The sequence below is a fragment of the Curtobacterium sp. MCLR17_044 genome, from assembly GCF_003234435.1.
Classification (GTDB): domain Bacteria; phylum Actinomycetota; class Actinomycetes; order Actinomycetales; family Microbacteriaceae; genus Curtobacterium; species Curtobacterium flaccumfaciens.
The window spans coordinates 1-41269 of record NZ_QKTC01000028.1 but is presented as its reverse complement, the minus strand read 5'-3'; the positions used below and the strand labels follow the sequence as shown (position 1 = coordinate 41269).

Below are 41269 nucleotides of genomic sequence, written 5' to 3'. Positions count from 1 at the left end.
CCGCCCGCCGGGTGCGCGTCGCTGGCCGCTACGCCCAGCCGAGCTCGTGCAGCCGCTCGTCGTCGATGCCGTAGAAGTGGCCGATCTCGTGCACGAGGGTGGTGTGCACCTCGTCCTTGAGCTCCTCGACGGTGTCGCACTCGGCCAGGTGCTGCTTGCGGAACACCACGATGCGGTCGGGCAGCTCGCCGAAGCCGTACTGTCCGCGCTCGGTGGCTGCGATGCCGTCGTACACGCCGAAGAGGTCTTCGCCGTTCTCCGGTTCGTCCTCGACGACGAAGACCACGTTGTCGAGCCCGTCGACCATCTCGTCGGGGAGCAGGTCGAGTTCGTCGGTCACGAGTTGCTCGAACGCGTCGGCGGACATCTCCATCACGGGTGGATCGTCCCACACCGCGCTGACCACTCGCGGCGAAGCCGCACGGCGCCGGATGTGCCCTGACAAACACTGAGGGAGAGCCCCGGTTGCGTCACACGCAACAGGACTCTCCCTCGATTGGGGTGAATAACGGGTCTCGAACCCGCGACCTCCTAGACCACAACCAGGCGCTCTACCAACTGAGCTATATCCACCATGTTCGAACCGGCGGACCGGCGCGACCACTCAATAGTAGTACATGCGGGACGGGGTGCGGACCACCCGTGTCGCTACTCGGCCGCGGGCTGCGCCAGCCGCGACTCCCACTTCGCCACGACGTCGGCCTGCACGGCACGCACGTCGTCCGTGCTCGGGCCGGGCTCGGCGACGAAGCCGGCGCGGCGGTAGTACTCGAGCTCGCGGATCGACTCGAGGATGTCCGCGAGGGCCCGGTGCCCACCGTGCTTCTCCGGTGCGTTGAAGTACACGCGGGGGAACCAGCGGCGGCAGAGCTCCTTGATGCTCGACACGTCGACGCTGCGGTAGTGCAGGTGCCCGTCGACCCGCGGCATGTACTTCGACAGGAACGCACGGTCGGTGCCGATGGTGTTGCCGGCGAGGGGCGCGGAGCCCTCGGCGGGGACATGCTGGAGGATGTACTCGAGCACCTGGTACTCGGCGTCCGCCAGGCTCACGCCGTTCGGGATCTCGTCGATGAGCCCCGAGGTGACGTGCATGTTCGTCACGAACTCGTTCATGTTGTCGAGCGCCGACTGGTCCGGTTTGATGACGATGTCGAACCCGGGGTGCACGGGCTCGAGGTCGAAGTCGGTGATGACCACGGCCACCTCGACGAGTTCGTCGACCTCGAGGTCGAGGCCGGTCATCTCGCAGTCGATCCAGACGAGGCGGTCATTCGCGGTTGCCATGTCCTCGATCCTATTCCCGCCCCGTGTGCCTCCCGTACGTGCCGCTGCGCCCGCCCGCGCGTGCCCGCCCGTTCCGTGCGTCGGATGCGCGAGCGGGCGAAATGCCGCGGTCGCCCTGCAGACGCACCCGGACATTCCGCCCGCTCGTCCGGGACGCGAGCCGCATGCGGTGCAGGCGGCCGCCTGGAGGCCCGGGGCGACCCCGGCAGGCCGACCCGCGCCTCCCGGCGGTCGCCCTCCACCCCGCCTGCCGCGCCGATCCCGCCTCATCGCCACGAACGGGCGAAATGCCGCGGTTGCCCTACGTAGGGACCGCGGTATTCCGCCCGCTCGCCGACTTCGGTTGCGCTGCGGTCGCGGCTCCGCCCGCCCGCGTCCAGCCGAGCGGGCGAAATGCCGCGGTTGCCCTGCGGGTGCACCCGGATGTTTCGCCCGCTCGTCCGCGACGAAGCCGCGGGCACTGCAGGCGACCGCCTGGAGGCCCGGGGCGACCCCGGCAGGCCGCCCCGCGCCTCCAGGCGGTCGCCCTCCACCCCGCCTACCGCACGGTTCTGGCCAGCTCCGCACGAGCGGGCGAAATGCCGGAGTCGCTCTGCGGTCGAGGCCGGGCATTTCGCCCGCTCGCGGGTAGGGCGTGGAACGAGGGGGCGAGCGAGCGCACGCGCGGACGCACGAACGGGCGAAATGCCGGGGTGCCCACGGGGGACACTCCGGCATTTCGCCCGTTCGTGGAGAAGTGGGGAAGGGGGAAGGCCCCCACCGCGCGCCTCGGCGACTAGGCCATTTCGCCGGCGGTGATGGCCTCGGCCTCGACGCGCTCCGGCTCGGGACCGTCGTCGACGCGGCGCAGGACCCTGGTGGTGCAGAGGATCACGACGAAGGCGACCGCGACGGATGCACCCGCGAACACGTACGCGGCCGAGGGGGAGTACGCGTCGGCGAGCAGGGTCGCGACGGGCGGGGCGATGGCGCCGCCGATGAAGCGGACGGCGGAGTAGGCGCTCGAGGCGACGGAGCGGGGGAGGTCGGTGGCCTCCATGACGCACTCGGTGAGCACGGTGTTCAGGACACCGAGCACGAGGCCGCCGATGACGACGCAGATGATCAGGCCGACCTGGGACCGCACGACGAGGGCCGCGGCGAACAGGTCGAGCGCGAGCAGGGGCAGTGCGATCTTCAACACCGTCGTCCGCCGGAGACGGGCGGTGAGCATCGGGGCGACCCACACCGACGTGATCGCGAGACCGACACCCCAGCCGAAGAACGTGAACCCGATGCCGAGCGCGCCGAAGCCGAGCGGGAACGGCGTGTACGCCAGCAGGACGAAGAAGCCGATGTTGTAGAACAGCGCGGTCGCGGCGAGGGCGGCGAGTGCCGGACGGGTCAGGGCGCGGAAGGGTGCGGAGAGCTTCGTCGGCGTGGGCTTCTCGAGGCTGCCGGTCTTCAGCAGGGCGACGATGGCGATGAACGCGACGGCCATCAGGGTCGTGACGCCGAAGAACGGGCCGCGCCAGCTCACCGAGCCGAGCAGACCTCCGACCAGGGGACCGACGGCGATGCCGAGGCCGAGTGCTGCCTCGTACAGGATGATCGCCGAGGCGGTGCCGCCGGACGCTGCCCCGACGATGGTCGCGAGCGCGGTGGAGATGAAGAGCGCGTTGCCGAGACCCCAGCCGGCGCGGAAGTCGATGATGCTCCACACGCTGTTCGACGTCGCCGCGAGCACCGAGAAGAGCACGATCAGGGCGAGTCCGATGAGCAGGGTGCGCTTCGCGCCGATGCGGCTGGAGACCCAGCTGGTGAAGAACATCGCGACCCCGGTGACGGCGAGGTAGCTCGTGAAGAGCAGTTCGGTCTGCGCGGGGGTCGCCTTGAGGGACGCCGCGATCGCCGGGAGGATCGGGTCGACGAGGCCGATGCCCATGAACGCGACGACGCAGGCGAAGGCGATCGCCCAGACCGCGGACGACTGCTTGAGGATGGAGCCGGACTGGCCGGCGGGTGCGTGGGCGTTCACGCGGGGATCTCCGTTCCGTTGGGGGTTGTCCGGGTGCGCTGGGCGATCAGGTTCGCCGCGTGGTGCAGGACGTCCCAGTCGTCGTCGGTCAGGTCGGCGAACAACGGACCGACCGTGCTGGTGAGGGTGGAGCGCCAGGAAGCGAGCCGTTCGCGTCCGGCCTCGGTGAGTTCGATGAGCTGCCCGCGGGAGTCGTCCGGGTCGACGCTGCGGCTGACCAGGCCGTCGGCGAGCATGCCGGCGACGAGTCGGGTCATGGTGGGCTGCGCCACGCGGGAGGCGGTGGCCAGTTCACCGAGTCGCAGGGGTTCGTCGGTCTCGAGGATGCCGAGCGTGCGCCAGACCGCGGTGGACGTGGTGTTGCCCGTCGACTGGACGGCGCTGCGGATCAGGCGGTTGACGGAGACGAGGAGGGTCTCGATCGTCTGCTCACGCGGTGTTTCCATAGCTGAACTATATAGCCGTGCTATGCATGGCGCAATGACGGGCTCGACAGACTGCACCAGCCACCGCCTGGTAGAAGGGAGGCATGAGCGACATCACCATCCACGAAGGCGACGAGTACACCGCGATCTTCCACGGCGGCCCCTTCGACGGCACGACCGACACCCGCACCGCCACGAGCGACGCGCTGGACGACGAGGTCACGGTGTTCGCCGACGTCGAGGGCCTGCAGACGGCCTTCACCTACCGCGCCACCAAGTCCCGCCAGGTCCTCGACCAGATCTCGGTCGAGTTCACCTACGAGCCCGGCGAGTCCGACCCGGTCGACGACCTGCAGGACCGCGGCGACCGCAGCGGCGAGTTCGACCGGGAGTAGAACCCCCACCCGCCGCGTTGCAGGACCACATGCAGCTCGACCTCTGGACGTCCGCCTTCTGTGCGCCGTGCGCCGCCGCCCGCCGGGTGTCGGCCGAGGCCTCGGCGCTCGTCCCCGGGCTCACCGTGACCGAACGCGACGTGGCGGCACACCCCGACGACGCGGAAGACCTCGGTATCCGGTCCACGCCCACGATCATCGTGCGGCAGGACGACGGCACCGAGGTCTTCCGTTCACCCGGCGTCCCGACCCGCGACCAACTCCTGCTCGCGGTGGCCAAGGCGCTCTGAACGAGCCGCCGCCGCGGCCGGGGCAGCTGCCGCCGCAGCCGTCCCAGCGGCGGTCCCCGGCGCGGGCACAGCGGCCCGCGCCCCCGCACGCTGCGACGTCGGCGCCGCCACCACCACGGGCTCCGGCGGATCGACCAGCGCCCGCACGCGTCGTGCCAGACGCTTCGCGCCCCGGATCGGCGCCCCGATGCCCAGTGCCACCAGCCCGAGCGGGCTGCGATCGGCCCCACCGAGGGCGTTCTTCCGCTCCCACGCGCGTCGCAGCACCCCACCACGACTCCGCCGTGCCGGTGCTCGGTCCACCAACGTGCCGGCGTCCCGTCGGGCCATGAGCTCCACGAGCCGGTGCTGCCAGTCGTCCTCCGCGGCCGGGTGGAAGTAGTTGTCCCGCATCCACTCCGGCCGGACGACACCGAACCGTCCGTCGACCAGGTCGACGGCGTCACCCTCGAGGCCGCTCCCCACGAACACCTCGTTGATCAGGTGCCGCCCGATCCCGAAGTCGGTCAGCGTGAGCGCGGGCACGCCTCGCGCCGCCGCCTCGAGCACCGCGGTCGAGCTGATCGTCACGAGCGCCACCGCACGGTCGAGGTGCTCGGCCATCGGGCCGCTCTCCACAACGAGGTTGGTCGGCGCGTCCGGGGGTACCAGGTCCGGGTAGGGGTGTTCCTCGCGGTGTGTCTGGTGCTCGCCGGCCGCAGCGCGCGTCTTGATGACGACGCGCCACTCCGGGTGCGCCCGCGCCGTGTCCACGAGCCACCGCACGACGAGGGCCCGGTCGGCCCGCTCGAAGGGCACACTCGGCTGCGCCGCGAAGACGACGGAGTCGCGTGCGGTCGCGCCGCTGGCTCCGACACCGCCGGTCGCGCCGGCACCCCGCGCGAACGGCAGCGTGGCGAGCGCGAAGTGCGGCTCGACCCCACCCTCGCGCGCCATCTCCTCGTACGCGCGGACCTCGCGGTGGCTGTGCAGCACGAACAGGTCGGCCCGGGCTCGGAAGAAGATGCCCTTCCACTTCGACGGGAACGAGATCCCCGGCAGCCCTGACACCAGCACCGGCCGGTCCGGGATCCGCCGGTGCACCTCGTCGATCACGAGCTCGGCCACCGGTCCGATCAACGACACGAGGACGGCGTCCGGCGGGTCCTGTCGGAGCTCCTCGACGACGGCGTCGACGTCCTTCGGAGCGGGCGGTTCGCGGTGCAGGTGGGCGAGTCTGTGGTCGAGCCCGCGGAACGCCGACCGCAGCTGCTTCGGGCTCGCCGACCGCGGGGTCGCCACGGTGCGCAGCTCCAGGTCCCAGTCCGCCGGGGCGCTCGCCAGCAGGTGGGCGCCCCACTTCGCGAACGAGTCGGTGTCGACCAGGCCGACCACGCGTCGGACGCGTGGTGACGCGTCGGACGGGAGGCGCGCCTCCCGTCCGACCGTCGACCCACCGCAGTCAGCCGGCGCGTCCAGGGCGCTGGTCCCGTCGACCGGGCCGGTCACGCGCCGACGCGACGCAGCTTCGCGAGCGGTGCCTGCTCGCCGGCGGTCGGATGGGGACTGCATCCGCTCACGCGCCGACGCGACGCAGCTTCGCGAGCGGTGCCTGCTCGCCGGGGAAGATCCTCTTGACGCCGTCACCGAGGGCGGTCTCGATGATGCGGATGTCGCGGGCGAGTGTCTTCAGGCCGTGCGGTTCGAGGGATGCCGCGTGGTCGGATCCCCACATCGTGCGGTCGAGCGTGATGTGGCGCTCGACGGCCGTGGCACCGAGGGCAACGGCGGCGATGGAGATCTGCAGGCCGGGCTCGTGGCCGGAGTAGCCGACGGGGACGCCCGCGTAGCGGTGGGCGAGGGTGTCGATCATGCGGAGGTTCGCCTCCTCGGCCGGCAGCGGGTAGGTCGACGTCGCGTGCATGAGGACGAGGCGGTCGGTGCCGAGGGCCTCGACGGCGGCGTCGATCTGCTCGAGCGTGGACATGCCGGTCGACAGGATGACGGGCTTGCCGGTCGCGGCGACGGCGGCGAGCATGCCGAGGTCGGTGACGGACGCCGAGGCGATCTTGTACGCGACGACGTTGAGGTCCTCGAGGAAGTCGACCGACGGCTCGTCCCACGGCGACGCGAACCAGTCGAGCCCGCGGAGGGTCGCGTGGTCACCGATCTCGATGTACTGGTCGCGGTCGAACTCGACTCGGTAGCGGTACTCCAGGTAGGTCATGTCGCCCCACGGGGTGCTGCGCGGGGTGTTCTTCATGTGCTCCGGCGTGGAGATCGCGGGGGTGCGCTTCTGGAACTTCACGGCCTGCAGGCCCGCGTCGGCGGCGACGTCGATGAGCTGCTTCGCGATGTCGACGTCGCCGTTGTGGTTGAGGCCGATCTCGCCGATGAGGTACGCGGGGTGGCCCGCGCCGATCGTGGACGTACCGATGGTGACGGTCATGGTGCTCCGTTCGGTGCGGGGGTGGCCCGCGTCGGGGATGGGTCTCGGGTCGTGGTGGGTGCGGGCGCTTCGGCGAGGGCTTCGGCGAGGGCTTCGGCGAGGGCCAGGTCGGCCTCGTCGTCGATGTCGATCGCGCCGGCGCCGTCGACGACGGCCAGCTCGACGCGGCCGTGGAACCGGTGCCGGTTCTCGAGGAACCCCGCCGTCCGCATCACGTAGAAGGCGCCGGTCTCGCGGTACTCGGGCTCCCGGTCCTGGCGGCGGGGCCTGGTCGCAGCGTCGTGGTTCACCGCCACCGCGGTGCCGTCCGGGGCGGTCCGCCACAGGAACGCGTGCGACGGCGTGGCGGCGAACACCGCGTCGGCGTGCCCGTCGACCACGCGCGCGACGGCGGCGTCGAGGTCGGCCGGGTCGATGAACGGCGAGGTCGCCTGCAGGAAGACGAGGACCTCGGGCAACGGGGTGCTGATCGCGTCGAGGACGTGCAGCAGGGCGGACTCCGAGGACGCCTCGTCACCGGCGAGCTCGGCCGGACGGCGGACCACGGCGGCACCGGCGGCGACCGCCTCGGCAGCGATGGCGTCACCGTCGGTCGTGACGACGACCTCGTCGATGCGCGTGGCACGTCGTGCCGACTCGACCGCCCGACGGACCAGCGAACGGCCCGCGACCGTGCGGAGGTTCTTGCCGGGGATCCCCTTCGACCCGGCACGTGCGGGCACGACGGCGAGGACGGAACCGGTGGTGCGCATGCTCCGGACGCTACGAAGCGCGGGTGTCGCGGAGGGGAACGGGCGGCAGACGGCGGCCGACCGTTGGGCGACCGCCGGGTCCTGTCACGGAGACGCGGCGGGGCGCGCGTCGAGCGTCCGGTGGCCGCTCGCCGCTACAATCGACGCTGCTCGCCTCCGTAGCTCAGTGGATAGAGCAGGTGGTTTCTACCCACCGTGCCGCGGGTTCGATTCCTGCCGGGGGCGCCGAAGACGAACAGGGCCGCCATCCTCTCCGGATGGCGGCCCTGTTCTCGTCGTGGGGGTGGCTACTCGTCGTCGTCCGCGGCGCGGCGTCGGAGTTCCGCGGCGCTGATCGGCTGCGTGTACGGCGCCTCCGACGTCTCGTTCGCGTCCGCGGGCTCGGCGGGGGCCTGGTTCAGACGCGTCGGGACGGACGTGGTGTTCGTCGCGCCGGGGGAGTCGACCCGGGGTGCCGATGCGGGCGGGACGTCGTTCGCGGGCGCCCGGTTGACGTGGGCGTCGGCCGCGGTGGGCGTCGCGACGGGGCGGTCGGACGAGGACGGACGGTCGTTCCGCGGAGCGCGGTCGGAGTCACCGAAGGCGCGGGTGGCACCGGCGTCGCCGGACGCGCGAGTGGCGCTCGCATCGCCGAAGGCCCGCGTGGCGCGGTCGTCGTCCACGACCTCGGTGTCGTCCGTGCCGCGGCCCTGGACGGAGCGGGCGGGCGAGGTCGGGGTGCCGAGTGCCGGACGGACCGGCGGTGCAGCCTCGTCGTCGCCGTAGACGCGGGTGGTGTTGTCACCGAAGGAGCGCGTGGCGTTCTGGTCGGCGCTGCCGCGGTTCGGGTTCGTGCCCGCGCCACGGTTCACGGAGAACGACGGGGTCGACCCGCCGGCGGCCCCGGCAGACGCAGCGGGCGCGGCAGCACCGGCTGCGGCTGCAGCACCGGCTGCGGCAGCGGCCGGCGTCGGAGGGGTCGAGGGTGCGGACGCGGGGCGCTGGGCCGGACGCAGCGAGGTCGTCGTCGGGGTGGGACGCTCGGCGGGAGCGGCCGCAGCCGCAGCCGGAGCCGTTGCCGGGGCTGGTGTCTGCGCCTGCGTGCGCGGGGGCTCGGCCTGGTCGGCGTTCCAGTCCTGCTGGCGCTTGATCAGGTCGGCGTCGGGGTCCGGGGACTCGAACTTCCAGCGCTCGAGGTCGGCCTTGAAGAGCTTGCGCGCACGGCTCGGTCGCGCCTGCCAGTCGAGCAGGCGGTCACGGAACTCGGCGAGGGACTGGTCCGCCTGGAAGCTGAACGTCGACGAGTTCTTCTTGATGTCGGCGATCTCGTGCTGGGCCCAGTTGGCGGCCAGCGGCGCACCCTGCACGGGGAGCAGGCGCAGCCGGATGTCGGCGTCCTCGGCGAGGTGGTCCGCGTACGCACGCTCGTCGTGTCCGAGCGATCCCCACGCCGCTGCCTTGCGCGCAGCCGTCAGGATCGCGGCGACGGCCGCGTTCTTCGATTCCCGCTCCTGGAGCGCCACGACCCGCTTGGTCGCGCTGCGCCCGATGAGCGCCGCGATCACGCCCGCCACGACGATGGCGACGAAGGGGATCACAGCGCCCGAGAGCACCCGCCAACCCGTGTCGGACGAAGTCCAGTCGGTCAGGTCGTTCCACCAGTCCATGCGCGCACCATACCCACGGAACGGTCAGGCGTCGGGGAGGCCGGACGGCGTTCCGTGCATCCCGGTGCAGATGATTCCAATGTGGAACATCATGACCAGCGCAGGGTGTCCACGGCGTCGTCGGCGGACCACACGCTCGGCAGCTCGACGAACCGGCGCTCGGTCGCGACGTACCGGCGGGCACGGTAGGCGGTGTCACCGGCGACGTCGATGCGGTCGACGTACCCGACGATCTCTCCGTTGGCCCGGGTGACCCGGCTCAGGTCGTCGCGGACGTCGAGGATACGGTAGTCGCCCCGGGCGCGGGCCAGCGGGACGGTGCGGATCCGCAGTGCGGGTTCGGTGATGGTCTGCATCGCTGGCCTCCTGGTCGGTGTGGTGCCGACGCTACGGGGGACCACCGACACGCCGAGGAGTGCCGTCCGATCTGGGGAACAGGGTCCCCGCGCACACTCTTGTGGAGGAACGACGGGGCTGCACGGGCAGCCCGGAGAGAGGTTGTGCCCATGACCACGTTCGTGCTCGCAGGTGGATGTTTCTGGTGTCTCGACGCCGTGTACCGCACGCTCCAGGGTGTGCAGGACGTGGTGTCCGGCTACGTCGGCGGACGGGTCGAGGAGCCCTCGTACGAACTGGTGTGCACCGGGACGACGGGGCACGCCGAGGCGGTCGCGGTGACGTTCGACGAGTCGGTGATCCCGGCCGACGTGATCCTCGACGTCTTCTTCACGCTGCACGACCCACGGCAGCTGAACCGCCAGGGGGCCGACGTCGGCACGCAGTACCGCTCGGCGATGTTCCCGGCCGACGACGCGCAGCGCGAGCTGTTCGAGCGCGCCATCGAGCGGGCGTCGGACATCTGGGACGGCGGCATCGTCACCACCATCGAGCCGCTCTCGACGTTCTACACGGCAGAGGAGTACCACCAGGACTTCTTCGCGAAGAACCCCGGGCAGGGCTACTGCCTCGCAGTCGCGCTGCCCAAGGTGAACAAGGTGCGGAAGGCCTACAGTCAGTACATCCTGGCGTCCTGACCCCGGGGCGGCAGGGCCACAAGGAGGTGGTTCGAACATGACGGACAACACGGGAACCTGGGTTGCGATCGGTCCGGCCGGAGCGGTGGGCAGCATCCACCGCGCGGCGGACGGGTTCCAGGTCGAGCTCTACGGACGACGACGGGCGGGCGGGCCGTACCCGTCCCTCGAGTCCGCGAAGGGCGCGGTCCACGCCGCGCTCGGACCGTTGGCCGCCCGGCCCGAGTTCCGAGCACACTGACCGGGTGCGGACAGGAGGCTCGGGGGACTCGTCCTCCACAGGTCACCTGATCGGGTCCACACGCCACAGATCGAGCCCGGGGTCGCTGACGCGGCCCCGGGCTCCGTGACGATCGACGCATGAACGACATCATCACCGTCTGCGGAATCGTCGCCACCGAGCCCCGGCACCTCGTCACCGAGACCGGCATCGCCATCACGAGTCTCCGACTCGCCTCACCCTCGCGCCGCTGGGACCGGGCCACCGCCGCCTGGGTCAACGGCGCCACCAACTGGTACACCGTCACCGCGTTCCGGTCGCTCGCGTCGAACGTGTACAAGTCCCTGAAGAAGGGCGACCGGATCGTCGTCGCCGGCCGGGTCCGCATCCGCACGTGGGAACGCGACGGTCGCGGCGGGACCTCGGTCGAGATCGACGCCGACGGCATCGGTCACGACCTCGCGTGGGGGATCAGCAACTGGCTGCGAGTGCCGCGGCAGGTCGGCGACGGTGCCTCGGGGCAGGGTGGCCTGCGCGGTGTGGACCCCCGCACCGGCGAGGTCCGCGACCCGGCGGGGCACGGCGCCGGTCACGGGTCCGACCACGGGGCGGAGCCGGACGGTTCGCACGACCACGCACCGGCGACCGAGCACGGTCCGGACGGTGACGGTGACGGTGACGGCGACGTCGACGGGGTCCACGGGGCACCGCCGCCCGGCGACGGCGAGGAGCCCGCGGGGCCGTCCGAGCACGTCCTCGAACAGGACGCCGCCCCCTGGGACCCCGCGCCGCCCCTCGACGACCACGCCCACGACGCCGAAGCGGCCTGACCCGCACGCCGACCGGAGTCGGGGTGCGGGTCAGGCCGCCGGGGACGTGTGCGGTTCACCGCGTCGCGTCGGTCACCACTTCTGGGCGATCATCCCGATGCCGGAGACCTGGGCGGTGTCCCAGTTGCCGCCGCGGGGCAGCCCGGTCACGCGGCCGTCGATCTTGAAGCTGGCGCCCTGCACCCGCGGGCTGTTCGTCTGCTTCGCCTTCAGTCCGTGGAACGAGAAACTCGTGTCCCACTTGCCGTTCAGGCCGGTGTTCGACTTGCGGTCGCCGACCGTGATGCGGGTGTTCTGCACCGTCGAGTGCACGACGTCACCGTTCAGGCGGGCGTTGGCCTCGGCGTTGAAGAACAGGCGACCGTCGAGGTTGAGCTTGAGGGTGCCGATCGTCTTGTGGTTCACGATCATCGTCGCGACGTCGTTCTTGTACCAGCGCATGCCGATGGGGGTGAGCTTGTTGGTGGCCAGGCCCAGGTAGCCGTAGGTGAACTTGCCGTTCTGCACGCGCTCCCAGATGTAACGCGGCTTGCCCTTGCTCTGCGGGGAGCCCTTGTCCGACTGGATCCCGAACGAGTACGCGTTGTTGTGGGCGTCGTGCACGTTGATGTACGACGAGTAGCCGGTGCCCGTGCCGTTGGCGCTGATGCTCGCCGTGTACAGCAGGTACGGGCTGCCCTTCGGCACGGCACCGGCGGCCGATGCCGGCGACACCGGGGCGATGAGCGCGACGGTGAGTGCGATCGCTCCGACGAAGGGGAGTGCGAGGCGGCGGAGCCGCGACGGGGTCGTGGTCGTGTGCGTGGTCATGGTCCTCGTCCTGTCCGTGGTCCTGATCCTGGTCCTCGTCGTGGTGGGCGACGGGCCCGAGGTAGCGGGGTGAGGCCAAGCTACGTCGTCCGTGCCGCGAACAACAGGCCTGTTCGTACAGGTGCGGGAAGCGGCGATCCGGCGTCGGGCGAGCGGTGCTCCGACGGTGTCACTACACTTGGGGCCGATATGGCTGAGTACATCTACCAGATGGTCCGCGCCCGCAAGGCGGTCGGCGACAAGCTGATCCTCGACGACGTCACGATGTCGTTCCTCCCCGGTGCCAAGATCGGCGTCGTCGGACCGAACGGTGCGGGCAAGTCGACGATCCTGAAGATCATGGCGGGTCTCGACCAGCCGTCCAACGGCGAGGCGAAGCTCACGCCGGGCTTCAGCGTCGGCATCCTCATGCAGGAGCCGGAGCTCGACGAGAGCAAGACCGTGCTCGAGAACGTGCAGGAGGGCGTGGGCGAGATCCACGGCAAGCTCGCACGCTTCAACGAGATCTCGGCGCTTATGGCCGAGCCGGACGCCGACTTCGACGCGCTCCTGGCCGAGATGGGCACCCTGCAGGAGGACATCGACGCCGCCGACGCGTGGGACCTCGACTCCCAGCTCGAGCAGGCCATGGCCGCGCTGCAGTGCCCCCCGGGGGACGAACTCGTCACCCACCTGTCCGGTGGTGAGAAGCGCCGCGTCGCGCTCTGCAAGCTGCTGCTCCAGAAGCCCGACCTGCTCCTCCTCGACGAGCCCACCAACCACCTCGACGCCGAGAGCGTGCTCTGGCTCGAGCAGCACCTGCAGCAGTACCACGGTGCCGTCCTTGCCGTCACCCACGACCGGTACTTCCTGGACCACGTCGCCCAGTGGATCGCCGAGGTCGACCGTGGCCGCCTGTACCCGTACGAGGGCAACTACTCGACCTACCTCGAGAAGAAGCGTGCTCGTCTCGAGGTCCAGGGCAAGAAGGACGCCAAGCTCGCGAAGCGCCTGTCGTCCGAGCTCGACTGGGTCCGGAGCAACACCAAGGGCCGTCAGGCGAAGTCGAAGGCCCGTCTCGCCCGGTACGAGGAGATGGTCACCGAGGCCGAGCGCACCCGCAAGCTCGACTTCGAGGAGATCGTGATCCCGGTCGGCCCGCGTCTGGGTTCGCAGGTCATCGACGCTGAGCACCTGCGCAAGCAGTTCGGTGAGCGCGTCATCATCGGCGACCTGTCGTTCACGCTGCCCCGCAACGGCATCGTCGGCGTCATCGGCCCGAACGGTGTCGGCAAGACCACGCTCTTCAAGACGATCGTCGGCCTCGAGCCCCTCGACGGCGGCACGCTGAAGATCGGCGACACGGTCGACATCTCGTACGTCGACCAGAGCCGTGGTGGCATCGACCCGAACAAGAACCTGTGGGAGGTCGTGTCCGACGGACTCGACTACATCCAGGTCGGCAAGACCGAGATCCCGTCCCGCGCGTACGTGTCGCAGTTCGGCTTCAAGGGCCCGGACCAGCAGAAGCGTGCCGGCATCCTGTCCGGTGGTGAGCGCAACCGTCTGAACCTGGCGCTGACGCTCAAGCAGGGCGGCAACCTGCTGCTCCTCGACGAGCCGACCAACGACCTGGACGTCGAGACGCTCGGCAGCCTCGAGAACGCCCTGCTCGAGTACCCCGGTTGCGCCGTGGTCATCACCCACGACCGGTGGTTCCTCGACCGCATCGCCACGCACATCCTGGCGTGGGAGGGCCTCAACGAGGACGGCACGCCGAACTGGTACTGGTTCGAGGGCAACTTCGAGGCCTACGAGGAGAACAAGATCGAGCGCCTCGGTGCCGATGCCGCGAAGCCCGGTCGCGCGACGTACCGCAAGCTCACCCGCGACTGATCCTCGTGGCGAGACTGCACGCTCCCATCCGCATGCGGTGGAGCGACATCGACGCCTACGGTCACGTCAACAACTCCGCGATGCTGCGCCTCCTCGAAGAGGCGCGCATCGTGGGGTTCTGGGGTGCCGACCCCGGTGAGGACCCCGACGGCGACCTGCCCGAGCCGATCATCGACGGTCGGCCGGGTTCCGGCACCATGACCGTGATCGCCGGCCAGCGCCTCGAGTACCTGGCGTCGATCCCGTACCTCCGTCAACCGCTCGACATCCAGATGTGGATCGGGCGGCTCGGGGGCGCGAGCATCGACGTCTCGTACGAGGTCTGGTCACCGGTGGGGCAGCACCCCGCCGTCCTGTACACCCGGGCGACGACGGCACTCGTGATGGTCGACGCGGCGACGAACCGTCCGCGTCGGCTGACCGACACCGAGCGTGCCGCGTGCGAGCGCTACCTCGAGGAACCCGTGCAGTTCAGCCGGCCGTAGGCACCCGCATCATGCCCTCCTGGGCGACGGTCGCCAGCAGCGTGCCGTCACGGGAGAACATCCGACCGAACGCGAGTCCCCGTCCGCCCTGTGCGCTCGGGGACTCCTGCGTGTACAGGATCCACTCGTCGGCGCGACCGTCGCGGTGCCACCACATGGCGTGGTCGAGGCTCGCGCTCTTGACCCCCGGGGTGCCCCAGGCGACGCCGTGCCGCCGCATGATCGGCTCGAGGATCGACAGGTCGCTCGCGTACCCGAGCACCGCACGGTGGAGCGCCGGGTCGTCCGGCAGGTCGCCCTGCACGCGGAACCAGACCGCCTGGTGCGGCACGTGCTCGCCCTGCACGTCGACGAACACCGGGCCCTCGACGTGTCGCAGGTCGATGGACCGCGCGGCCCAGGCACGTGCGACCGGGTGGTCGATCGCGGACAGGATCGACGCGGCCGACGGCAGGGACTCCGGGTCCGGGGTGTCCACCGGGTACGGGTCCTGGTGCTCGATGCCGGTGTCGGGCACCTGGAACGACGCGATCATCGAGAAGATCGGGACACCGCGCTGGTAGGCCTGCACGCGACGGGCCGCGAACGAACGGCCGTCGTGGATGCGCTCGACGCCGAAGGTGATCGGCACGTCGATGTCGCCGGGCCGCAGGAAGTAGCCGTGCATCGAGTGGACGTCGCGTCCCTCGATCGTGCGCTGCGCGGCGACGATGCACTGCGCCAGCACCTGCCCGCCGAACACCCGTCCGCCGGGGGACCAGTGGCTGGCACCGGTCAGGATCGTCTCGCCCGTGCTCGCGCCGGTGTCCTCGAGTCGCAGGGTCCGCAGGAAGTCGGGTTCGCCGTTCACGCTGTGCAGTCTACGAACGCCCGCCCGCCGCCGTCGCAGGTCGTCGCGCCCAGGCTGCGCGGCGCCGATGGCCGGTAGGATCGGGGACGACATGGGCAACTCGTTCACGCTTCCCGACGCCGCCTCACTCGGTGACCTCCGCACGTACCTCGGACGTGCCGCTCGGATCGAGGACGGCTCGGTCCGGCTCATCGCCGACTCCGGCGTCCTGGCCGTCTACACGGCGATCCTCTACCCGCTCGGGCTGCTCGACGAACTGCCGACGGTGCTCGGCCTCCGCACGTTCTCGCTCACCGAGCCCGCGTCGATCGACACCGTGGTCCCGCTGCAGTCGCTCCTCGAGCGTCTCCGCCTGCTCGCCGAGGCGCAGGACGCCGAACACGCCGAGGGTGCCGACCCGACGCGGGCCACCCCGATCGAGGTCGAGCTGCCGCACGAGGTGCACACCGTGACGTGGGCGGCCATCTCCCCGCCCCGCGGTGGCTGGGTCCCGCTGCCGGACGTCTCACCGGAACTCCTCCGCCGCGCCACCCGCGACGGCATCGCCGAGGTCGCCGACGCCGTGCCGTCCAACGCGGGCGAGGCCATCGTCCGGCGGATCCGCGCCGAGGTCTGGGGTCGACCGGTCCCCGGCGTCGAGCACCTGCCCGCCGGTGCGGGCTTCGCCGGCGAGAGCCTCGGGTTCCTCGGGCACGACCCGGTCCGCCTGTTCGAGACGGGTCCGTGGAGCCGACTCACGACCTCGCGCGGCCACGTGCTCGTCAAGCGCCGCGCCTGGACCCTGAGCTCCTAGCAAAGACGACGGCGACGACGACCATACCGCCCGGCCGCCGTGGTTGGCTGGCCGCATGCACGTCTTCCTCACCGGTGCGTCCGGCTACATCGGCTCCTCCGTCCTCCGCTCCCTCGTGGCCCACGGCGACGAGGTGACCGCGCTCGTCCGCTCCGACGAGAAGGCCCAGCACGTCCGTGACGCCGGTGGCCGGGCCCTGGTCGGCGACGTCACCGACACCGACGTCGTCGAACGCCTGCTGCACGAGAGCGACGGCGTCGTCCACACAGCATCGGAGGCCGGCGTCGACCCGGACTTCATCCGCACCGCGATCGGTGCCCTGGCCGGCACACCGAAGCCGTTCGTGCACACCGGCGGCATCTTCACCTTCGGTGGCTCGACGGACATCTCCGAGCAGTCGCCGATCGACCCGCCGTCCTTGACCGCCTGGCGCGGACCGAACGAGGCGCTGCTCCGGGCGAGCGACGTGCGGAGCACCATCGTCGCCCCCGGCATCGTGTACGGGCGCGGCGCCGGCATCCCGGCGATGTTCGTCAGCGACGGCGAGCAGCCGGTGCGGCTGGTGGGCGACGGCTCGCAGCGCTGGACGACGGTGCACGTCGACGACCTCGGCGAGCTCTACGTCCTCGCGCTGCACCGCGGCGAGCCCGACGGGTACATCGTCGCCGCGACCGGCGACAACCCGACCGTCCGCCAGATCGGCGAGGCCGGGGCCCACGGTGCACCGGTCGTCGCCGAGAGCGTCGACGCGAGCCGCGAACGGCTCGGGCGGGACTTCGCCGACGCTCTGCTGCTGCACCAGGAGGCGTCCGGCGCGCACGCCCGGTCGGCCTTCGGCTGGCGGCCGTCGCGGCCGTCCCTGGTCGAGGACCTCGCCTCCGGCTCGTCCGTGCGCTGACCGCGCTAGCCGAAGACGTCGGCGTCCCGCGAACACGAGAACGTGCGGACAGTCGGACGGGAGGCCCGTGGCGGCACCGCCACGGGCCTCCCGTCCGCCGCTCGCGACGATCACTGCACGCCGGCGTCAGCGGACGACGCCGCGGGAGCGTCGAGACGCATCCGGATTCGGCGGCGTCTCGATGACACGACGGCGTGCGCCGCGCGAGTCAGTCGAAGGTGTTCGTCATCGCGTGGGCAGCGCGGTCCAGGTAGCCCCAGAGCTCGGCTTCGTCGAGGGGTGCGAGCTCGAGCGACTCGACCGCCTCGTGCATGTGGTGGAGCCAGCGTTCCCGCGCCTCGGACGTGATGCGGAACGGGTTGTGCCGCATTCGCAGGCGGGGGTGGCCGCGCTGCTCGCTGTAGGTGCCCGGGCCGCCCCAGTACTGCTGCAGGAACGCGGAGAGGCGCCAGATCGCACCCTCGAGGTCGTCGGCCGGGTACATCGGCCAGATGACCTCGTCCTGCTGCACGCCCTCGTAGAAGCGCCGGACGAGCTGGTCGAAGGTCGGAGCGCCGCCGATCCGCTCGTACAGCGACCCGGTGGCAGAAGCGCCGCGCTCCCCGACGCGCAGGGTGATCGGCTGCGCCGGGACGCCGACCGAGCCGGGCATCCCGGGGGCGCCGGGCATGCCGAGCGAGCCGCGTGCTCCGGGGCCGCCCGTGCCGCTCGGGGGTGTGGGGTCGGTCATCGGGGGTCCTTCCCACTGTCGGGGTCGTCGGTGCGGATCGGCTGCCCGAGGATGTTGCGCTTGGGACGCCGGGGCTTCGTGGGGGCTGGCGTCGGCTGGGTGCGGACGGTGCGCAGGCCGTTGATCGAGGTGGCGTTCTCCCAGCCCTCGGGCATGATCATCGCCATCGCCGGCAGGGTGATGCCGAGTTCGTCGACGGCGTGCTTCAGGCGGGTGCGGAGCTCCCGGCCGACGACGTCGAGCTCGGACGCGCGGGTCTTCACGACCAGGCGGAAGACCATGCCGGCGTCGGTGATCGACTGCAGGCCCCAGATCTCGGGCTTCTCGACGATCCGCTGCCGCCAGCGGGACTCCTGCGACATCGTGACGGCCGCCTTGAGCAGGGCGTCCTGCACGGCGTCGATGTCGGTGTCGTAGGGCACGGTGATGTCGACCAGCACGCGCGACCAGCCCTGCGAGAGGTTGCCGACGCGCAGGATCTGGCCGTTCGGCACGAACCACAGGATCCCGTTCACGTCGCGGATCTGCATGACGCGCAGCCCGACGTTCTCGACGACACCCGTGGCCTGACCGGTGTCGACGACGTCACCGACGCCGGCCTGGTCCTCGAGGATCATGAAGATGCCGGACAGCAGGTCCTTCACGATGGACTGGGCGCCGACGGCGAGGCCCGCTGCGACGAGCGATGCCCCGCCGACGATCCCGACTGCGGCGTTCGGGAGGACCTGCGGGATGATCACGGCCAGGGCGATGATGACGACTGCGACGGTCGCCAGGTTCTCGAGCACGCTGCCGAGCGTGCGGGTCCGCTGCACCACCCGCGCGGTCTGCACGGGTGAGGCGATGAGGGCCTGGGTATCGGCGGCGCCCTGACGCTTCTTGACGCCGTTCACGATGCGGTCGACGACCTGCTTGATCGTGCGCCGCAGGATCAGCCGGACGACGATGGCGACGAGCACGGTCACCACGATGACGATCGGCACACGCCAGACGGTGACGAACTCGGTGAAGGAGCTCGACATCCACTTGGACGCGTCGTCGGTCGAAGCAGCGAGGAAGATCATCCGGACGATCGTAAAGGGCGGGGCCTCGGCATCCCTGGAGGAACACCAAGACCCCGCCGGATCAGAGCAGGGGTCAGGCGTCGGCGGCCTGGACCCGGAGCGCGCGCTCGGTGCCCGCGAGGCTCTCGGACACGATGCGGCGCAGCGCCGGCGTCTCCGGGTGCTCCTCGAGCCACGCGGCGGCGGCGTCACGGAGCTCGGCCGACGCGAGCGGCGCCGGGTAGAGGCCCGAGACGATGGTGTCGGCCATGTGGTAGCTGCGCTCGGCCCAGATGCGCGTGAGCACCTCGAAGTACTTCGGCACGAGGCCCTCGAGCAGCACCGGGCTGTTCACGTGCTGGAACCCGACCGTGGTCTGGCGCACGATGGCGTTCGGCAGCTCGGACGAGTCGACCAGTGACGAGAACGCCGCCAGCTTGCCCTCGGCCGTGGGGATCGTCGCCCGGGCGCGGGCCGCGGCCTGCTCGCCCGACGCGGTCTTGTCCGCGGCGAGCTCGGCGTCGATCTCGGCGTTGTCCGCAGCACCCGCGAGGACGAGGCCCTCGAGCAGCTCCCAGCGCAGGTCGGTGTCGATCTCGAGGCCCTGCAGCGTGACCGAACCGTCGCGGAGGCCCTGCAGGGTCGCGACGTGCTCGGGCGTGGACGGGACCTGTGCGAAGAACTTCACGAACTGGAACTGCGCGTCCGAACCGGCCTCGGCCGAGGACGCGAGCTGCCAGAGGGTGTCGCCGACGGTGCGGACCGTGGCCTCGACCGACCCCGGTGCCACGTAGTTGCGTGCGGTGAGCAGCAGCTGCGAGAGCGTCGTGCGGATGGTCGTCGACTCGGTCTCGGTCGCGATGTTGCCCAGCACCAAGCGGACGTAGTCGCTGGCCGGGGACTCGGCGTCGCGCGTGGCGTCCCACACGGAACCCCAGACGATCGAGCGGGCGAGCGGGTTCGCGATCGACGCGAGGTGCTCGATCGCGGTGCGCCGGGAGTGCTCGTCGAGACGGATCTTGGCGTAGGCCAGGTCGTCGTCGTTCAGCAGCACGAGGTCGCCGCGCTGGACGCCGACGAGCTCGGGCACCTCGGTGCGGGCACCGTCGACGTCGATCTCGACGCGGTGGACCCGCTCGAGCTTGCCGCCGGCGGAGGCCGTGTCGGCGCCGAACGGCGCGGACTCGTCGTTCCGGAAGGCGTACACGCCGATCGCCAGACGGTGCGGGCGCAGCGTCGGGTAGTCGGCGGGGGCTTCCTGCAGGACGGTGAACGACGTGATGACGCCGGAGTCGTCGGTCTCGATCTCGGGGCGCAGGGTGTTCACGCCCGCGGTCTCGAGCCAGAGCTTCGACCACTCGGTCAGCTCACGGCCGCTCGTCGCCTCGAGCTCGACGAGCAGGTCGCGGAGCTCGGTGTTCGAGTGGTGGTGCTTCTTGAAGTAGGCGGAGACACCGGCGAAGAACGCGTCGATGCCGACCCAGGCGACGAGCTGCTTGAGGACCGAGCCGCCCTTCGCGTAGGTGATGCCGTCGAAGTTGACCTGGACGTCCTCGAGGTCGTTGATCGTCGCGACGATCGGGTGCGTCGAGGGGAGCTGGTCCTGGCGGTAGGCCCAGGACTTCTCCATGGCCTGGAACGTGGTCCAGGCCTCGGTCCACTCGGTGGCCTCGGCCGTGGCGATCGTGGAGGCCCACTCGGCGAAGGACTCGTTGAGCCACAGGTCGTTCCACCACTTCATGGTGACCAGGTCGCCGAACCACATGTGGGCGAGCTCGTGCAGGATCGTGACGACCCGGCGCTCCTTGATGGCGTCGGTGACCTTCGACCGGAACACGTAGGTCTCGGTGAAGGTGACCGCGCCGGCGTTCTCCATCGCACCGGCGTTGAACTCCGGCACGAACAGCTGGTCGTACTTGTCGAAGGGGTAGGCGACGTCGAACTTCTCCTCGAAGTACGCGAAGCCCTTCTTCGTGATGTCGAACACGTACTCGGGGTCGAGGTACGAAGCGAGCGACTTGCGCGCGAACACACCGAGGGGGATCGTCCGGCCGTCGCGGCTGGTCAGCTCGTCGCGCACGACCTCGTACGGGCCGGCGACGAGCGCGGTGATGTAGCTCGAGATGCGCGCGGTGGGCGGGAAGGCCCAGGTCGCGACGTCGCCGTCGACGTGCGGCTCCGGCGTGGGGGAGTTCGAGACGACCTGCCACCGTGACGGCGCCGTCACGGTGAAGGAGAACTCGGCCTTCAGGTCGGGCTGCTCGAACACCGCGAACATGCGGCGGGAGTCCGGGACCTCGAACTGGGAGTACAGGTACACCTCGTCGTCCACCGGGTCGACGAAGCGGTGCAGGCCTTCACCGGTGTTCGTGTACAGCGCGTCGCTGACGACCACGAGCTCGTTCTGCTCCTGCAGGTCGTCGAGCTGGATGCGCACGCCGTCGTTCACCGCGGCGACGTCGAGCGCCGAACCGTTCAGCGTGATCGAGTGCACGGTCTTCGTGATGGCGTCGATGAAGGTCGATGCGCCGGCGGTGGCGGTGAAGCGCACCCGCGTGGTGCTGCCGAAGCTGTCGGCGCCGCGGGTCAGGTCGAGCTCGACGTCGTACGTCTGCACGGCGACGACGGCCGCGCGCTCCTGGGCTTCGATTCGGGTGAGGTTCTCTCCGGGCACGCAACGCTCCATCTTCGCTGGGGACGCGGACGATCGGTGTCCGCGTACGGGGCCCCGGACGGCGTCGTGCGCCGGCGGGACGATGGGTTCAAGCCTAGCGACGCCGCGTACGCTCGGATCGTGACCGAGACGACTGTGGACAACCCGACCGACCCCACCACCGCGCGCACCGCCGTGGAGTTCTGGTTCGACCCGAACTGCCCCTGGGCCTGGATGACGAGCCGCTGGGTGGGTGAGGTCGCCGAGCACCGCGACCTCGACGTGACCTGGAACGTGATGAGCCTGTTCGTCCTCAACGAGGACCAGGACGTGCCGGAGAGCTACAAGGAGCGCCTGCACGCCGGCCAGGTCTACCCGCGCATCGTCACGGCGGCGCTGCTCCGGCTCGGGCAGGACGTCGTCAAGCCGCTGTACGACGCCCTCGGCGAGCACATCCACCACCGCCAGGAGTCCGACCCGGAGCAGGTCGTCCCCGCCGTGCTCGCCGAGCTCGGTCTCGACGCCGATCTGCTCGAGTACGCCTGGACGGACGAGGTCGACGCCGCCGTGCGCGCCAGCCACCAGGACGGCATCGACCGCGTCGGACAGGACGTCGGCACGCCGGTCATCGCCGTCGAGGGCACCGCGTTCTTCGGACCGGTCATCTCCCCGGCGCCCAAGGGCCAGGAGGCGCTCGACCTGTGGGACGGCGTCGTCGCCGTCGCGAAGTACCCCGGCTTCTTCGAGCTCAAGCGCTCGCGCACCGTCGGCCCGATCTTCGACACCACCGACTGACGCTCCGGAACCAGGTTCCGGACACAGCACCGCGGGATCGCGTGGTTCCGTGTCCGGAACCAGGTTCCGTTCGTCGACGGGCGGCCGGGAGGCCCGTGGTGCGTCCGTCCCGCCCGTCCCGTCAGGCGAGCGGCAGGCGCATGAGCGTCAGGTCGAGCCAGCGGTCGAACTTGCGTCCGACCTCGGGCACGACCGCGACCGTGGTGAACCCCAGGCGTTCGTGCAGGGCGATCGACCCGGTGTTCGTGCTGCAGATCCCGGCCATCATGACGTGCCGGCCCTCGGCGGTGGCCCGTGCGACCAACTCGGCCATCAGGGTCGTCGCGATGCCCCGGCCGCGGAACGCCTCGACCACGTAGACGCTGTGCTCGACGGTGTGCCGATACCCGTCCGGCTGCCGCCACTGCGAGTACGTGGCGTAGCCGGCCACGACGCCGTCGACCTCGGCCACGACCACCGGGTACCCGCCGCCCTGCCGCTCGGCGAGCCACCCGTCGAAGTACGCACGCGGGTGCGGGGTGTCCTGCCAGATGGCGGTGGAGTGCAGCACCGCATCGACGTGCAGGGCGTGCACGACGTCGAGGTCGGTCGGGGTGCAGTCGCGGATCACGACCCCGTTCGTCGCATATGCTGTCCTCATGTCTCACATCGTAGACGACGCGCACGCCGATCCCGCAACCGGCGCCGACGACACCTCGGTCGCCGAGCAGCGGGCGCTCGGTGAACGCCTCCAGCGCCTCCGCACCGAGCGGAAGTGGAGCCTCACCGAGCTCGCCGAGGAGTCCGGCGTCTCCCGCGCGATGATCAACCGCGTCGAGCGCGGGGTCTCCAGCCCCACCGCGACGATCCTCGGTCGCCTGTCCGGTGCCTTCGGCCTGACGATCTCGCAGCTCCTCGACGATGCCCTGGAGCACGAGGTGCCCAGGGTGACGGACCCCGACGAGGCGCGCGGGGTGCAACGGGGCGCGACCGCCGATTCCTGGACCGATCCCGACACCGGGTACCGCCGCCGTCCGGTCTCGAGCGCGGCGTTCCCCGCTGACGTCACCGAGGTGCGCCTCCCGGCCGGCCGCGAAGTGGCCTACCCGGCGTCCGCCTACGCGTTCCTGCGGCACTGCATCTGGGTCGTCGACGGCGTGCTCGAGGTCGTCGTCGGCGGCGAGCCGACGCGCCTGGCGGCGGGGGACCGGATCGAGCTCGGCGACCCCGCCGACGTCGTCTACCGCAACCCGGGCGAGGACCCCACCCGGTACCTCGTGGTGGTGGTCCGCGCGCCGTAGTCCGTGGTGGTCCGGGCCCCGGAGCCGCAGGAATATGATCGGTTCCATGCGCATCCACCTCGGAACGGACCACGCCGGCCTCGAGTTCAACAAGACCCTCGCAACCCACCTGACCGAAGCCGGGCACGAGGTGGTGGACCACGGTCCGACCGAGTACGACGCGCTCGACGACTACCCCTCGTTCTGCATCAACGCCGCGCACGCCGTGGTGCAGGACCAGCGTGCCGGTGTCCAGGCGCTCGGTGTCGTCTTCGGCGGTTCCGGCAACGGTGAGCAGATCGCCGCCAACAAGGTCGAGGGCATCCGCGCCGCGCTCGTCTGGAACGAGTCGACCGCCCTGCTCGCCCGTCAGCACAACGACGCCAACGTCATCTCCATCGGTGCGCGCCAGCACACCGAGGACGAAGCGATCCGGTTCGTCGACCTGTTCATCACCGAGCCGTTCTCGGGTGAGGAGCGCCACGCCCGCCGCATCGCCCAGCTGGCCGAGTACGAGACCACCGGGCTGATCGCCGGCCGCGAGATCGACGCGTAGTCCGGCTCGTCAGGGGTACCGGGTAGAACGGTAGTCATGCCCGAGGGTCACTCCGTCCACCGCATCGCCAACCAGTTCACCCGGCACTTCGTCGGCAAGCGCTGCGAGGTGTCGAGCCCCCAGGGGCGCTTCGCCGCCGGGGCCGCGCAGCTCGACGGCAAGCGCATGATCGCCGCGCGTGCGGTGGCGAAGCAGATGTTCCTGGAGTTCGAGGGCGACCTGTTCCTCCGCGTCCACCTCGGGCTGTACGGGGCGTGGGACTTCGCGGGCGTGATCTCCACCGCCGAGGCGCTGTCCGACGACGACGACCGCGAAGAGTCGCTCAGCTCGATCGGCGCACCGCGGCTCGCCCGCTACCGGATGGCCGAGCAGGAGAAGGCGGAGGACCCGATCGAGTCCTTCCCGCCGGACCCGGTGGGCCAGGTCCGGGTGCGGATCCTCACCGAGGACACCGTCGCCGACCTCCGTGGCCCGACCGCGTGTGTCGTGGAGACCCCGGCCGAGGTGCAGCGTGCGCTCGACAAGCTCGGCCCCGACCCGATGAACGACGACGGGCCCGAAGCCGAGAAGACCTTCGTCGACAACGTCCGCCGTCGGAACGTCGCGATCGGGCAGCTGCTCATGGACCAGTCCGTCGTGGCCGGCATCGGCAACATCTACCGCGCCGAGCTGCTGTTCCGGCAGCGCATCGACCCGTACAAGCCGGGCAAGAAGATCACCGTCAAGCAGGCCAAGGCACTCTGGGCCGACTGGTCGAAGCTGCTGCACGACGGCGTCCGCGACGGCCTGATGATGACGATGGACGACCTGTCCGAGGCCGACCACAAGAAGGCCCTGCGCTCCCGCAAGGACCGCCACTGGGTGTACCACCGTCAGGGCGAGCCCTGCCGGGTCTGCGGCACCGAGATCCGGATGGCGGACATGGCCGGCCGGAAGCTCTACTGGTGCCCGAAGGACCAGAAGTAGCCCACGGGGCACGGGCACACCCGCCCGCTCACACCTCCCGGTACGTGAACCGCCCGGCGACGGCCGTCCCCAGAACCCGCATGCCACGCAGTGCGGCGGACGAGGACGCGGCCAGCGGGTCGGTCTCGACGAGCACCAGGTCCGCCACGTCACCGACGGACACCCCGACGCGCCCGTCGGTCGACCCCTGCCACGCGACGAGTGCCGAGAGCCGTTCGGCCGGGTGCCACGGGTCCCGCCCGTCGCGGTCCCGCCCGACGGCCGCCGCCATCGACACCCACGGGTCGAGCGGCGCCACCGGAGCGTCCGACCCGAGCAGCAGGCGCGCTCCGGCCCGGGCGAGCGAGGCGAAGGCGAAGGCCCGGTCGGTGAGTCCGGCCCAGTGCCGGTCGGCGATGTCCCGGTCGTCCATGGCGTGCTCGGGCTGCACGGACGCGGCGACCCCGAGCCGGGCGAACCGGTCGACGTCGGTGTCGACGAGCAACTGCGCGTGCTCGATCGTGCCGCGGGCCCCGACGGTCTCGAAGACGTCGAGCGCCAGGGTGTTCGCACGGTCGCCGATCGCGTGGATCGCGGGGACGAGTCCGGCGTCGACGGCACGGCGGGTGATCGCGACGAGGTCCTCGAACGGCCAGGCGAGCACGCCGGAGCCGTCGGTCATGGCGGCGGTCCGGCTGCCGAGCGACCCGTCCGTGACCACCTTGAACGGCCCCATCGTGAGCAGGCCCCGCGTGCCGTCGACCACGTCGCCGGTCCGCAGCCCCCGGGCGATGGCCTCGTCGAGCTCGGCCGGGTACACCCCGGACGCGACCCGGATCGCGTCGGTGCCGGCGTGGATCCGGCGGCGCCAGCGGTCGAGCCCGAAGCGCATCTCGAGGTCGACGACACCCGTCACCCCGCGGGCGGCCGCAGCCTCGGCAGCGTCCGCCACGTAGGCGTCGAGCAGGTCGTCCGGCACCTGCGACAGCGCTCCGGTCACGTCGAACGCGTCCTGCTCGCGCAGGACCCCGTCCTCACCCGCCTCGAGCGGGCGGCCGACAGCGGCCGAGAAGTGTGCGAGCGCGAGCGCGTTGCACCACACCGCGTGCAGGTCCGCGCTGATGACGACGACCGGGAGGCCCGGTGCGGCCTGGTCGAGCAGCTCGCGTCGTGCCGGGCGCGGCCACATCCCGTCGCGGTAGCCGTGTCCGACCAGGACGCGGTCCGCCACGCCCGCCCGGGCGACGGCGGCGAGCAGGTCGGCGGTCGCCTCGGCGGAGTCGCAGCCGGTGACGTCGACACGGCGACGGACGAGTGCCCACTGGTCGAAGTGCGTGTGGTGGTCGCGGAGCCCCGGGCCGAGCCAGGCACCGGCGGCCTCGACCACGTCGGTGTCGACACTCGTGGGGTCGAGGGTGCCGGTCGGTGCGATCTCGGTGACGCGCCCGTCGACGATGCGGACGTCGGCAGGGGCTCCGGAGGTGCCCACACGCCGGACGGTGCGGAGCAGGATGTCCGTCACGACGCCTCCAGGCCGTTCGCCGGGGACGGGACGGGCCGGACCCGCTCGACCTCGTCGGCGAGCGCCGGCGACGCGTAGGGGCCGTCGCCCCGCAGCCCGGCGACGATGCGGTCGATCACCTCGGGGGCCTTGTTCTGCGACAGCTTGGCGCGGGCGTCGAACCGGGTGACGCGGATCCGGATGCCCACGGTGCCCTTGGCCATCCGGCGGGCGGTCTCCTCGTCGATCTGCAACGACACGGGCGAGGGCATGACGTGCTCGAAGTGGTCGACGAGTTCGCCGAGCACCCGGAAGTTCTCGTCGTCGGACAGGATCTCGGGGGTGCCCCAGACGTGGGCGGTGACGTGGTTCCAGGTGGGCACGAACTGCTCCGGCGGGTACCAGGCGGGGGAGACGTAGCCGTGCGGGCCCTGGAACACGACGAGGACCTCGTGCCGTCCGAGTTCGTGGGCGACCTCGTCGGGGCGGCCGACGTGGGACACCAGGACGAGGGCGTCCGGGTCGTCGTCGGGGCCGGGGGTCTCGAGCAGCACCGGGTAGTGCGACGCCACCAGCCCGGCCGCGGTGTGCGACACGATCGTCGCCCACGGGTTCCCGGTGATGAGGCGTCGGACCTCGTCGACGTCGGTCATCAGGAAGTGCGGTGTGTGGCGCATGTTCCGAGCGTGGCACAACGGGCCCGGTCGCGCGACGGGTGTCGTTTCGTCAGTGTTTCTGCGCGGTAAAACTCTCAGAGCGCATTGAAAGAAGTCTTGTGGTCGGGATTCGAACCGTCCTAGCTTTCCCACCACGACGACCGGGCAGGGATCCGGCCGCACCCGATCGAGGAGAGATCATGCGACGCAGGACGATCGCCGCGCTGGCCGCGGCGGCAACCTTGGCACTGGTGGCGACCGGCTGTTCGGCGGGCGGCGCGGCCGACGACGACGCTCCCTCGAGCCTGGTCTACGCGACCGGCGAACCCGACCACCTGACCCCTGGCCGGCAGACCGTGGCCTTCGACCAGGTGATGAGCGTCTTCGCGCCGCTGACCCAGACCGACGCCGACGGTGACCTGCAGGACGTGGCGGCGAAGAGCGTCGAAAGCGACGACGCCATCACGTGGACGATCACGCTGCGGGACGGCTGGACGTTCCAGAACGGCGAGGCCGTGACGCCGGAGAGCTACGTGAAGGCCTGGAACCACGTCGCCTACGGCCCGAACGCGTGGGAGAACAGCGGTCAGCTCGCCGGGATCGTCGGGTACACGGACCTCAACCCGGCGAAGGGCACCCCGAAGACCAAGGAGATGTCGGGACTCAAGGTCACCGGCAAGGACACCTTCACGGTCACGCTCACCCACGCGGACAGCCAGTTCCCCCTGCAGCTCAGCCAGGCCCAGACGGCGTTCTACCCGATGCCCGAGGCCGCCTACGACGACCTGAAGGCGTACGACAAGAAGCCGATCGGCAACGGCCCGTACGAGATGACGAAGGCGTGGAAGGCGGACCAGGAGTTCACCGTCACAGCCTGGAAGGACTACGAGGGCACGAAGCCCGCCACCGACGAGGTGACCTTCCGCAGCTACTCCGACATGAACACCGCGTACACCGACGTCCTGGCCGGCAACGCCGACGTGCTGTTCCTGCCGACCGACAAGATGACGAGCGCGAAGGCCGACTTCGGCGACCGCCTGCACTCCTTCGACGCCCCCGGCATCGACTACCTCGGGTTCCCGCTGTGGGACGACCGGTACTCCGACCCCGACGTGCGCCGCGCGATCTCGATGTCGATCGACCGTGACGAGGTCAACGACGCGATCTACGGCGGGCTGTACGAACCGGCCACCGCGCTGACCCCGCCGTCGATGTCCGGCACCGAGGAGGGCATCTGCGGCGACGCCTGCGAGTTCGACCCGGCAGCGGCGAAGAAGCTCCTCGCCAGCGCCGGCGGGTTCGACGGCACGATGACGCTCGTCTACCCGGGCGGCACCGGCCTCGACTCCCTGTACGAGGCGTACGCCAACCAGATCCGGCAGAACCTGGGCGTCGACGCCGAGGCGAAGGCCACCACCGACTGGGCGTCCTACTACTCGGAACTCACCGACAAGACCGTCGCCGGCCCGCACTTCGGCCACTGGGGCGCGCTGTACATCAGCCAGCAGAACACGCTCCGTGCGCTGTTCACCACGGCCGGCGGCTGCTCCCCGTGCACCGGCTACTACCAGTCCGACGACGTCGACTCGCTGCTCGAGAAGGCCGACTCCGCCGGGTCGCAGGACGAGGCGAACGAGTACTACACGAAGACGCAGCAGGCCGTCCTGCAGGACTTCCCGATCGTCCCGACCTTCTTCGACAAGTACTCGTACGTCACGAGCGACAAGATCGCGAAGCTGCCGGCGGTGGCGGGCAGCCCCGTGATCGCGCAGATCGCCGTGAAGTAGGGCGGGGCATGGAGCAGCACACCGTCCTCGACCTGGTCCGCGACGTCCCCGACCGCGACGGCTTCCCGCTCGTCGACGACCTGCACGCCCGGTTCGCCGCGCTCGCCGCGGCGCACCCCGACCGGGTCACGGTCACCCGGATCGGCACGAGCCGCCTCGGCGAACCCCTGCACAGCTACCGCATCGGCACCGGGTCGCACGCGGCCGTCGTGGTCGGCGGGGTGCACCCGAACGAGCCGATCGGTTCGTGGACGGCGCTGCACCTCGCCGAGACGGCCCTCGGCGACGAGCGGGTGCAGGCCCTCGACGTCACCTGGCACATCGTCCCGACGATCGACCCGGACGGCATGCGGCTCAACGAGGCGTGGTTCCACGACCCGCACGACCGGGTCTTCTACTCGCGGCACTTCTACCGGCCGGCCCCGGACAGCCAGGTCGAGTGGACGTTCCCGAACAGCTACAAGTCGGTGTACTTCGACCAGGTGCTGCCCGAGACGCTCGCGTTCATGCGGCTCATCGACGACACCGAGCCGGACCTGCTCGTGAGCCTGCACAACGGCGAGATGGGCGGCGTCTACTACTACCTGTCCGAGGACCTGCCCGCCGTCGTCGACACCCTGCACGCGGTGCCGGCCGCACTCGGGCTGCCGCTCGACACCGGCGAGCCGGAGTCGCCGTACCTGCGGGAGCTCGCCCCGGCGGTGTTCGCGATGGACGGCATCGAGACGGCGTACGCCTACCTCGAGGAACTCGGCGTCGACCCCGGCGAGCACATCCACGGCGGGTCGAGCGCGGCGTGGGCGATGCGGCACGGGGCCCTCTGCATGGTGGCCGAGCTGCCGTACTGGAGCCACCCCGACGCCGACGACCAGACCCCGACCGACGAGCCGTACGCCGACCTGCTGCGCCGGTGCGCGGACGAGCTGGGTGCCTCGGGTACGGAACTGCAGGCGTTCCTCGACGAGGCATCGCCGATGCTCACGATCCCGTCCCCGTTCGTCGAGGCCTCCCGGGCGTTCGTGCCGATGCTCGTCGGGATGGCGGACACCGACCGCCGCCGTGCCGAACGGGAACCGGCGGACCGGACGGCCACCGTCGCGGAGCGCTTCGGCTGCGAGGACCTCGTCCGCTGCTTCCGCCTGCGCTACGGCGGCATGCTCCTGCGCGCCGTCGAGGCGGAGACGACCGCCGGCACGGCGTCCGCGCCGCTCCGGCGGCTCCGCGACCGCCTGGCCGAGCGGTACGCGCGCTGGCAGGCGGACGCGTCGACGGGTGCGCAGCCGATCCCGGTGGGGAAGCTCGTGGGCGTGCAGTACGGGGCGATCCTCGCCTGCGCGGCGCACGTGGCGGACCCGACCCGCGCCTCCCGACCGTCACTGGTCACCACGGGAGAGCCGGGAGGCGCGTGATGCGTCCGACGCTCGCCGTCGGTCGCCGACTCGGCGGCCTGGTCATCGTGTTCCTCGGGGTGACCTTCCTCATCTACGCGATGACGTTCGCGCTGCCCGGCGACCCGATCAAGGCGCTCGGCGGCGAGCGCCCCCTCACCGACTCGGTCGTGCGGGCGCTGCGGGCGGAATACCACCTGGACCAGCCGCTGTGGCTGCAGTACGTGCAGTACCTGGGCGGCCTGTTCCGGGGTGACTTCGGCACCGACTTCAACGGGCAGTCCGTGGGCGAGCAGATGGCCTCACGGTGGCCGGTGACGATCACGCTGGCGCTGAGCGCGTGGGCGCTCGAGATCGTCCTCGGCATCGGGCTCGGCGTGGTCTCGGCGCTCAGGCGCGGCACCGTGCTCGACAAGACCGTGCTCGTCGGCACCATCGTCGTCGGCGCGGTCCCCGTGTTCGTGCTCGGCGTGGCCCTGCAGCTGGTGTTCTCGGTGCGGCTGCACTGGTTCCCGGTCGCGGGGGTCACCGCCGGGTGGCCGACCGCGTACGTCCTGCCGGCGTTCGTGATCGCCCTGTTCGGCCTGGCCGCGGTGTCCCGGCTCACCCGGACGTCGATGATCGAGACACTCGACGCCGACTACGTGCGGACGGCCCGCGCCAAGGGGCTCGCGCCGGGCCGGATCGTCGGCGTGCACGTCCTGCGGAACTCGCTCATCCCGACCGCCACCTACCTGGCGACCGACCTCGGGTACCTGATGGGCGGCACCGTCATCATCGAGGGCATCTTCAACCTGCCGGGCGTCGGGAACCTGCTGTTCCAGGGCATCCGCTCGCACGAGGGTGCCGTCGTCGTCGGCATCTCGACCGCCCTCATCCTGGTGTTCCTCGTCACGAGCGTGCTCGTCGACCTGCTGCACGCCGCCCTCGACCCGCGCGTCCGGACAGGAGCCTCCCGATGACCACCGAAGCCCTCGGCGCCACCGTCGACCCCGTCGTCGGGGTCCGGCGCCGGCCACTGCTCGCCGCCGCACGGACGCCGGGGTTCTGGGTGCCCGCGTCGGTGCTCGTGGTGGTCCTGCTCATCGCGGCGTTCCCGCAGCTGTTCGCCGGGCTGTTCGGCCACGGCGACCCCCGGGTGTGCGACCTCGGCCGGAGCGGGGCGTCAGCGACCGCCGGGCACCCGTTCGGCTTCGACCTGCAGGGCTGCGACGTGTACGCGAACGTCATCTGGGGCACCCGGTCGTCGATCGCCGTCGCGGTGCTCACGACCCTGCTCGCCGGCATGGTCGCGGTCGTCGTCGGGACCGTCGCGGGCATGGTCGGCGGGTGGGTGGACGCCGTCCTCGCCCGGCTCACCGACGTGTTCCTCGGGTTCCCGTTCCTGCTCGGCGCGGTCGTGGTGCTGAACAGCGTGGGGGAGCGGTCGGTGCTCACCGTGTCGCTCGTGCTCGCCCTGTTCGGGTGGCCGACGATGGCCCGGCTCGTGCGGTCGAGCGTCCGCAGCGTCCGGGGTGCCGAGTTCGTGCTCGCCGCCCGGACGATGGGGTTGTCGACGTGGCGGATCACCACCCGGTACGTGCTGCCGTCGTCGATCTCGCCGCTGCTCGTGCTCGCCACCATCACCGTCGGCGGGGTCATCGTGTCCGAGTCGTCGCTGACCTACCTCGGCATCGGGCTGGAGCGTCCGGCGATCTCGTGGGGGCTGCAGCTGTCCGCGGCGACGTCGCAGTTCCTCCGGGCCCCGCACATGCTCATCGCGCCGGCGGCGTTCCTCGCCGTGACCGTGCTCGCCGTCATCGCGCTCGGCGACACGCTGCGCGCCGCGCTCGACCCACGTCGGCGCTGACCGGCACGGCACACGCCGCGTCGCGGCGGGCACCGTCGCGACCGACGCGCCAGACTCGAACCACCGCCCTTCGAAAGGACCACCGTGACCGACACCCTCTCCGCGTACCGGAAGACCCTGCCCTACATCCGCGAGTGGGTGTCGTACAAGGTGTGGCAGCTGCGGGTGCCCGGCGTGCAGGTCGCCGTCGGCTTCGGCGGCGAGGTCCTGTTCGACGAGGCCTGGGGCTACGCCGACGTCGAGGCCGGGCGCCGCCTGACCACCACCGACCTCTTCCGCATCGCCTCGCACTCGAAGACCTTCACCGCGACGGCCCTGCTGCAGCTGGCCGAGCGCGGGTCGCTCCGGCTCGACGACACCGTCGGCACGTACGTCCCGGCACTGGTCGACGGTGGCTCCCCGCTCGCCGACGCCACCCTGCGCGAGCTCATGGAGATGGGTGCCGGCGTCATCCGCGACGGACACGACGGCGACTACTGGTCCCTGCTCCGCCCGTTCCCCGACGAGCAGGAACTCCTGGCGCTCGTGCTCGACCGGGGCCAGAAGGTGCCGACCGGCTCGTCGTTCAACTACTCGAACCTCGGCTACTCCCTGCTCGGCCTGGTCATCGCCGCGGTGTCCGGGCAGTCGTACAACGACTTCGTGCGCGAGTCGATCACCGAACCCCTGGGCCTGCGGAACACCGGCCCCGACTGGGACCCCGCACGCGCCGACGACTTCGTGGTCGGGTACACCGGCTTCCACACCGCCCGGCACCGGCAGCGCATCGACCACGTCGACACCCGCGCGATGGCCGCCGCCACCGGGTTCCACGGCACCGCGTCCGACCTGGTCCGCTACTTCTCGCAGCACGTGATCGGGCAGGGCACCCTGCTCGACGACCACTCCAAGCGCCTCGCGCAGCGGAAGGCCTGGAGCGCCACCGACGACCCCGCGGCCCGCGGCTACGGTGCCGGGTTCATCGTCGACCGGATCGGCGGGCGGGAGATCCGCGGCCACTCGGGCGGGTTCCCGGGGCACATCACCCAGTCGATGTTCGACCCGGCGTCCGGGCTCGTCGTGTCCGTGCTGACCAGCGCCGCCGCCGGACCCGCCACGCTCATCGCCACCGCGGTCATCGCCATGCTCGACGCCGCGGCCGACGCCGACGCCCCGGGGACCCCGGTACCCGACGACGTCGACACCGCCGCCTTCACCGGACGCTTCGCCAACCCGTGGGGCGTCACCGACGTCGCCCGGATCGGTGACCGGCTCGTCGAGGTCGACCCGTCCGGCCCCGAGCCGATGGACACCCCCACCCGGCTCGAGGTCGTCGACGCCGACACCCTGCGGATGACCCACGGCAACCGCTTCGGCTCGGTCGACGAGGACATCACCTACACCCGCGACGAGGACGGCACCGTGCGGGCGATCCGTGGCGGTGGCGGCATGTCGCAGGAGCCGTGGTCGATCCCGGACGAGCGACCCGAGGTGGCCGCCGGGCTGGCCTCGTGACGGACGACAGGGGCACCGCCGAAGGGGCCCCCGACGACGACCGGCTGCTCGGACCGGAGCGCCAGGCCTTCGTCGAGGAGTTCGCCCTGATGCTCAACGACGGCGCGGGCATGCCCCTCACCGACGCCCGGGTGCTCGGCTACCTGATGATGACCCGCGCACCGCACTCGTCGTCGTCGGACCTGCAGGCAGCGCTCGGTGCCAGCTCGGGGTCGGTGTCGATGGCCACCCGACGGCTCGTCGACTCCGGGTTCGTGAAGCGCCACATCGTCCCCGGCGAGCGCAGTCACTACTTCCGCGCCGAGGCCGACGTCTGGGGCTCCTGGCTCGCCAGCGAACGGAAGTACCTCGACCGGCAGCGCGACATCATCGGCCGCGGGCTCGCCGTCGTCGAGGGTGCCGGCCGCACCGGCACGGGCGACGTGGACGCCGAGGTCCGCGAGCGTCTGCTCAACGGCCGCGACTACATGCAGTGGCTGCAGGGCTACCACCGCAAGATGCTCGAGGAGTGGGAGGCCTTCAAGGCCGCCCGCGACGACACCGACCCCCCGGAGACCCCATGAGCGGCACCACCGACGTCCTGACCGTCGAGCACCTCACCGTCACCTTCGACGTCGACGGCGAGGTGGTCCGCGCCGTCGACGACGCCTCGTTCGCCGTTGCCCGGGGCGAGGTCGTCGCGGTCGTGGGGGAGTCCGGCTCCGGCAAGAGCATGACCGCGATGACCGCGATGGGCATCGCCCCCGACGGTGCGCGCGCCTCGGGGAGCATCCGGCTCGGCGACCTCGAGGTCATCGGCACCGACGAGCGCACCCTCCGGTCGGTCCGGGGCCGCAGCGTGTCGATGATCTTCCAGGACCCGTCCGCGGCGCTGAACCCGGTGTTCACCATCGGGTTCCAGCTCGCCGAGGCCGTCCGACGCACCGACGGCCAGCACGACCGCGCCGCCGTCCGGGAGCGCTCGCTCGAGCTGCTCCGCGCCGTGGAGGTCCCCGAACCCGAACGCCGCCTGGGCCAGTACCCGCACGAACTCTCCGGCGGGCAGGCCCAGCGCGTGATGATCGCGATGGCGCTCGCCGCCGACCCGGACCTGCTCATCGCGGACGAGCCGACGACCGCCCTCGACGTCACCGTGCAGGCCGAGGTGCTCGACGTCCTCCGCGCGCTGCGCGAGCGCACCGGCACCGCGATCCTGCTCATCACCCACGACATGGGCGTCGTCGCGGACCTCGCCGACCGCGTGGTCGTGATGCGTCGAGGCCGCGTCGTCGAGACCGGCACCGCCGAGGCGGTCTTCGCCGCACCGTCCGCCGACTACACGCGCGAACTCCTCGCTGCGGTCCCGCGCATGGGCACCGGGTCCGGTCTGGAGGCCCGGCTCGGCTCCGCCACGACGCCCCCGGCCGCCGTCCTGGACGTCCGGCACCTCGTGGTCGAGTACGGCGGCGCCCTGCGCGGGCGCTTCCGTGCCGTCGACGACGTGTCGTTCACCGTCGGCCGTGGCGAGATCGTCGGCCTGGTGGGGGAGTCCGGCAGTGGCAAGACCACCATCGGCCGGGCCGCGGTGGGCCTCGCGCCGATCACCTCCGGCTCGGTGGTCGTTGACGGCACCGACGTCGCCGGCGCACGGCGAGCCGCCCGCCGGCAGATGCGCCAGCACGTCGGCGTGGTGTTCCAGAACCCGCTCCGGTCGCTCAACCCCCGGTACACCGTCGGGCAGACCGTCGCCGAGCCGCTCCGCCAGATCCTCCGGCTGCCGGCGGTGCAGGTCGAGGAGCGTGTCGAGCGACTCCTCGCGGACGTCGGTCTCGACGGCGGGTACGCCGAGCGTTACCCGCACGAACTCTCCGGGGGCCAACGGCAACGCGTCGCGATCGCCCGCGCGGTGGCGCTCGACCCCGCCCTCCTGATCGCCGACGAGCCGACGAGCGCACTCGACGTGTCGGTGCAGGCCCGCGTGCTCGACGTGTTCCGCGAGCTGCAGGAGCGCCTCGGGTTCGCGTGCCTGTTCGTCACGCACGACCTCGCCGTGGTCGACACCCTGTGCGACCGGGTCGTCGTGCTGCACGGCGGCCGGGTCGCCGAACACGGCACCCGCGACGCCATCCTGCGCTCGCCCCAGGACCCGTACACACGACGGCTCATCCAGGCCGCCCCGGTGCCGGACCCCGCGGAGCAGGCACGCCGACGCTCCGAGCGCCTGGCGGCCCGGGCGGGCTGAGCCGGAGCCGGAGTGCGCGTCGACTCCCGCTGCTCCACCCGGCGAGGGACGGACGTTCGTGTCTGCGCGATGACGGTTCCGGTTCGCGCCGCCCGGGGATCGTGAACCAGAACCGTCAACAAGGTGAGAACGCGTACCCGTCCGCCCCGCCCCGCCGCCCGACGACGACACGCCCGTCCGATGCCAGGTCGTCGTCCAGACGGCGCGGTCGACTTGACTGTCGTTCGAACACACGTTCGAATACCGTCGTGGGACGGCGTCGCGAGAACCGGTGGCAGCCCCCGGAACACCCGGAGGTCGAGCGTCCGCGCGCGTACTCCCTGTCCGAGGACGCCCGCGGCGGCGACGTCTGCCACGCCGTCACCCCGAAGCCGGTCTGGGCGTGGATCCAGTTCCCGACCTTCCACGTCCGGGTGAAGGCCTTCGCCAAGAGCTGGACCCGCGACGCCGTGCTGGTGGAGTGGGCGCAGTTCGGGCAGCAGGCCGAGGCGTGGGTGTGGCGCTCCGCGGTGAAGCACCGCACGCTCCGTGCCGACCGCGACAGCGCGAACCGGAGTCCGCAGAACGCACTGCATTGACTTCCACCTGCACCCCGAGGATGGTTTAGCGAACGCGGGTTCAGCAAGTAACTCACTGATCGAGGCATTCGATCCGGACCCGTACCCACGAAGGAGGCACCATGAAGAACGCAGCGGTGCCGTCCTGGGTCGCCCACGTGCTCACCCCGCCCGAGGTCATCAGCGCCTACGTCGAGCGGCGGATCAACGATCCGTCCCTCCTGTCGGGTGAGCAGTCGGAACCCACGTACGCAGACTTCCTGCGCGACGAGTAGACGGTCTTCTCAGGAGGCCCGGATCACGCACCGCCGTCGGCGGACGTGATCCGGGCCTCCTCTTCGTTCACCCCACCGGTCCGCCGCGTCGGCGACGGGCCGAGAGCGTCACGCCGACGCTCGCGGCGGTGACGCACGCCAGGGCGACCGTCTCGATCACCGAGAGCCCCTCGGCCAGCACGACGAGACCGGCCAGGGCGGCGATCGCCGGGCCGAGGCTCTGCAGCACGCCGAACACCCGTGTCGGCATCCGGCGGAGCGCGAGCATCTCGAGGGCGTACGGCAGCACGCTGGACAGCACGGCGACGGCGCCGAAGACGAGCAGGAGCGTCGGTTCGTGCACGACGCCGTCGACCGCGGAGCGGAGCCCGAACGGCAACGACACGAGCATCGCGACCACCATCGACACGACGAGCCCGTCGACGCCGGGGATCGCGGCGCCGACGTGCCGGTTCATCACGATGTAGCCCGCCCAGCACGCGGCGGCGAGGACCGCCCAGACGACCCCGCCCACCTCGGTCACCGCGGTCGGCCCGACGCCGAGCAGCACGACCCCGGCGAGCGCCAGCACGGCCCACAGTGCATCGCGCCAGCGCCGGGTGTGCACGAGCGACAGGGCGAGCGGCCCGAGGAACTCGATCGTCACGGCGACACCGATCGGGATGCTCGCGAACGACAGGTAGATGAAGACGTTCATGCCGCCGAGCGCCAGGCCGAGGCCGACCGCACCGAGCCACTGCGCCCGCGTCCAGTGCCGGACGCGGGGACGGACCACCAGGGCGAGTACGACGGCACCGATGACGAGCCGGAGCGTGGCGGCCCCGACCGCGCCGACGTCGTCGAAGTGGGTCTTCGCGATCGCGGCGCCGAGCTGGACGGACACCATCGCGGTGAGGGCCAGCAGGGGTGCGGGGACCCGGTTCATCCTCGGGCTCGGCTCATCCGAGGTAGGCGAGGACGGCGAGGACGCGGCGGTGGTCCTCTCCGGTGTCCTCGAGCGCGAGCTTGCCGAAGATGCTCGACACGTGCTTCTCGACGGCGCCGGTGCCGATCACCAGGGCGCGGGCGATCGCGGCGTTCGTGCGGCCCTCGGCCATCAGCCCGAGCACGTCACGCTCGCGCGGGGTCAGGGCTGCGAGCGGGTCGCGGCGGCGGCTCATCAGCTGCGTGACGACCTCGGGGTCGAGCACGGTGCCCCCGGCGGCGATGCGGCGGACGGCGTCGTCGATCTCCTCGAGCCGGGTGACGCGGTCCTTGAGCAGGTAGCCGATGCCGGTCGCGCCGGCCGCGAGGACGTCCTCGGCGTAGGTGGCCTCGACGTACTGGGAGAGCAGGAGCACACCCGTCCGTGGAGCGATCCGGCGGGTCTCGACGGCGGCGCGGACACCCTCGTCGGTGAAGGTCGGCGGCATCCGCACGTCCATCACCACGACGTCGGGTGCACCCTCGGGCAGCGTCGCCAGGAAGGCCCGGGCGTCGGAGTACTGCCCGATCACGTCGATGCCGGCCTCGTCGAGCACTCGTGCCAGGCCCTCGCGCAGCAGGACGGCGTCGTCGACGACGACGGCCCGGATGCGTGCTGCATCCGGGCCGTCTGTCATGCCGACCAGCCTAGTGGGAGCGCGGACGCCCCCGTGGGGTCACGACCGCTGGTTCGCCGCCGTCGGGACGCCGTTCAGGGCACCGAGGGGGATCCGGGCGGTGGCCTCGGTCGGGCCGCCCTCGGGGCTCGAGACGACCAGGTCGCCGTCGAGGGCCCGCATGCGGCCGATCAGGCCCTCGATCCCGTGGCCCTGCTGCGGTCGGGCACCGCCCCGGCCGTCGTCGGTGACGCTGACGGTCAGGTACCAGAGGCCCGAGGCGTCGACGACCAGGCCGAGGTACACCCCGGCGGTGGTGGCGCCGGCGTGCTTCATGGTGTTCGTCAGCAGCTCGCTCACCGTGAAGTACACGTTGCGCTGGATCTCCGTGGCGAGTTCCAGGCCCTCGGGCAGCCGGACGTCCAGGCCCACCGGGATCGGGGTGCGGGCGACCAGTGCCTCGAGCGCCGCGACGAGTCCGCGGTCGAGCAGGATCGGCGGGGCGAAGCCGCGGGACAGTGCGCGCAGTTCGTCGAGGGCGTCCTGGGCGTGCTCGGATGCCTCACCGATGAGCTGCTTGGCCTTCTCGGGGTCCTTCTCGAAGGCGCGCTCGGCGGCGGACAGGTCCATGCGGAGCCGCACCAGCCGCTGCTGCGGGCCGTCGTGCAGGTCGCGCTCGATCTGGCGGAGTGCCTGCCCCTCGGCGGTGACGGCACCGGCGCGGGAGGCCTGCAGGCCGGCGACGCGCTGCTCGAGCTGCTCGGCCCGGAAGCCGCCCAGCAGGCCGAAGTCGACCCAGTAGTGCGCCAGGACGGACCCGCGGGCCCAGAGCGGCAAGAGCACGACCGAGGCGGCCATCGACAGCAGCCCGAGGGCGCCGACGCCGGTCACGAACCCGACGCTGTCCGTGAAGTAGCCGACCCGGACGTTGTTCGCGAAGTACAGTCCGCCCACGACGATCGGCCAGGCGAAGCCGACGAGCAGCAGTGCACCGGCCCCGACGGTCACGACCGCGACGAGCGGGTACACGACCGCGGCGTGCAGCAGGTAGAGCCAGTAGTGCGGGTTGGCGACGGCCGAGCCTGTGCGGGTCCACCAGTTCTGCTGCCAGCGGGGCGTCCAGTCCACCGGGCGGATCGGGCGTCGGTCGGCCCAGCTCATGCGGAGCTTCTCGAACTGTCCGAGCCACCGCGCCACGAACAGCGCGATGAAGAACATGAGCAGGACGAAGGGGTTGAAGAGGTCGCGGAACCCGCCACCGAAGATCGCCGTCGGGAACGCGAAGTACAGCGTGCAGAGCAGCACGGCGGTGAGCGCCATGTAGCCGAAGTCCCGCGGCAGGCGCTTCCACGCGTCACGGTAGAACTGCCCGGCGGTCATGCCGGAACCGCGACCGGAACCACCGACCGGACCGGACCCGACCCGCGGGGTGGCACTCCACGACGCCGGCGGGGACTGCGGGGCGTCCTGGGGGTCCTGCTGGTGCTGGCGCGGGTACTGGGGCATCGGCTTGGTGGCTCCAGGGGGCACGGAGTCGCCCAGCGGGACGGTCTGGGCCTGGTCGGGCGAAGGCGTGACGTCGTCCAGCGGGACGGTTCGCGCCTGGTCGAGGCGGTCGGTGTCGGTCATGCATCCAGCCTCGCGATCGCGGAGCCGTTCCCCCATCCTGCCCTCTCCCCACCCCGGGTGGGGTTATCCCCCCTCTTCCACAGGTCGCCCGATCCACGCCCGCGCGTCCTGCCCGTGGATCACGCTCGTCGGATGGCTGATGCGCTCCGAGCACTGATCGACGCCGTCGGGCTCCAAGTCGGGCCGGGCACCGAGGTCCGGTCCGACGACGAGGCGTGGACGCTCGACGTCGAACCGACGGGCACCCACGTCTGGGTGGCGACGCGGTCCCGCTCCGTGTGGGTCCGGCACGGAGAGGACATCGCGATCGTCGACGCCGGCACCGCCGCCCTCGTCGAAGGGCACGCGACGATCACGATCGGCACGGGCCCCGAGCGCTCCGGCCCGCCCCGCGTCGCGGAGACGTACGCGTTCCCGCACGAGGCGCTCTTCGCGCTCACCGGTGTCCTCGTCGGTGCCGCAACGCTCGGCCCGCTCGTCGACGAGGTCCTCGCACTCCCGCCCATCGCGAGCACCGGCCCACCCGGTGCGCCCTCGCCAGACGTCGGCCTTGCGCTGCGCCACGTCGGGCACCTCGACGGCGGGAGGTGGCACGGCGCGCAGCAGCAGGCCCTCGCCCGACTCGTCGTCACGACGGTGCTCCGCGACAACCCGCCCCCGATGCTCGGCGACAACGGTCTCGCGCGGATCCTCGACCGCCTGTTCGATCCGGCCGGTCCGTCGTCTCTGCAGGCCCTCCTCGTCGGTGTCCGGATGTCGGAGCGCACCCTCGAGCGTCGGTGCGCCGCAGCGACCGGATGCTCGCCCGCGCGGCTCGGCCGCTGGTACCGCAGTCTCGCCGTCCGCAGCGCACTCACCCGAGGCGACCGCCCGTCCGACGTCGCGACCCGCTTCGGCTTCAGCACGACGTCGTCCATGCGTCGAGCCCTCGAGCGGGTCCGACCCCCGACGAACCGCCGGTGACCGTCGACCGCGGGGAAGGAGGTTCCGCTCCGCATCGATGACGGTTCCGGTTCACGGTCCTCGGGTTTCGTGAACCAGAACCGTCACGGCGCGGAGAAGACCACGGCGTCCCGCGTCGGTGCAGTGCGGTGCGTGCGCCAGATGCAGGCAGCCGCGCCGCGCTTCGGGAGGGGGAGCGGCGGCAGCGGGAGCGGGAGGGGGAGCGGCGGCGGGAGCGGGAGCGGGTCGGCGGCGCCGACGTCCGGAGCGGGTCAGGCGGGGTCGCTGCGCCGCCGGCGTCGGTCGCGGCGACCGGGTCGGCCGAAGCGGCCGGGTCGGACGAGCCGACCGAACCGGCCGAGCCCGGCGTCGCG

43 protein-coding genes and 2 tRNA genes are annotated in these 41269 nt (G+C 71.4%); 24 read left to right on the top strand and 21 right to left on the bottom strand.

Annotated features, from left to right (window positions below):
* Window positions 1–28: 28 nt before the first annotated feature.
* The 5 genes from DEJ04_RS16655 to DEJ04_RS16635 all read right to left on the bottom strand — a co-directional run bounded on the left by DEJ04_RS16655 (window position 29) and on the right by DEJ04_RS16635 (window position 3750).
* Complete coding sequence (locus DEJ04_RS16655; RefSeq protein ID WP_111047798.1) at window positions 29–373, bottom strand: metallopeptidase family protein; 345 nt, start codon at window positions 371–373, stop codon at window positions 29–31.
* A gap of 124 nt (window positions 374–497) precedes the next feature.
* A tRNA-His gene (locus DEJ04_RS16650) sits at window positions 498–573 on the bottom strand.
* A gap of 75 nt (window positions 574–648) precedes the next feature.
* Window positions 649–1287, bottom strand: coding sequence for an oligoribonuclease (orn, locus tag DEJ04_RS16645; RefSeq protein ID WP_071405505.1), 639 nt, complete (start codon window positions 1285–1287; stop codon window positions 649–651).
* 775 nt (window positions 1288–2062) lie between these two features.
* The gene (locus DEJ04_RS16640; protein ID WP_111030570.1) at window positions 2063–3304 is read right to left on the bottom strand and encodes an MFS transporter; all 1242 of its coding nucleotides are present in this window, start codon (window positions 3302–3304) and stop codon (window positions 2063–2065) included.
* The gene (locus tag DEJ04_RS16635) at window positions 3301–3750 is read right to left on the bottom strand and encodes a MarR family winged helix-turn-helix transcriptional regulator (protein WP_111024208.1); all 450 of its coding nucleotides are present in this window, start codon (window positions 3748–3750) and stop codon (window positions 3301–3303) included. The genes DEJ04_RS16640 and DEJ04_RS16635 overlap by 4 nt, the downstream gene beginning before the upstream one ends.
* Window positions 3751–3833: 83 nt before the next feature.
* On the opposite strand from DEJ04_RS16635, the gene DEJ04_RS16630 reads away from it, so the two are divergent.
* Window positions 3834–4124, top strand: a complete 291-nt coding sequence (locus DEJ04_RS16630) for a hypothetical protein (RefSeq protein WP_071405508.1) — start codon at window positions 3834–3836, stop codon at window positions 4122–4124.
* Between the two features lie 29 nt (window positions 4125–4153).
* Entirely contained in the window at window positions 4154–4414 is a 261-nt protein-coding gene (locus DEJ04_RS16625; RefSeq protein ID WP_027464648.1) for a thioredoxin family protein, read from the top strand.
* On the opposite strand, the gene DEJ04_RS16620 is transcribed toward DEJ04_RS16625, so the two are convergent.
* From DEJ04_RS16620 to DEJ04_RS16610, 3 genes are all read right to left on the bottom strand, one after another.
* Window positions 4358–5902 carry a DUF6716 putative glycosyltransferase gene (locus tag DEJ04_RS16620; protein ID WP_111047797.1) on the bottom strand — a complete coding sequence of 515 codons (1545 nt, stop codon included), beginning with the start codon at window positions 5900–5902 and terminating at the stop codon, window positions 4358–4360. The genes DEJ04_RS16625 and DEJ04_RS16620 overlap by 57 nt on opposite strands.
* 67 nt (window positions 5903–5969) lie before the next feature.
* Complete coding sequence (locus DEJ04_RS16615) at window positions 5970–6842, bottom strand: N-acetylneuraminate synthase family protein (RefSeq protein ID WP_071405510.1); 873 nt, start codon at window positions 6840–6842, stop codon at window positions 5970–5972.
* On the bottom strand, window positions 6839–7594 hold the full coding sequence (locus tag DEJ04_RS16610; protein ID WP_111047796.1) for a cytidylyltransferase domain-containing protein: 756 nt from the start codon (window positions 7592–7594) through the stop codon (window positions 6839–6841). The genes DEJ04_RS16615 and DEJ04_RS16610 overlap by 4 nt, the downstream gene beginning before the upstream one ends.
* Before the next feature lie 152 nt (window positions 7595–7746).
* Between DEJ04_RS16610 and DEJ04_RS16605 the strand changes: the two genes are divergently transcribed.
* A tRNA-Arg gene (locus tag DEJ04_RS16605) sits at window positions 7747–7819 on the top strand.
* A gap of 62 nt (window positions 7820–7881) precedes the next feature.
* Here the strand turns inward: DEJ04_RS16605 and DEJ04_RS18545 are convergent.
* Window positions 7882–9240 carry a hypothetical protein gene (locus tag DEJ04_RS18545; protein WP_181437865.1) on the bottom strand — a complete coding sequence of 453 codons (1359 nt, stop codon included), beginning with the start codon at window positions 9238–9240 and terminating at the stop codon, window positions 7882–7884.
* Window positions 9241–9329: 89 nt separating this feature from the next.
* On the bottom strand, window positions 9330–9596 hold the full coding sequence (locus tag DEJ04_RS16595; protein ID WP_017886047.1) for a hypothetical protein: 267 nt from the start codon (window positions 9594–9596) through the stop codon (window positions 9330–9332).
* A 150-nt stretch (window positions 9597–9746) separates the two neighbouring features.
* Here DEJ04_RS16595 and msrA point away from each other — a divergent pair, with 150 nt between their 5' ends.
* From msrA to DEJ04_RS16580, 3 genes are all read left to right on the top strand, one after another.
* The gene (msrA, locus tag DEJ04_RS16590) at window positions 9747–10274 is read left to right on the top strand and encodes a peptide-methionine (S)-S-oxide reductase MsrA (RefSeq protein ID WP_111033495.1); all 528 of its coding nucleotides are present in this window, start codon (window positions 9747–9749) and stop codon (window positions 10272–10274) included.
* A 37-nt stretch (window positions 10275–10311) separates the two neighbouring features.
* On the top strand, window positions 10312–10515 hold the full coding sequence (locus DEJ04_RS16585) for a hypothetical protein (RefSeq protein WP_027464651.1): 204 nt from the start codon (window positions 10312–10314) through the stop codon (window positions 10513–10515).
* 119 nt (window positions 10516–10634) lie between these two features.
* Window positions 10635–11324 carry a single-stranded DNA-binding protein gene (locus tag DEJ04_RS16580; protein ID WP_111047795.1) on the top strand — a complete coding sequence of 230 codons (690 nt, stop codon included), beginning with the start codon at window positions 10635–10637 and terminating at the stop codon, window positions 11322–11324.
* A 72-nt stretch (window positions 11325–11396) separates the two neighbouring features.
* Here DEJ04_RS16580 and DEJ04_RS16575 read toward each other — a convergent pair whose 3' ends face one another.
* Entirely contained in the window at window positions 11397–12134 is a 738-nt protein-coding gene (locus DEJ04_RS16575; protein ID WP_111033444.1) for a hypothetical protein, read from the bottom strand.
* 189 nt (window positions 12135–12323) lie between these two features.
* On the opposite strand from DEJ04_RS16575, the gene ettA reads away from it, so the two are divergent.
* Both ettA and DEJ04_RS16565 read left to right on the top strand, forming a co-directional pair.
* The gene (gene ettA / locus DEJ04_RS16570) at window positions 12324–14009 is read left to right on the top strand and encodes an energy-dependent translational throttle protein EttA (RefSeq protein WP_111030561.1); all 1686 of its coding nucleotides are present in this window, start codon (window positions 12324–12326) and stop codon (window positions 14007–14009) included.
* A 32-nt stretch (window positions 14010–14041) separates the two neighbouring features.
* A complete protein-coding gene (locus DEJ04_RS16565) occupies window positions 14042–14494 on the top strand; it encodes a thioesterase family protein (protein ID WP_071405517.1) in 453 nt (150 codons plus the stop codon).
* Here the strand turns inward: DEJ04_RS16565 and DEJ04_RS16560 are convergent.
* Window positions 14481–15344, bottom strand: coding sequence for an acyl-CoA thioesterase II (locus tag DEJ04_RS16560; protein ID WP_111047794.1), 864 nt, complete (start codon window positions 15342–15344; stop codon window positions 14481–14483). The genes DEJ04_RS16565 and DEJ04_RS16560 overlap by 14 nt on opposite strands.
* Window positions 15345–15435: 91 nt before the next feature.
* Here DEJ04_RS16560 and DEJ04_RS16555 point away from each other — a divergent pair, with 91 nt between their 5' ends.
* Window positions 15436–16137, top strand: coding sequence for a hypothetical protein (locus DEJ04_RS16555; RefSeq protein ID WP_071405518.1), 702 nt, complete (start codon window positions 15436–15438; stop codon window positions 16135–16137).
* Window positions 16138–16192: 55 nt separating this feature from the next.
* Window positions 16193–17035, top strand: coding sequence for an NAD-dependent epimerase/dehydratase family protein (locus tag DEJ04_RS16550; protein ID WP_111047793.1), 843 nt, complete (start codon window positions 16193–16195; stop codon window positions 17033–17035).
* A gap of 208 nt (window positions 17036–17243) precedes the next feature.
* Here the strand turns inward: DEJ04_RS16550 and DEJ04_RS16545 are convergent, their stop codons facing one another.
* From DEJ04_RS16545 to pepN, 3 genes are all read right to left on the bottom strand, one after another.
* Window positions 17244–17705 (bottom strand): globin, encoded by a 462-nt coding sequence (locus DEJ04_RS16545; RefSeq protein ID WP_258371414.1) that lies wholly within the window; start codon window positions 17703–17705, stop codon window positions 17244–17246.
* Window positions 17706–17761: 56 nt separating this feature from the next.
* Window positions 17762–18829, bottom strand: a complete 1068-nt coding sequence (locus DEJ04_RS16540; protein WP_111039297.1) for a mechanosensitive ion channel family protein — start codon at window positions 18827–18829, stop codon at window positions 17762–17764.
* Window positions 18830–18902: 73 nt separating this feature from the next.
* Window positions 18903–21482, bottom strand: a complete 2580-nt coding sequence (pepN, locus tag DEJ04_RS16535; RefSeq protein WP_111033447.1) for an aminopeptidase N — start codon at window positions 21480–21482, stop codon at window positions 18903–18905.
* 213 nt (window positions 21483–21695) lie between these two features.
* On the opposite strand from pepN, the gene DEJ04_RS16530 reads away from it, so the two are divergent.
* A complete protein-coding gene (locus DEJ04_RS16530) occupies window positions 21696–22256 on the top strand; it encodes a disulfide bond formation protein DsbA (protein WP_375334742.1) in 561 nt (186 codons plus the stop codon).
* A gap of 121 nt (window positions 22257–22377) precedes the next feature.
* On the opposite strand, the gene DEJ04_RS16525 is transcribed toward DEJ04_RS16530, so the two are convergent.
* Window positions 22378–22896, bottom strand: a complete 519-nt coding sequence (locus tag DEJ04_RS16525) for a GNAT family N-acetyltransferase (protein WP_111047792.1) — start codon at window positions 22894–22896, stop codon at window positions 22378–22380.
* Here DEJ04_RS16525 and DEJ04_RS16520 point away from each other — a divergent pair.
* Genes DEJ04_RS16520 through DEJ04_RS16510 form a run of 3 tightly spaced genes read left to right on the top strand, consistent with a single transcriptional unit; the run spans window position 22895 to window position 25037 of the window.
* The gene (locus DEJ04_RS16520) at window positions 22895–23536 is read left to right on the top strand and encodes a helix-turn-helix domain-containing protein (RefSeq protein WP_084741142.1); all 642 of its coding nucleotides are present in this window, start codon (window positions 22895–22897) and stop codon (window positions 23534–23536) included. The two genes, DEJ04_RS16525 and DEJ04_RS16520, sit on opposite strands and share 2 nt — an antisense overlap.
* A 46-nt stretch (window positions 23537–23582) precedes the next feature.
* Window positions 23583–24071, top strand: a complete 489-nt coding sequence (locus tag DEJ04_RS16515) for a ribose-5-phosphate isomerase (RefSeq protein ID WP_111047800.1) — start codon at window positions 23583–23585, stop codon at window positions 24069–24071.
* Between the two features lie 36 nt (window positions 24072–24107).
* On the top strand, window positions 24108–25037 hold the full coding sequence (locus DEJ04_RS16510; RefSeq protein WP_071246661.1) for an Fpg/Nei family DNA glycosylase: 930 nt from the start codon (window positions 24108–24110) through the stop codon (window positions 25035–25037).
* Window positions 25038–25065: 28 nt separating this feature from the next.
* Here DEJ04_RS16510 and DEJ04_RS16505 read toward each other — a convergent pair whose 3' ends face one another.
* Together DEJ04_RS16505 and DEJ04_RS16500 are read right to left on the bottom strand one after the other, a co-directional pair.
* Window positions 25066–26538, bottom strand: coding sequence for an amidohydrolase (locus tag DEJ04_RS16505; RefSeq protein WP_111047791.1), 1473 nt, complete (start codon window positions 26536–26538; stop codon window positions 25066–25068).
* Window positions 26535–27194 carry an FMN-binding negative transcriptional regulator gene (locus tag DEJ04_RS16500; RefSeq protein WP_111047790.1) on the bottom strand — a complete coding sequence of 220 codons (660 nt, stop codon included), beginning with the start codon at window positions 27192–27194 and terminating at the stop codon, window positions 26535–26537. The genes DEJ04_RS16505 and DEJ04_RS16500 overlap by 4 nt, the downstream gene beginning before the upstream one ends.
* A gap of 179 nt (window positions 27195–27373) precedes the next feature.
* Between DEJ04_RS16500 and DEJ04_RS16495 the strand changes: the two genes are divergently transcribed.
* The 9 genes from DEJ04_RS16495 to DEJ04_RS18540 all read left to right on the top strand — a co-directional run bounded on the left by DEJ04_RS16495 (window position 27374) and on the right by DEJ04_RS18540 (window position 36744).
* Complete coding sequence (locus DEJ04_RS16495) at window positions 27374–28960, top strand: ABC transporter substrate-binding protein (protein WP_258371412.1); 1587 nt, start codon at window positions 27374–27376, stop codon at window positions 28958–28960.
* An 8-nt stretch (window positions 28961–28968) separates the two neighbouring features.
* Entirely contained in the window at window positions 28969–30369 is a 1401-nt protein-coding gene (locus DEJ04_RS16490; protein ID WP_111047789.1) for a M14 family zinc carboxypeptidase, read from the top strand.
* Complete coding sequence (locus DEJ04_RS16485; protein WP_027464675.1) at window positions 30369–31310, top strand: ABC transporter permease; 942 nt, start codon at window positions 30369–30371, stop codon at window positions 31308–31310. Before DEJ04_RS16490 ends, DEJ04_RS16485 begins: the two co-directional genes overlap by 1 nt.
* A complete protein-coding gene (locus DEJ04_RS16480; protein WP_110864890.1) occupies window positions 31307–32197 on the top strand; it encodes an ABC transporter permease in 891 nt (296 codons plus the stop codon). The genes DEJ04_RS16485 and DEJ04_RS16480 overlap by 4 nt, the downstream gene beginning before the upstream one ends.
* 84 nt (window positions 32198–32281) lie before the next feature.
* Entirely contained in the window at window positions 32282–33691 is a 1410-nt protein-coding gene (locus DEJ04_RS16475; protein ID WP_071246673.1) for a serine hydrolase, read from the top strand.
* Entirely contained in the window at window positions 33688–34254 is a 567-nt protein-coding gene (locus tag DEJ04_RS16470; RefSeq protein ID WP_111047788.1) for a GbsR/MarR family transcriptional regulator, read from the top strand. Before DEJ04_RS16475 ends, DEJ04_RS16470 begins: the two co-directional genes overlap by 4 nt.
* Complete coding sequence (locus DEJ04_RS16465) at window positions 34251–35912, top strand: ABC transporter ATP-binding protein (protein WP_111047787.1); 1662 nt, start codon at window positions 34251–34253, stop codon at window positions 35910–35912. Before DEJ04_RS16470 ends, DEJ04_RS16465 begins: the two co-directional genes overlap by 4 nt.
* A gap of 248 nt (window positions 35913–36160) precedes the next feature.
* Window positions 36161–36490 (top strand): hypothetical protein, encoded by a 330-nt coding sequence (locus DEJ04_RS16460; protein WP_111047786.1) that lies wholly within the window; start codon window positions 36161–36163, stop codon window positions 36488–36490.
* A gap of 101 nt (window positions 36491–36591) precedes the next feature.
* Window positions 36592–36744 (top strand): hypothetical protein, encoded by a 153-nt coding sequence (locus DEJ04_RS18540; RefSeq protein ID WP_163343414.1) that lies wholly within the window; start codon window positions 36592–36594, stop codon window positions 36742–36744.
* A 67-nt stretch (window positions 36745–36811) separates the two neighbouring features.
* On the opposite strand, the gene DEJ04_RS16455 is transcribed toward DEJ04_RS18540, so the two are convergent.
* From DEJ04_RS16455 to DEJ04_RS16445, 3 genes are read right to left on the bottom strand one after another with little or no spacing between them, the layout of a single operon-like run.
* A complete protein-coding gene (locus tag DEJ04_RS16455) occupies window positions 36812–37669 on the bottom strand; it encodes a DMT family transporter (RefSeq protein ID WP_111047785.1) in 858 nt (285 codons plus the stop codon).
* Window positions 37670–37682: 13 nt separating this feature from the next.
* Window positions 37683–38345, bottom strand: coding sequence for a response regulator transcription factor (locus DEJ04_RS16450; RefSeq protein ID WP_027464682.1), 663 nt, complete (start codon window positions 38343–38345; stop codon window positions 37683–37685).
* A gap of 39 nt (window positions 38346–38384) precedes the next feature.
* Window positions 38385–39953: a sensor histidine kinase gene (locus tag DEJ04_RS16445; protein ID WP_111047784.1), complete on the bottom strand. Its 1569-nt coding sequence runs from the start codon at window positions 39951–39953 to the stop codon at window positions 38385–38387.
* A gap of 132 nt (window positions 39954–40085) precedes the next feature.
* On the opposite strand from DEJ04_RS16445, the gene DEJ04_RS16440 reads away from it, so the two are divergent.
* Window positions 40086–40916: a helix-turn-helix domain-containing protein gene (locus DEJ04_RS16440; RefSeq protein WP_111047783.1), complete on the top strand. Its 831-nt coding sequence runs from the start codon at window positions 40086–40088 to the stop codon at window positions 40914–40916.
* Window positions 40917–41269 lie beyond the last annotated feature (353 nt).

Coding starts and splice junctions, on each gene's coding strand:
- DEJ04_RS16655 (WP_111047798.1), bottom strand. CDS start 373: ATGGAGATGTCCGCCGACGCGTTCGAGCAACTCGTGACCGACGAACTC.
- orn (WP_071405505.1), bottom strand. CDS start 1,287: ATGGCAACCGCGAATGACCGCCTCGTCTGGATCGACTGCGAGATGACC.
- DEJ04_RS16635 (WP_111024208.1), bottom strand. CDS start 3,750: ATGGAAACACCGCGTGAGCAGACGATCGAGACCCTCCTCGTCTCCGTC.
- DEJ04_RS16630 (WP_071405508.1), top strand. CDS start 3,834: ATGAGCGACATCACCATCCACGAAGGCGACGAGTACACCGCGATCTTC.
- DEJ04_RS16625 (WP_027464648.1), top strand. CDS start 4,154: ATGCAGCTCGACCTCTGGACGTCCGCCTTCTGTGCGCCGTGCGCCGCC.
- DEJ04_RS16615 (WP_071405510.1), bottom strand. CDS start 6,842: ATGACCGTCACCATCGGTACGTCCACGATCGGCGCGGGCCACCCCGCG.
- DEJ04_RS16610 (WP_111047796.1), bottom strand. CDS start 7,594: ATGCGCACCACCGGTTCCGTCCTCGCCGTCGTGCCCGCACGTGCCGGG.
- DEJ04_RS18545 (WP_181437865.1), bottom strand. CDS start 9,240: ATGGACTGGTGGAACGACCTGACCGACTGGACTTCGTCCGACACGGGT.
- DEJ04_RS16595 (WP_017886047.1), bottom strand. CDS start 9,596: ATGCAGACCATCACCGAACCCGCACTGCGGATCCGCACCGTCCCGCTG.
- msrA (WP_111033495.1), top strand. CDS start 9,747: ATGACCACGTTCGTGCTCGCAGGTGGATGTTTCTGGTGTCTCGACGCC.
- DEJ04_RS16585 (WP_027464651.1), top strand. CDS start 10,312: ATGACGGACAACACGGGAACCTGGGTTGCGATCGGTCCGGCCGGAGCG.
- DEJ04_RS16580 (WP_111047795.1), top strand. CDS start 10,635: ATGAACGACATCATCACCGTCTGCGGAATCGTCGCCACCGAGCCCCGG.
- DEJ04_RS16575 (WP_111033444.1), bottom strand. CDS start 12,134: ATGACCACGCACACGACCACGACCCCGTCGCGGCTCCGCCGCCTCGCA.
- ettA (WP_111030561.1), top strand. CDS start 12,324: ATGGCTGAGTACATCTACCAGATGGTCCGCGCCCGCAAGGCGGTCGGC.
- DEJ04_RS16565 (WP_071405517.1), top strand. CDS start 14,042: ATGCGGTGGAGCGACATCGACGCCTACGGTCACGTCAACAACTCCGCG.
- DEJ04_RS16555 (WP_071405518.1), top strand. CDS start 15,436: ATGGGCAACTCGTTCACGCTTCCCGACGCCGCCTCACTCGGTGACCTC.
- DEJ04_RS16550 (WP_111047793.1), top strand. CDS start 16,193: ATGCACGTCTTCCTCACCGGTGCGTCCGGCTACATCGGCTCCTCCGTC.
- DEJ04_RS16545 (WP_258371414.1), bottom strand. CDS start 17,705: ATGCCCGGCGCCCCCGGGATGCCCGGCTCGGTCGGCGTCCCGGCGCAG.
- DEJ04_RS16540 (WP_111039297.1), bottom strand. CDS start 18,829: ATGATCTTCCTCGCTGCTTCGACCGACGACGCGTCCAAGTGGATGTCG.
- DEJ04_RS16530 (WP_375334742.1), top strand. CDS start 21,696: ATGACGAGCCGCTGGGTGGGTGAGGTCGCCGAGCACCGCGACCTCGAC.
- DEJ04_RS16520 (WP_084741142.1), top strand. CDS start 22,895: ATGTCTCACATCGTAGACGACGCGCACGCCGATCCCGCAACCGGCGCC.
- DEJ04_RS16525 (WP_111047792.1), bottom strand. CDS start 22,896: ATGAGGACAGCATATGCGACGAACGGGGTCGTGATCCGCGACTGCACC.
- DEJ04_RS16515 (WP_111047800.1), top strand. CDS start 23,583: ATGCGCATCCACCTCGGAACGGACCACGCCGGCCTCGAGTTCAACAAG.
- DEJ04_RS16510 (WP_071246661.1), top strand. CDS start 24,108: ATGCCCGAGGGTCACTCCGTCCACCGCATCGCCAACCAGTTCACCCGG.
- DEJ04_RS16500 (WP_111047790.1), bottom strand. CDS start 27,194: ATGCGCCACACACCGCACTTCCTGATGACCGACGTCGACGAGGTCCGA.
- DEJ04_RS16495 (WP_258371412.1), top strand. CDS start 27,374: ATGCGACGCAGGACGATCGCCGCGCTGGCCGCGGCGGCAACCTTGGCA.
- DEJ04_RS16490 (WP_111047789.1), top strand. CDS start 28,969: ATGGAGCAGCACACCGTCCTCGACCTGGTCCGCGACGTCCCCGACCGC.
- DEJ04_RS16485 (WP_027464675.1), top strand. CDS start 30,369: ATGCGTCCGACGCTCGCCGTCGGTCGCCGACTCGGCGGCCTGGTCATC.
- DEJ04_RS16480 (WP_110864890.1), top strand. CDS start 31,307: ATGACCACCGAAGCCCTCGGCGCCACCGTCGACCCCGTCGTCGGGGTC.
- DEJ04_RS16465 (WP_111047787.1), top strand. CDS start 34,251: ATGAGCGGCACCACCGACGTCCTGACCGTCGAGCACCTCACCGTCACC.
- DEJ04_RS18540 (WP_163343414.1), top strand. CDS start 36,592: ATGAAGAACGCAGCGGTGCCGTCCTGGGTCGCCCACGTGCTCACCCCG.
- DEJ04_RS16455 (WP_111047785.1), bottom strand. CDS start 37,669: ATGAACCGGGTCCCCGCACCCCTGCTGGCCCTCACCGCGATGGTGTCC.
- DEJ04_RS16450 (WP_027464682.1), bottom strand. CDS start 38,345: ATGACAGACGGCCCGGATGCAGCACGCATCCGGGCCGTCGTCGTCGAC.
- DEJ04_RS16445 (WP_111047784.1), bottom strand. CDS start 39,953: ATGACCGACACCGACCGCCTCGACCAGGCGCGAACCGTCCCGCTGGAC.
- DEJ04_RS16440 (WP_111047783.1), top strand. CDS start 40,086: ATGGCTGATGCGCTCCGAGCACTGATCGACGCCGTCGGGCTCCAAGTC.